Annotated in this window: 48 protein-coding genes (2 of these 48 only partly in view); 23 read left to right on the forward strand and 25 right to left on the reverse strand. The window is 65.6% G+C overall.

The window, feature by feature from the left end; translation table 11 throughout:
* Positions 1-355, forward strand: partial view of a GFA family protein gene (locus KCG34_RS06255; RefSeq protein ID WP_211939532.1) — the 3' portion only. Its footprint begins 50 nt before the window's first position; the window shows 355 of its 405 coding nt (coding positions 51-405); its start codon lies off the left edge, out of view; its stop codon occupies positions 353-355.
* 133 nt (positions 356-488) lie between these two features.
* Positions 489-1,205, forward strand: coding sequence for a hypothetical protein (locus KCG34_RS06260; protein ID WP_211939533.1), 717 nt, complete (start codon positions 489-491; stop codon positions 1,203-1,205).
* Positions 1,206-1,989: 784 nt separating this feature from the next.
* Here the strand turns inward: KCG34_RS06260 and KCG34_RS06265 are convergent.
* Complete coding sequence (locus KCG34_RS06265; RefSeq protein ID WP_211939534.1) at positions 1,990-2,922, reverse strand: NAD(P)H-dependent flavin oxidoreductase; 933 nt, start codon at positions 2,920-2,922, stop codon at positions 1,990-1,992.
* Positions 2,919-4,541 carry an acyl-CoA synthetase gene (locus KCG34_RS06270; RefSeq protein ID WP_211939535.1) on the reverse strand — a complete coding sequence of 541 codons (1,623 nt, stop codon included), beginning with the start codon at positions 4,539-4,541 and terminating at the stop codon, positions 2,919-2,921. Before KCG34_RS06270 ends, KCG34_RS06265 begins: the two co-directional genes overlap by 4 nt.
* Before the next feature lie 219 nt (positions 4,542-4,760).
* Here KCG34_RS06270 and KCG34_RS06275 point away from each other — a divergent pair, with 219 nt between their 5' ends.
* From KCG34_RS06275 to KCG34_RS06285, 3 genes are all read left to right on the forward strand, one after another.
* Positions 4,761-5,966 carry an acetyl-CoA C-acyltransferase gene (locus KCG34_RS06275; RefSeq protein ID WP_211939536.1) on the forward strand — a complete coding sequence of 402 codons (1,206 nt, stop codon included), beginning with the start codon at positions 4,761-4,763 and terminating at the stop codon, positions 5,964-5,966.
* Positions 5,967-6,096: 130 nt separating this feature from the next.
* Positions 6,097-6,957: an SDR family NAD(P)-dependent oxidoreductase gene (locus KCG34_RS06280; protein WP_211939537.1), complete on the forward strand. Its 861-nt coding sequence runs from the start codon at positions 6,097-6,099 to the stop codon at positions 6,955-6,957.
* A gap of 58 nt (positions 6,958-7,015) precedes the next feature.
* The gene (locus KCG34_RS06285; RefSeq protein ID WP_211939538.1) at positions 7,016-8,497 is read left to right on the forward strand and encodes a carotenoid oxygenase family protein; all 1,482 of its coding nucleotides are present in this window, start codon (positions 7,016-7,018) and stop codon (positions 8,495-8,497) included.
* An 88-nt stretch (positions 8,498-8,585) separates the two neighbouring features.
* Here the strand turns inward: KCG34_RS06285 and KCG34_RS06290 are convergent, their stop codons facing one another.
* The 6 genes from KCG34_RS06290 to KCG34_RS06315 form a co-directional block, all read right to left on the reverse strand.
* Positions 8,586-10,340, reverse strand: coding sequence for a class I adenylate-forming enzyme family protein (locus KCG34_RS06290; protein ID WP_211939539.1), 1,755 nt, complete (start codon positions 10,338-10,340; stop codon positions 8,586-8,588).
* Between the two features lie 6 nt (positions 10,341-10,346).
* Positions 10,347-11,174 (reverse strand): DUF1295 domain-containing protein, encoded by an 828-nt coding sequence (locus KCG34_RS06295; RefSeq protein ID WP_211939540.1) that lies wholly within the window; start codon positions 11,172-11,174, stop codon positions 10,347-10,349.
* 40 nt (positions 11,175-11,214) lie between these two features.
* The gene (locus KCG34_RS06300; RefSeq protein WP_211939541.1) at positions 11,215-11,973 is read right to left on the reverse strand and encodes an SDR family oxidoreductase; all 759 of its coding nucleotides are present in this window, start codon (positions 11,971-11,973) and stop codon (positions 11,215-11,217) included.
* Positions 11,974-11,997: 24 nt separating this feature from the next.
* Positions 11,998-12,429 carry a nuclear transport factor 2 family protein gene (locus tag KCG34_RS06305; protein ID WP_211939542.1) on the reverse strand — a complete coding sequence of 144 codons (432 nt, stop codon included), beginning with the start codon at positions 12,427-12,429 and terminating at the stop codon, positions 11,998-12,000.
* Between the two features lie 85 nt (positions 12,430-12,514).
* Complete coding sequence (locus KCG34_RS06310; RefSeq protein ID WP_211939543.1) at positions 12,515-13,735, reverse strand: acetyl-CoA acetyltransferase; 1,221 nt, start codon at positions 13,733-13,735, stop codon at positions 12,515-12,517.
* A gap of 78 nt (positions 13,736-13,813) precedes the next feature.
* Entirely contained in the window at positions 13,814-14,671 is an 858-nt protein-coding gene (locus tag KCG34_RS06315; protein WP_249138240.1) for an SDR family NAD(P)-dependent oxidoreductase, read from the reverse strand.
* A 235-nt stretch (positions 14,672-14,906) separates the two neighbouring features.
* On the opposite strand from KCG34_RS06315, the gene KCG34_RS06320 reads away from it, so the two are divergent.
* The 3 genes from KCG34_RS06320 (at position 14,907) to KCG34_RS06330 (ending at position 19,816) form a co-directional block, all read left to right on the forward strand.
* Entirely contained in the window at positions 14,907-15,872 is a 966-nt protein-coding gene (locus tag KCG34_RS06320; protein WP_211939544.1) for a winged helix-turn-helix transcriptional regulator, read from the forward strand.
* A gap of 404 nt (positions 15,873-16,276) precedes the next feature.
* Positions 16,277-18,709: a TonB-dependent receptor gene (locus tag KCG34_RS06325; RefSeq protein ID WP_211939545.1), complete on the forward strand. Its 2,433-nt coding sequence runs from the start codon at positions 16,277-16,279 to the stop codon at positions 18,707-18,709.
* Between the two features lie 21 nt (positions 18,710-18,730).
* Entirely contained in the window at positions 18,731-19,816 is a 1,086-nt protein-coding gene (locus KCG34_RS06330; RefSeq protein WP_211939546.1) for an NAD(P)H-dependent amine dehydrogenase family protein, read from the forward strand.
* An 18-nt stretch (positions 19,817-19,834) separates the two neighbouring features.
* Here the strand turns inward: KCG34_RS06330 and KCG34_RS06335 are convergent, their stop codons facing one another.
* From KCG34_RS06335 to KCG34_RS06350, 4 genes are read right to left on the reverse strand one after another with little or no spacing between them, the layout of a single operon-like run.
* Positions 19,835-20,665: a DUF1295 domain-containing protein gene (locus KCG34_RS06335; RefSeq protein WP_211939547.1), complete on the reverse strand. Its 831-nt coding sequence runs from the start codon at positions 20,663-20,665 to the stop codon at positions 19,835-19,837.
* Positions 20,666-20,678: 13 nt separating this feature from the next.
* Entirely contained in the window at positions 20,679-22,307 is a 1,629-nt protein-coding gene (locus KCG34_RS06340) for an AMP-binding protein (RefSeq protein ID WP_211939548.1), read from the reverse strand.
* Positions 22,308-22,361: 54 nt separating this feature from the next.
* The gene (locus tag KCG34_RS06345; RefSeq protein WP_211939549.1) at positions 22,362-22,748 is read right to left on the reverse strand and encodes a nuclear transport factor 2 family protein; all 387 of its coding nucleotides are present in this window, start codon (positions 22,746-22,748) and stop codon (positions 22,362-22,364) included.
* A gap of 31 nt (positions 22,749-22,779) precedes the next feature.
* Positions 22,780-23,550, reverse strand: coding sequence for an SDR family oxidoreductase (locus KCG34_RS06350; RefSeq protein ID WP_211939550.1), 771 nt, complete (start codon positions 23,548-23,550; stop codon positions 22,780-22,782).
* A 636-nt stretch (positions 23,551-24,186) separates the two neighbouring features.
* On the opposite strand from KCG34_RS06350, the gene KCG34_RS06355 reads away from it, so the two are divergent.
* On the forward strand, positions 24,187-27,420 hold the full coding sequence (locus tag KCG34_RS06355) for a WD40/YVTN/BNR-like repeat-containing protein (RefSeq protein ID WP_211939551.1): 3,234 nt from the start codon (positions 24,187-24,189) through the stop codon (positions 27,418-27,420).
* A gap of 149 nt (positions 27,421-27,569) precedes the next feature.
* Here the strand turns inward: KCG34_RS06355 and KCG34_RS06360 are convergent, their stop codons facing one another.
* Entirely contained in the window at positions 27,570-28,529 is a 960-nt protein-coding gene (locus KCG34_RS06360; RefSeq protein WP_211939552.1) for a c-type cytochrome, read from the reverse strand.
* 161 nt (positions 28,530-28,690) lie between these two features.
* On the opposite strand from KCG34_RS06360, the gene KCG34_RS06365 reads away from it, so the two are divergent.
* Positions 28,691-28,927 (forward strand): hypothetical protein, encoded by a 237-nt coding sequence (locus KCG34_RS06365; RefSeq protein ID WP_211939553.1) that lies wholly within the window; start codon positions 28,691-28,693, stop codon positions 28,925-28,927.
* Here KCG34_RS06365 and KCG34_RS06370 read toward each other — a convergent pair.
* Positions 28,911-31,361 carry a TonB-dependent receptor gene (locus tag KCG34_RS06370; protein WP_211939554.1) on the reverse strand — a complete coding sequence of 817 codons (2,451 nt, stop codon included), beginning with the start codon at positions 31,359-31,361 and terminating at the stop codon, positions 28,911-28,913. The two genes, KCG34_RS06365 and KCG34_RS06370, sit on opposite strands and share 17 nt — an antisense overlap.
* Before the next feature lie 263 nt (positions 31,362-31,624).
* On the opposite strand from KCG34_RS06370, the gene KCG34_RS06375 reads away from it, so the two are divergent.
* Positions 31,625-33,700 carry a CocE/NonD family hydrolase gene (locus KCG34_RS06375; protein ID WP_211939555.1) on the forward strand — a complete coding sequence of 692 codons (2,076 nt, stop codon included), beginning with the start codon at positions 31,625-31,627 and terminating at the stop codon, positions 33,698-33,700.
* A 147-nt stretch (positions 33,701-33,847) separates the two neighbouring features.
* Here KCG34_RS06375 and KCG34_RS06380 read toward each other — a convergent pair whose 3' ends face one another.
* Positions 33,848-35,233: an FAD-dependent oxidoreductase gene (locus KCG34_RS06380; RefSeq protein ID WP_211939556.1), complete on the reverse strand. Its 1,386-nt coding sequence runs from the start codon at positions 35,231-35,233 to the stop codon at positions 33,848-33,850.
* Between the two features lie 616 nt (positions 35,234-35,849).
* Here KCG34_RS06380 and KCG34_RS06385 point away from each other — a divergent pair.
* A complete protein-coding gene (locus KCG34_RS06385) occupies positions 35,850-36,083 on the forward strand; it encodes a hypothetical protein (protein WP_211939557.1) in 234 nt (77 codons plus the stop codon).
* Positions 36,084-36,499: 416 nt separating this feature from the next.
* Here KCG34_RS06385 and KCG34_RS06390 read toward each other — a convergent pair whose 3' ends face one another.
* From KCG34_RS06390 to KCG34_RS06400, 3 genes are all read right to left on the reverse strand, one after another.
* Entirely contained in the window at positions 36,500-36,739 is a 240-nt protein-coding gene (locus KCG34_RS06390) for a hypothetical protein (RefSeq protein WP_211939558.1), read from the reverse strand.
* Between the two features lie 86 nt (positions 36,740-36,825).
* Entirely contained in the window at positions 36,826-38,100 is a 1,275-nt protein-coding gene (locus tag KCG34_RS06395) for a cation:proton antiporter (protein WP_211939559.1), read from the reverse strand.
* Positions 38,097-39,674 carry a DUF389 domain-containing protein gene (locus KCG34_RS06400; protein WP_211939560.1) on the reverse strand — a complete coding sequence of 526 codons (1,578 nt, stop codon included), beginning with the start codon at positions 39,672-39,674 and terminating at the stop codon, positions 38,097-38,099. The genes KCG34_RS06395 and KCG34_RS06400 overlap by 4 nt, the downstream gene beginning before the upstream one ends.
* A gap of 289 nt (positions 39,675-39,963) precedes the next feature.
* On the opposite strand from KCG34_RS06400, the gene KCG34_RS06405 reads away from it, so the two are divergent.
* From KCG34_RS06405 to KCG34_RS06415, 3 genes are all read left to right on the forward strand, one after another.
* Complete coding sequence (locus KCG34_RS06405; RefSeq protein ID WP_211939561.1) at positions 39,964-40,314, forward strand: hypothetical protein; 351 nt, start codon at positions 39,964-39,966, stop codon at positions 40,312-40,314.
* 27 nt (positions 40,315-40,341) lie between these two features.
* Positions 40,342-40,731, forward strand: a complete 390-nt coding sequence (locus tag KCG34_RS06410) for a hypothetical protein (protein ID WP_211939562.1) — start codon at positions 40,342-40,344, stop codon at positions 40,729-40,731.
* 112 nt (positions 40,732-40,843) lie between these two features.
* On the forward strand, positions 40,844-42,529 hold the full coding sequence (locus tag KCG34_RS06415) for a L,D-transpeptidase family protein (protein WP_211939563.1): 1,686 nt from the start codon (positions 40,844-40,846) through the stop codon (positions 42,527-42,529).
* Positions 42,530-43,076: 547 nt separating this feature from the next.
* Here KCG34_RS06415 and KCG34_RS06420 read toward each other — a convergent pair.
* Positions 43,077-43,568 carry a YybH family protein gene (locus KCG34_RS06420; protein ID WP_211939564.1) on the reverse strand — a complete coding sequence of 164 codons (492 nt, stop codon included), beginning with the start codon at positions 43,566-43,568 and terminating at the stop codon, positions 43,077-43,079.
* Positions 43,569-43,930: 362 nt separating this feature from the next.
* Positions 43,931-45,208: a cation:proton antiporter gene (locus KCG34_RS06425; protein ID WP_211939565.1), complete on the reverse strand. Its 1,278-nt coding sequence runs from the start codon at positions 45,206-45,208 to the stop codon at positions 43,931-43,933.
* Between the two features lie 243 nt (positions 45,209-45,451).
* Here KCG34_RS06425 and KCG34_RS06430 point away from each other — a divergent pair, with 243 nt between their 5' ends.
* The 4 genes from KCG34_RS06430 (at position 45,452) to KCG34_RS25800 (ending at position 47,573) form a co-directional block, all read left to right on the forward strand.
* On the forward strand, positions 45,452-45,649 hold the full coding sequence (locus tag KCG34_RS06430; protein ID WP_211939566.1) for a hypothetical protein: 198 nt from the start codon (positions 45,452-45,454) through the stop codon (positions 45,647-45,649).
* Between the two features lie 177 nt (positions 45,650-45,826).
* A complete protein-coding gene (locus KCG34_RS06435) occupies positions 45,827-46,177 on the forward strand; it encodes a hypothetical protein (protein WP_211939567.1) in 351 nt (116 codons plus the stop codon).
* Positions 46,178-46,204: 27 nt separating this feature from the next.
* A complete protein-coding gene (locus KCG34_RS06440; RefSeq protein ID WP_211939568.1) occupies positions 46,205-46,594 on the forward strand; it encodes a hypothetical protein in 390 nt (129 codons plus the stop codon).
* A 724-nt stretch (positions 46,595-47,318) separates the two neighbouring features.
* Complete coding sequence (locus KCG34_RS25800; RefSeq protein WP_249138393.1) at positions 47,319-47,573, forward strand: PDZ domain-containing protein; 255 nt, start codon at positions 47,319-47,321, stop codon at positions 47,571-47,573.
* Between the two features lie 99 nt (positions 47,574-47,672).
* Here the strand turns inward: KCG34_RS25800 and KCG34_RS06450 are convergent, their stop codons facing one another.
* From KCG34_RS06450 to KCG34_RS06460, 3 genes are all read right to left on the reverse strand, one after another.
* The gene (locus tag KCG34_RS06450) at positions 47,673-48,854 is read right to left on the reverse strand and encodes an FAD-binding domain (RefSeq protein WP_211939570.1); all 1,182 of its coding nucleotides are present in this window, start codon (positions 48,852-48,854) and stop codon (positions 47,673-47,675) included.
* A complete protein-coding gene (locus KCG34_RS06455; protein WP_211939571.1) occupies positions 48,851-50,272 on the reverse strand; it encodes an SAM-dependent methyltransferase in 1,422 nt (473 codons plus the stop codon). The genes KCG34_RS06450 and KCG34_RS06455 overlap by 4 nt, the downstream gene beginning before the upstream one ends.
* 788 nt (positions 50,273-51,060) lie before the next feature.
* Positions 51,061-51,681 (reverse strand): hypothetical protein, encoded by a 621-nt coding sequence (locus tag KCG34_RS06460; protein ID WP_211939572.1) that lies wholly within the window; start codon positions 51,679-51,681, stop codon positions 51,061-51,063.
* Between the two features lie 375 nt (positions 51,682-52,056).
* On the opposite strand from KCG34_RS06460, the gene KCG34_RS06465 reads away from it, so the two are divergent.
* Positions 52,057-53,085, forward strand: coding sequence for a sensor histidine kinase (locus tag KCG34_RS06465; RefSeq protein WP_211939573.1), 1,029 nt, complete (start codon positions 52,057-52,059; stop codon positions 53,083-53,085).
* 151 nt (positions 53,086-53,236) lie between these two features.
* On the opposite strand, the gene KCG34_RS26090 is transcribed toward KCG34_RS06465, so the two are convergent.
* Both KCG34_RS26090 and KCG34_RS25995 read right to left on the reverse strand, forming a co-directional pair.
* A complete protein-coding gene (locus tag KCG34_RS26090) occupies positions 53,237-53,521 on the reverse strand; it encodes a helix-turn-helix transcriptional regulator (protein ID WP_211940732.1) in 285 nt (94 codons plus the stop codon).
* Positions 53,522-53,566: 45 nt separating this feature from the next.
* On the reverse strand, positions 53,567-53,692 hold the full coding sequence (locus KCG34_RS25995) for a hypothetical protein (RefSeq protein WP_256440752.1): 126 nt from the start codon (positions 53,690-53,692) through the stop codon (positions 53,567-53,569).
* On the opposite strand from KCG34_RS25995, the gene KCG34_RS06475 reads away from it, so the two are divergent.
* The 3 genes from KCG34_RS06475 to KCG34_RS06485 form a co-directional block, all read left to right on the forward strand.
* A complete protein-coding gene (locus KCG34_RS06475; protein WP_211939574.1) occupies positions 53,687-54,415 on the forward strand; it encodes a DUF4336 domain-containing protein in 729 nt (242 codons plus the stop codon). The genes KCG34_RS25995 and KCG34_RS06475 overlap by 6 nt on opposite strands.
* A 197-nt stretch (positions 54,416-54,612) precedes the next feature.
* Positions 54,613-55,851 carry a chloride channel protein gene (locus tag KCG34_RS06480; RefSeq protein WP_211939575.1) on the forward strand — a complete coding sequence of 413 codons (1,239 nt, stop codon included), beginning with the start codon at positions 54,613-54,615 and terminating at the stop codon, positions 55,849-55,851.
* Between the two features lie 238 nt (positions 55,852-56,089).
* Positions 56,090-57,362, forward strand: the 5' portion of a protein-coding gene (locus KCG34_RS06485) for a Do family serine endopeptidase (protein ID WP_211939576.1). Its footprint extends 242 nt past the window's final position; only the first 1,273 of its 1,515 coding nucleotides appear in the window; the start codon lies at positions 56,090-56,092; its stop codon lies beyond the right edge, outside the window.

The following is a 57,362-nucleotide window of genomic DNA, read 5'->3' on the forward strand; positions in this document are numbered from 1 at the left end:
CGCCGCGATCCCAGGCATTGCGCACTGCCATTGCCGGACCTGCCGCAAGACGCACGCCGCGGCCTTCGCCAGCCTCGCCTCCGTGCCGCGGGATCGGTTCCGCTGGACCCAGGGCGAGGAGCTACTGAACACCTACGAGTCCTCGCCAGGAAAGCTCAGGCGCTTCTGCCCGGTCTGCGGCTCCCACCTTGTCGCCGAACGGGTCGGCCAGCCCAATGTCATGCTTCGGCTCGGATGCCTCGACACGCCAGTTACGGTCGATCGGCAGTGGCACATTTGGCGGTCCGACGGGGCCAGCTGGTACGATCCCGGCGAGGCGTATCCGGAACTGCCCGAGGGCTTTCCGAAGCGGTGATGTCCTGGTCCTGGCGGTCGACTGGTGCGTCCAGCCGAGCGGCGGGAGCTTGGTTCAGTCGGCGCGACCGCGGTCGCCGGACTGGCGCCCCCCAGCAGCGCGCGGTGGAGCTGCGCACGGGCGAGGCTCAGCCATGCCATCCCCGAACCCCGTGCTGGCGGATTGGCAAGACAGCTTTGTCGTGGAACACTCCCATCGCCCGCTGAGGCTCGCCGCCATGCCTACACCCGCGTTCCTGTTTTTCATCGGCCTAGCGGTTCTGTGCGCGACGCCCGCGGCCGTGTTCGCGAAGACGCAACCCCTGGACGTTCAAACGATCGCCGGCAGTTACCTGGACGGGGCCAACGGCAGGCAAGCAAAGCCGCAGAATACCCTCGATATCGTTCCGACCTCGCCAAGCGCCGCCTATTTTCGAACCCATCTGGAATTTCGCAATGACCACGAGTGCAACCTGTGGGGCATCGCGCACGTGGACGGCGGGAAACTGATCTACCGTAAACCGCTAGGCGGCACGCCGAGGCGACCACGAACGTGCGTCCTGCAAATCTCGCGGCGTGGTCAACTGATCGCTCTGAACGACGGCGAAAATACATGCAGTGACTTTTGCGGTGAGTTCGCGTCCTTCAAGGGCGCCGCCTTTCCTCTCGCGAGCCGCCAGCCGATCCGCGACCTGCACGGTGTAAAGGCTTCGCAAGAATACCGAGACGCCGTGGCGGAGAACGATCAGTCGAAGCCGAGCAAGAGCGATCAGCCCGCAGCCTCAACCATTGGCGCTCGGTCGCATCACGCTCACGCGCGCAAACAGGGCCAACACCTGCGGGATAAGTGGAGTTGGAGTTTGACAAAGTAAGCCGATCGGATCGCGCACCCAGCAAGGGTTCCGGCCCGTCGGCTGCGCTTCGCACAGGTTCGCCAGATTGGTGGTGCGATCTCCTGAACGGCGCACTAACCCGTGCGGGCCAAAGCTGGTCGCGGGTCAATCAACGCGTCGCGATTTGTCCCGAGCAACCGGGGCCGAGCCGCGAGAGGTCATTCGCCTGCAGTGACGGCCAGATAGAATTTCCGGTGGTAGCCAACAAGCAAAAAGCCCTTTGGGCGGAGTCCAAAGGGCTGTGTGGCATTGCAAACGGTAGTGGGCGCGGGGACCCGCACTGGTCACGGCTTGCGACCGGCTCTCCAAGCCCAGCCGCACCCTATCACGAGGATCGCCGGTAGCTCGCCATTTGCTGCACGGGCCCAAATGGGCTCAGCGCCCGCTTCCCGTAACGCAGGGAATGCGCCACAAACTACCGAATGGCGCGAGGATAGCAGAGTTTCGAGGTTCGCCACGAGCGGGCTCGGTCGGGGCTAGCGCTTGGGTTGGGAGTGCAATAATCCGGCACGACAGCAATTGGCGAGGCGACGCCAAAGTGTAGGACTGGAGAGAGGCATCGAACCAAGATGTCTCCTATGGCCAGCCCCATTGACATCGCCGTTCGTCGCCGCCCTTGGAACGAGCATCGTCCAACCGGATAGGAGGGCCAACTCAAGCTCGAGATCTGATTGATCTCCGAGGGGCAGCAGATCCGGGGCCGCGTCTGCGATCCAGCATGTTCAGCCCTGCACTCGATAGCAATCCTTAGGTTCCACAGCACCTAGCGAGCGATGGTCAGCGCGAGACGCGCCGCCGCTGCGCCATACTCGGTCGCCAAGGTCTCAACGATGGTCGCGACGGGTTCCACGGCGCGGATGGCGCCGACGCCCTGGCCGGCAGCCCAGATATCGCGCCAGCGCTTCGCCGCCTCCGCCGGATCGCCATAGTTGCGCGCCGGCGGCGCGCCGGCGCTCGCGAGGTCGTAGCCGGCTGCGGCCAGGGAAGGCTTCAGCCACGAAGCGGGCGTGCCGGTCACCGCGGCGCTTACGATCAGATCGTCCAGGCTGGCCCCGATCAGCATCGCCTTGTAGGCGTCCGCCGCCGCGCTTTCCTCAGCGGCGATGAAGCGGGTGCCGACATACGCGAGGTCCGCGCCGGCGGCGACCGCACCAGCTACGCCGTAGCCGTCGGCTATGCCGCCGCCGATGATCACCAAGCCGTCGAAGCGCTCGCGCACCGCCGAGACGAAGGCGAACGGCGACAAAAAGCCGGTATGGCCTCCTGCGCCGGCGGAAACGCAAGCCAACCCATCCACGCCCGCCGCGATGGCCTTGCGGGCGAGGCCAAGGTCGATGACGTCGGCGATCACCAACCCTCCATAGCCATGCACGACCTCGATCGCAGCCCGCGGACCGCCGAGGGCCGTGATGACGATCGGCGGACGATGGCGGGCGACGATCTCCAGTTCCGCCTTCAGCCGGTCGTTGCTGGCATGGGTGATCAGGTTGACCGCCCATGGCGCATCGCAGACCTCGGCCGAGATGCGCGCTATCCAGGCCTCGAAGTCGTCTAACGTCCGGCTGTTGGGCGCCGGGAAGGCGGCCATGACCCCGGCTTTGCAGGCGCCGACGACCAGTTCGGGTCCCGATACCAGAAACATCGGCGCGGCGCAGATCGGCGCGCGCAGGCGGGTGAGGAAGGCGCGATCGATCATCGAGCCGCCTCCTCGACCAGGCCCTTGGCCCAGCGATAGTCGGGCTTGCCGCTCGGTCCGCGCTGGATGCGATCGGCCACCACCATCTGTCTGGGCAGCTTGTACCCTGCCAGACGCTCGCGGGCGAAGGCGACCAGTTCCGCCTCATCGACCGTGCGCCCCGCGGCAGCCGTGACCACCGCGGTGACCCGCTCGCCCAGCCGCTCGTCCTTGGCGCCCACGACCAGGCAGTCGTCGACGCTGGGATGGGCCTTGAGCGCCTCTTCCACCTCCTCCGGAAACACCTTTTCGCCTCCGGTATTGATGCAGGACGAACCGCGGCCGAGCAGGATGATCGAACCGTCGGCGGCGACCTGGGCATAGTCGCCTGGAAAGCTGTAGCGATGGCCATCGATCACCCTGAACGTGGCCGCGCTCTTGGCCGGGTCCTTGTAGTAGCCGATCGGCGCGACGCCGCCATTGGCGACCATGCCGATCTCGCCCGAGCCGGGCTTCACCTCCTGGCCGTCGTCGCGGAATACCTTGGTGGTGGCGTTCATCTTGAACACCGCCGTCTCGCCGGGCGGGTTGGTCCGATTGACGATGGAGGAGCCCATGCCGCCCTCGGTCGCGCCCATGGAGTCGATCAGCGTCACGTCGGCGAACTCGAGAAGGCCGCGCTTGGCCTCACTCGAAAACATCACCCCGGACGAGAAGATGGTGCGAAGGCTCGAGAGGTCGAAGGGCCGGCCCGCCGCCTGGGCTTCGCGCAGCGCCGAAACCATCGGTCGGGCGAAGACATCGCCGACGATGGCCATGTCGGTGACGCGGTGCTGCTCGACCGCCCGCCAGAGTTCGGTGGCGTCGAAATGCAGGCTACGGATGGTGACGGCCGCGCCGCCCAGGTTCAGCATGGCGAAGGCGCCGGCCCACAGCCCCGTGCCGTGCATCAGGGGGCTGGCCGCGAGGCCGGCCGAATGGGTTCCCGCGCGGATGCGGCGCTGCACCGACAGGATCAATTCGTGCTCGGTGGCCGGCCGCGGCTCACCCATGAAATCGTAGCCGAGCATCATCGCCTGGGCGAGGTCGCGATGGGCGTACATCACGCCCTTGGGCATCCCGGTCGTGCCGCCGGTGTAGAGCATGTAGACGTCATCTTCATGGTAACGGATGGGCGCCAGCGGCCGATTGGCCCGGATCAGAGCTTCGTAGGCGACAGCGCCGGGAAGGTTCCGGCCGGTCCCATCGTCGATTTCGACCAACAGGCGCAACCTGGGCAGGCGCGAGCGGATGGCTGCGACCTTATCGCCATACCGAGCGTCGAAGATGAGCGCCTCGGCGTCGGCGTTGTCCAGGAGGTAGGTCAGCTCGCTCTCGCCGTAGCGGTAGTTGACGTTCACCGGCATGGCGCGCGCCTTGAAGGCGGCGAAGTGGGCTTCGAGGTACTCGTTCGAATTCAGCCCATAGACGGCGACCTTGGCGTCCGGCCCAAGGCCGGCCGCGAGCAGGCCGGACGCCAGCGAGGCGGCGCGCGTTTCGAACTGGCGCCAGGACCGGCGCGCCTCACCGTTGATCAGCGCGACCTCGTCCGGAATCGCGCCGGCGATGAGTTCCCACAGCGCCGCCAGGTGCCAGATCATCGATGTCTCCTACGCCTCGCTGGCGCCCTTGAATTCATTTATGCAAGTCAAACTAGTTGCTTGCGCCATCCGGTCCCGCGCTCGCCGGTTGGGTCACGCCTTCCCCGTTAGGCGGCGTTCATATCGCACCTCACGCTGGGCTGGGCGGCTAATGCTATTTACTTGCGTTATGAGACCTACTCGTTGAAAGTTTCGGACGCAAGGTCAAGAGGGCTCGGCATGGATGTGTTCCTGTTCGACGCGGTTCGCACGCCCCGCGGCAAGGGGAGGCCCGGCGGTTCGCTGGCGGCCATTCCGCCGGTGGAACTGGTCGTCCAGTTGGTCGCGGCTCTGGAGGCGCGGCTCGGCGCCGAAGCGGTCCGGGCGTGCGGGCACTTCGCCCTGGGCTGTGTCACCGAGGTCGGCGTCCAGGGCGGCCATATCGCCCTGACCTCGCGGATCCGGGCCGGCCTGCCGGAGACCCTGCCTTGCCAGACCCTCAATAATTTCTGTGTCTCGGGGCTCAGCGCGATCGCCCAGTCGGCCCGACGGATCGCGCTCGGCGAGGTCGGTCTGGCCATGGCCGGCGGGGTCGAGTCGATGTCGCAGGTCGAGTTCCTGGCCGACGGGGCGGACTACTATTCGGACATGCGCCTCGCACGGTCTTTGGGCTGGGCCCCCGTGGGCCTCGCCGCCGACCTGATGGCAGCCCGCGAAGGCATAGAACGGGCGGCGCTGGACGCGGTCACCCTGCGTTCCCACCACCGCGCCCGGGCCGCCTGGGCGGCAGGGCGGTTTGAGGCCAGCGTCATTCCTGTCCACAGCCTGGACGGAACCGTCGCGCTCGGCGCCGACGAAAACGTGCGGGACCTGGGCGATGGGTCGGGACTGGCGACCATGCGACTGGCGTTCGATGGGGTCGGCGCTGCGGGTTTTGACGAAATCATCCTCGAACAACGACCGGAGTTGGGGGGCCTGCCGCACGTGCACACCCTTGCTCACTGCCCGCCGATCGCCGACGGCGCCGGCCTCGTCCTCTTGGGATCGGCTGAAGCAGGACAGGCAGCAGGCCTGAGGCCGGTCGCCAGGATCCTGGCGATGGCCGAAACCGCTGACGACCATGTGCTGCAGCTGACAGCTGGATTTTCCGCCCTGGAGCAGGCGCTGAGCCGCGCCAAGCTGAGCCTTTCGGACATGGGCGCGATCGAGTTCATGGAGGCCTTCGCGGCGACGATCGCGAAGTTCGATCGCGACTACGGGGCCGATCCGGACCGGGTGAACGTCAACGGCGGCCACCTCGCCATGGGCCATCCCATGGGCGCCAGCGGCGCGATCCTGGCTGGAACCCTGCTCGACGCCATGCGCAGACTGGACGCGGAGTTGGGCGTGGTGGCGGCGACCGGCGGCGTGGGCGTCGGCGCAGCCATGGTGCTGGAACGGGTCTAGAGCGGGATGCGAAAAAGTGGATACCGGCTTTTCGCGTCAATCCCGCTCTAAGCTTTTAGAATCGATCACGTTTTATGAATTTGGATCGATTCGATCCAAATTCATCGTGATCTAGGCGGGAGAAATTCTGGTGGTCGATCAAGGCGGACGCACGGCGCTGGTCACGGGGGCAGCAGGCGACATCGGCGCGGCGACCGCGGCTGTCTTCATTCGTGAGGGCGCGCGGGTGGTGATCACCGATCGCCGCCGCGAGCCACTGGAGCAGGTGGCGGCGGCCCTGCGCGAGGCGGGCGGCGAGGTCCTGGCCATCGCCTGCGACCAGACCGACCCCACGGGGGTCGCCAGCCTGTTCGAGCAGATTGGCGCGCAATTCGGACGACTGGACGCGACCTTCGTCAATGCCGGCTACGGCCGCTACGGCGCGCTCATCGACATGCCGTTCGATCAATGGCGCAAGCACGTCGACGTCAACCTCAACGGCGGCTTCCTGATGGCCCAGGGCGCGGCGCGATTGATGGCCGAGGGCAAGCGCGGCGGGTCGATCGTCATCAACGCCTCGACCGCTGCGGCGCACGTCTGCGACCTCTTGGGCGCCTACGCCGCCTCGAAGTCGGGCCTGAGGATGCTGGCGCGCACCCTGGCGTCGGAACTCGGCATCCATCGGATCCGGGTCAATCTGGTCATGCCCGGGGTGATCGAGACGGCGATGACCCAGTCCCTGATCGACGATCCAGCGACCCGCTTAGACGTGCTGAAGGAAACTCCGGTCGGTCGGCTCGGCGCGCCGGAGGATGTCGCGCGACTGGTGAGCTTTCTGTGCAGCGACGCCGCCGGCTATGTCACCGGCGCCGAGGTGTTGGTGGATGGCGGTCAGACCATCCATGCCTATCCGCGCTGGTTCAGCACCGACTATACGGACGCCGATAGCGGGTGGGTCGGACACGCGGCGCGGCTCGCTTCCGCGCAGGCCGGCCGCACGTCGATTGCATAACAAGAGTCGATAATCTAGCATCGACGACGAGCCGACGTCCTTCGCGAGGAGCGCAAAAATGAAGATCGAACGCCTGCCGCCCGTGAAATTCTCGCTCCAGCCGAACAACCATCCGTATCTCAACGGCGCCTGGACGCCCCTGCGCGAGGAAGTCACCGTCGATGAGCTGGACGTGATCGACGGCGCGATCCCGGCCGACCTGGACGGGGTCTATCTGCGCAACACCGAAAACCAGGTGCATCAGCCGCTAGGCCGCTATCATCCATTCGACGGCGACGGGATGATCCACCTGATCGACTTCAAGGGCGGCAAGGCCAGCTATCGCAATCGCTTCGTCCGCACCCGCGGTTTCGAGGCCGAGCAGGAGGCTGACGGCGCTCTGTGGGGCGGGCTGGCCGATCCGGCCGGCCTCGCCAAGCGGCCTGGCTATTGCGCCCACGGATCTTTGAAGGACTCCTCCAGCACCGACATCGTCGTCCACGCCGGGCGGGCGCTCTCGACCTTCTATCAGTGCGGCGAGGGCTATCGGCTGAACGCCGAGACGCTGGAGCAGGAGGGGATCGAGGGCTGGACCCCGATCGACGGGATTTCGGCCCATCCGAAGGTGGACGAGGCGACCGGGGAGCTGATGTTCTTCAACTACTCCAAGTTCGCCCCCTACCTGCACTATGGAGTGGTCGACCGGCACAACAAGCTGGTCACCTATATCCCGATCCCGACGCCTGGACCGCGGTTGCCCCACGACATGGCCTTCACCGAGCACTATTCGATCCTCAACGACCTGCCGGTGTTCTGGGACGAGGGACTGCTCAAACGGAACATCCACGCGGTCAGGATGCACGACGGGACACCGTCGCGATTCGCCATCGTCCCGCGCCATGGCCGAACCGAGGACGTCCGCTGGTTCGAGGCGGCGCCGACCTACGTGCTGCACTGGCTGAACGCCTATGAGGAGGGCGACGAGATAATTCTGGACGGCTATTTCCAGGAGAACCCTACCCCGGAACCCAAGCGCGACGCCCCGCCCGGCTTCGAGCACATGATGGCCTATCTGGACCAGCAGGCCTTCCGGCCCAAGCTGCACCGCTGGCGCTTCAACCTGAAGGACGGGACCACCCGCGAGGCGCACCTGGACGACCGGATCATGGAATTCGGCATGTTCAATCAGCGCTATGCCGGCCGGAAATACCGTTACGTCTATTCGACGGTGACCGAGCCGGGCTGGTTCCTGTTCACCGGCTTCGTCAAGACCGACCTGGAGACCGGCGAGAGCACCGAATTCCACCTACCCCGCGGCCAGTACGCCAGCGAGACTCCGTTCGCGCCCAAGCCGGACGCGACCAGCGAGGACGACGGCTATCTGATCAGCTTCATCATCGACGAGGCGGGCGGCGGCTCGTATTGCGCCATCCTGGACGCCAAGCGCATCGAGGACGGCCCGATCTGCAGAATCGCCCTGCCGCATAAGCTGTGCAGCGGCACCCACGCCTGCTGGGCCGACCGGAAGTTCATTCGTGAGGGCGCCCTGGGCGCTCTTTAGGCAGCAGCGCCGACGAGGTCAGGCGGCCTCCAGAGCGGGATGCGAAAAGGTGGGCGCCGGCTTTTCGCGTCAATCCCGCTCTAAGCTTTTAGAATCGATCACGTTTTATGAATTTGGATCGGTTCGATCCAAATTCATCGTGATCTAGCGCCGCCAGTACCTGCGCGCGCAGATCGTTGCGCAGCACCTTGTTCATGGCGCTGCGAGGAAGCGCGTCCACCACCACCATCCGCTCCGGTAGCTTGAAGGTGGCCAAGCCCTTGGCCCGAAGCCAGTTGCAGACGGCGGGAAGGTCCACGTCACGGCCCTCGATCGGGCAAGCCGCGAGGCACACGCGCTCGCCCAGGGCCTCGTCCGGCACGCCGACCACGGCGGATTCGCGCAAATCGGGGTGGGCCGCCAGCAGGTCGTCGATTTCGGCAGGCGAGATGTTCATCCCGCCGCGGATGATGATCTCCTTGCAACGGCCGACAAAGCGATAATAGCGCGACAGCGGCCCCTCGCCCGCGATCTCGAACAGGTCGCCGGTGCGGAAATAGCCGCGCTCGTCGAAGGCGGCCGCATTCAGCGCCGGCGAGCGGAAATAGCCGCTGAACACCATGGCTCCGTCGATGCGCAGTTCGCCTGCCTTGCCCGGCTCGGTAATGTCGCTGTCGCCGGCGAGATCGACCAAGCGCGTCCGGATCATCTGCGCCGCCGGGCTGTCCCAATCGATCCCGTCCGCGCCGAACCGGGGAAAGAAATGAGCGCGGCTGTCGGGATCGGAGGTCTCGGCCGGGCTGGAATAGAGGGACGCGCCCTCGTTGGAGCCGAAGTAGTTGCAGATCTGGATGCCGTACTCCGTCAGGAAGCCCTCGATCATCCAAGGTGAGAGCGGGGCCGAACCAGAGCCGATCGCCCGCACCGAACTAAGGTCCGCCGCGGCCTTCAGCGCCGGGGTCTTGAGGATGGCGGTCAGGATCGCCGGCGGGGCGATGGTGTAGTTGACCCGTTCGGCCGCGATCTGTCCCAGGAAGACGCCGAGATCGAAGGGATGGTGCAGCACCAGGGTCCCGCGTCGCCACAGCCAAGGCATGACCAGACCGCCGATCGAGCCGATGTTCACCAACGGGAACGGGTTGAGCAAGGTCTCGCCGTCCAGCAGGCCCGAGGCCGCGACGATCACCTGGGCGTTGACGATCCAGTGGTTGTGGTCACGCGGCACGCCCTTGGGCCGCGCCTCCGTTCCGGATGTCCAGCAGATGGTGGCCACCTCTCCCGCCTGCGGTGGGTCGGCGACGTGGGCGGCCGCGGCGACGGCTGGGTCGGCGGCGGCACGAGCAGCGTCGAGATCGACGGCGCCCTCTGGAACATCGCCGCCCAGGACCAGCACCTTTGTCGGCGAGCCGGCGGTCAGGGCCAGCATCATCCTGCCGTGGTCGAAGTTCGAGAAGCGAGCCGGCGTCACCACCGCGGCCGGCTTCACCAGGTCCAGGATGTAGCCCAACTCGTGCGCCCGGTACTGCATCACCACCGGGCAACAGATCAGTCCGATGCGGGCGCAGGCCAGAAACGTCAGGACGGCGTCGACGGTGTTCGGCGACTGGATGCAGACGATGTCGTCTTTGGCGAGGCCAAGGCCCAGGAAGGCCGAGGCCAACCGGTCGACCGCCTCGCCTGCCTCGTCCCAGGTCAGCCGGCGCGGCGCGCAGCCGTCGAGCAGCACGCGGTTCGGCGGATCGGCCAGGGCCAGGCGCCCCGGAACCTCGCGCCGGTTGCGCTGGGTCAGGTCGTCGATGGTCAGATCGCCCCAGACGCCCTGTTCGCGATAGGTGGCGATGCGCGCGGCGGGGGTCAGGAACATGCCGGACTACTCCGCCATCGCCTCGGCGTCTGGCCGCGCCGGCCGGGGCGGCCAGGGCACGAATCCCGACGTGGTCTCGACATAGCGCGCATAGCCGGGGCGGCTTTTGCGCAGGCGGCCCTCAACGGTCGGCACGCCGCTCCATTTCATCAGGGTCCAGGTCAGAAGGATGGGCGCCGGCAGGGCCAGCAGCCCGACCCGGGTCTCCGCCGCGATCAGGTAGAGTCCCCACCAGGCGCAGGCGTCGCCGAAGTAGTTGGGGTGGCGGGTATAGCGCCAGAGACCGGTGTCGAGCACCTTGCCGCGGCTGGCGGGATCTGCGCGGAACCGGGTCAGTTGCAAGTCCCCCAGGCTTTCGAAAACGATGCCGAACAAGCAGATCCCGGCGCCGGCCCAGGCGAGCGGGCCAAGCTGGGCGGGCGCGGCTTCGAGTTGACCGAGCTGGACCGGGAGGCAGACCGCGAACAGCATCGGCGCCTGTGTGGCGAAGACCAGGAGCAGCGAGGCCTTGGCGAAGCTCCAGCCCTTGTAGGTTTCGGCCTTGCCCAGCAAAGTCTGGTATCGCCGGTCCGGCCCGTGGCTGCGCCAACGCCAGAGCAGATAGCCCCCGAGCCTCAGGCCCCAGAGCAGGCACATTCCCAGCAACAGCATGCGCCGCGGCGTCGGCTGGCCGACCTGCAGGAAGGTCGTGGCGGCCATCACCACCATGCCCAGGGCCCACACGGCGTCGATGAAGGAGACATCCTTGATGGCTATCGCGACCCGCCAGAGCACGAGGAACAGGGCGACGAGCACCAGGGCGTTGATGACCAGGATCTGCAGATCGGCAAGCACGTAAAGGCGCTCCAGTGGTTTCTGACGTTCGGTTTTGGACTCACCGGCCGGTGGAGATGACCTGCGCGGTAAGCATCCGGGCCATGCCGCGTTCGAGCGCCTTGGGATCGCGCTGCAGGTTGGCGCGGACCTCCGTGGCCATGATGTCGGTATCGAGTTCGTCGATCCCCCGCCGGATGGCGCCAAGGCCAGCCTTGGCGATGTCGATCGGGCGTTCCTTGCGGCCGGCGACGTGGGCGGCCATCCGGGTGTCAACCGAGCCCACGATCAGGGCGACGACCTGTGTATTCTGGGCGGCCAGTTCGGCGCGGATGCAGGTGGTGGCGGCGCGCGCAGCGAATTTCGACGGGCTGTAGCCACCCATCGCCGGCGATGCGGCGATGCCGCCGGCGGAGAGGACGTTGGCGATCGCCCCGCCGCCGTTGCGGGCCAGGATCGGGGCGAAGGCCCGGCACATGGCCAGCGTGCCGAAATAGTTGACCTCCATCTCCTCGCGCGCGGCGGATATGTCCTCCGCGGCAATCAGGCGGCGATTGAGGAAGGCGCCGGCGTTGTTGATCAGGATCGAGACATCGCCACAGGCGGCTGTGGCCTCGGCCACCTGGTCCGGCTTGGTGATGTCGAGCCTGATGGGCGCTACACGAGAACCGAACTGCTCCACCAACGGCTTGGCGTTGGCGGGATCGCGGGCGGCGGCATAGACGCGGCGCGCACCGGCCTCGATCAGCGCCTGTACGAACCCCTCGCCGATGCCGCGATTGGCGCCCGTGACCAGGGCGGTCGATCCTTCGATTTCCATGGCGTTGCTCGCTGTCGTGGAGGGTCAGTTGACGGCCGGACGGGCGATCAGTTCCTCGACGTGCGCAGGGGCTGCGCCGCCGGCCTGCATGTTCGAGGAGACCCCGGAGTCGACATAGTCGCGCCAGCCGCAGATCTTGTCGCCGCGGAACTCGAGCACGCCGGCATAGGGCGCTGCAACGCGCGTCCCGCCCTTGGTGATGTACTCGTCCACGCCTTCCACGAACAGGCGATCTCCGGCTTCGGCATAGCAGAACACCCGCCAGCGCACCTCGTCGATCTTGGCGCCGAAGGTCTCCATGAACTTGCGCGCTCCGGCATGACCGTGCGCCGGCGGCGAGATTGCGGCGGCGTAGTGCCAGACGATGTCGTCCGTCATGTGGGACAACACGCCCTCGATGTCCTTGTTTTTCCAGGCCTGGATGATGGCCTGGTAGGTGTCGAAGCGGCTGGGCATGGTTGTCTCCTGGGCAGGTTGGTCGGCGCGCGGGTCATGGCGCGGGAAATAGGTGGAAACGGGGCGCCGGGCGGCGACCGTGGGATCAGATCCCCACGACCAGGCTGACCGTTGTGGTGGTGGAGCCGCCGATATTGAGGGTCTGGCAGGTCTTGGCGCCTTCGACCTGATAGTCGCCGGCCCGGCCGGTGACCTGCTTGAAGGCGTCCAAGGCCATGCGCACCCCGGTCGCGCCCACCGGATGTCCTAGGCCGATCAGGCCGCCGGATGGGTTGATCGGCAGCCGACCGCCGATCTCGATCGAACCGTCTTCGATCGCCTGCCAAGATTGGCCCGGCGCGGTCAGTCCCAGGTGGTCGATGGCCATGTACTCGGTGGCTGTGAAGCAGTCATGGGTCTCGACCAGATGGATCTCGGACAGGTCGCGGATGCCGGCGCGGCCTCTGGCCTCCTCGATCGCCCGTCGCACCTGCGGGAAGACGTAGGGCCCGTCTGCGCTGGCGCGAACCTTGGCGGCGTACGAGATGGGGGCCGAGCGGTGGCCCCAACCCTTGATCGTCGGCAGGCTCTCCAGCGGCACGCCACGCTTGGCCGCGTACTCCGCGGCGCGGCGGGGCGAGGCGAGGAACAGGACGGCGATACCGTCGGTGACCTGGCCGCAGTCGAGCTTTCGAGTGCGCCCCTCCACCACCGGATTGGCCACGTCATCGGTGGTGAAGCTGTTCGCGGTGAAGGACCACTGCCGGGTCTGGGCGTTCGGATTGCGCTTGGCGTTGGAGAAGTTGATCTCGGCGATCCGCAAGAGGTGCTCGGTCTTCAGGCCGAAGCGGTTGTCGTACTCGTCCGCCAGATCGGAAAAGACGCGCGGCCAGAGGAAGGCGGCGTCCTGGTATTCATGACCGACCCAGGCCGCGGCCGCCAGGTTCTCCGCCGCCTTCTGGCCGGGGACGTTGCGCATCTGCTCGAGGCCGACGACGCAGGCGAGGTCGTAGCGGCCGGCCTCGATCTCGGCGGCGGCGGCCAGGATGGCGACGCTGCCGGAGGCGCAGGCGGCTTCGTGCCGGGCGGTCGGCAGCCCGTCGAAATCGGGATGAACCAGGCCGAAGAAGCCGCCGAGCAGGCCTTGGCCGGCGAAAAGATCGCCGACGAAATTGCCGACATGGCCGCAGTCGATATCACGCGGCTCGAGGCCGACGCTGGCCAGGCCGTGCTCCACGGCATCGGCGAAGGCATCGGCGATCTCCTTCCCCTCGCGCGCCCAGTTCGTAGAAAAATCGCTCTGCCAGCCGCCCAGGATGTAGACCATGACTTCCTCCAACGGCCCCAGTCCGCCTGAGCGGCGCCGGGCCTTTCCACAAGTGTTATGACGACCGGTCCAACACGGTTACTCCTGCGCGGCCATGAAGGCCTTGAAGGCGACCCCGGAGTCGTCGAAGGCGCGCCAGGGCCGGGCCTGGATCGCCTTGCGAGCCGCCGCTCCGGCGTCGTCGCCCAGATCGAAGCGAGGCCCCTCGACGGCGAAGGCCGCCGCTACTGCGCCATCGCCGGCGACAAAGGTCTGGCCGGTGACGTCGCACTCTGGGCCGGCGAGCCACTCGACCAGCGGAGCGACCCTCTCGGGTGACATCCGCTCGCCCAGGCCGGGGTCGAAGAAGCGTTCGGTCATGGCGGTCAAGGCATAGGGCGCGATGGCGTTGACCATGACGCCGGATAGGCGGCCCTCGACTGCAAGCGCGCGCATGAGCCCGATCAGGGCCGCTTTGGACGCGGCGTAGGCGTTCATCCCATCACCGCCATAGAGGCCGGCAGTCGAGGTGCTGAGCACCACCCGCCCGGCTCTCTGATCCGTCAGGACCGACCAGGCGGCGCGGACAAGATTCAAGGTTCCAAAGAAATTGACGTCGAAGATCCGGTCGAACTCTGCCGGCGCCTGACGCCGCATCCGCTGGAACTGGGGGACGCCGGCATTGGCCACCACCGCATCGAGCCTGCCGAATTCGCTCAAGGCCAACGCGACCAGGGCCTCGCCGCTCTCGGGGGCTTCCGCGGAGCCGATGTCGGCCACGGCCGCCCCGCCCGCCGCGCGGATCTCGGCGGCGACCGCCTCGGCGCTGGAGGGTTGGCTGCGATCACTCCAACGGTTATTGACCACCACGGCCGCCCCCGAGGCGGCCAGGTGAAGCGCATAGGCGCGCCCAAGACCCTTCCCCGCTCCCGTGACGATGACCGTGCGGCGTGACACCTCAGGCTTACCCCATTTCCGATGCGGGCTGACCCCGCTTCGCGTCCAGAGCAGCACACTCACTATCGTTATGCAACTGATATGCACTCAAACGCCCACTGCAATCGTATCGCCGAACGCATTGACCTGGCGCATACGGTAGCAGGCGTCGCGACCGATATGCGGCTTGCATAGGCGCACGAGATTCACGACTTTAGCGGATCGCGCGGATGCGCCGGCGCGAGCCGAGGACTCTATGAGCGAACAGAAATTCATCCGGACCTGCTCTATCTGGCGCGCGCTTGAGGTGGTCGGCGACACCTCAATCCTGTTGATTCTCGAAGCGAGCTGGATCGGGGCGCGGCGCTTCGACGATTTCCGCCTGCGCAGCGACCTTTTGCCCACGCTGCTCAGCAACCGGCTGAAGCGCCTGGTCGAGACCGGCATCCTGGAGAAGCGCCTCTACAGCGACAAACCCCCGCGGCACGAATATCACCTGACCGACAAGGGCCGCGACCTCTACTGGACCGCCCTGATGATGCTGCGCTGGGAGCGCCGCTGGGCGCCGCGCGAGGGCAAGCTGGACATCCGCCTGCGCCACAAAACCTGCGGTCAGGTGTTCGACCCGACGCCGAGTTGCCTGCACTGCAAGGCGGAAATCACCGCCAGCCAGGTCCGCTGGGCGGAGGGCCCGGGGGTCGGCTGGATGGCGGTCCGCTACAGCCGTCGCCGCCAGCATCGCAGCGCCGCGGCCGAGCGCTCAGCCAACACCGCCCTGATGGACGAGGTCGCACAGATCACCGGCGACCGCTGGGCCGGTCTGGTGCTGCGGTCGATCTTCACCGGCCTGCGCAAGTTCGACGAGATCTGTCGCGACACGGCGATGGCAACCAATATCCTGTCGGAGCGTCTCTCGTGGCTGGTCGACAAGGGCGTCATCGCGCTTCACGAGTACAGCAGCGTGCCACGGCGGTTCGAGTACCGACTGACCGAGAAGGGTATCGACTACTATCCGGTCCTGCTCATGCTACTGCTATGGGGCGACAAGTACTATCTTTCGCCCGAAGGTCCGCCGCTCCTGCTACGCCACAAGCCTGACGGCCACGAACTGGAGCCGGCGGTGACCTGTTCCTGCTGCGGCGAGCCCGTGCGGATTCGCGACGTCGACTACGAGGTGGTCGAACCGCTCCGCGCCCCCGATGCCCTGGCTACGGCCGGCTGACGCTGCTCCTCTAGCCGCACCGAAATCAGGGTTTTCACCCGAGCCCGAATCCAGGGCCTTGCAAGGCGATGGTGCGCCTGCTCGCGGCTCAATTCCTCCATACGGATCGGATTGTGCAAGCGTTTTTATCAAGGACGCGCAGCGGTTGGCGCGACCGGATGCGAGCCGGTCTTTGCGGAAGAAAAGCCCGCGATAAGGCTACAAATATCTGATAAGACGATAAAAACTGCACACCGACGCCATTCCAGGCGCGGCTCATCGCCCTGCGGATACCTGCAAACAACAGTGTGCAAGTAACTTGCATTGACGTAGTCACATATCCCAACTAGCCTCGGCCAAAATGAAAGGGGTGGAACGAGGCCGACGACCGTCGCGACCCGTCGCCCCGACGAGGGGAGGCATCCATGAATCTGTTCCGAACGGTGTCGGCATTCGCTCTGGGCGTTGCAGCGCTCGGCGCAGGAAGCTCCGCCTTCGCGCAGCAGGCCTCAGCCAATCCGGCCGCATCCAGCACGGCCTCGGATCGTAGTCCTCAGCTTGGCGAGGTCATCGTCACCGCCCAAAAGCGCTCGACTAACCTGCAGACCACGCCGATGGCGATCACCGCCGTCGGAGGCCAGGACATCAAGAAGGATGCGATCGTCACCTTCGCCGATCTGGCGCACAGCGTCCCGGCGCTGTCCTATTCGCAGAACAACGCCCTGCGGCAGGAGTACAACATCCGGGGCGCCGTCAATACGCGCCTGGGCTCGCCCACCGCCGACCAGTCGGTGGGTCTTTTTTCCGATGGTGTCTATGTATCCCGCGCCGGGGTGCTCAACCCGACCTTCTTCGATATCGGCCAGGTCGAGATCATTCGCGGGCCACAGGGCGTGCTGTTGGGACGTAACGTCGCCGGCGGCGCGATCAGCGTCACCTCGGCGCCGCCCATGGCCACAGCGAGCGGCGCGGTTACAGTCGGCTATGGCGACTACGGCGCCGTCCACTCCGACGGCTATTTCACCGGGCCGATCGCCCAGGACCTGACCGGTCGCTTCTCCTTCCAGACCGACAACCACGATGGCTATTCGCACGACCTGTTCCACCACGTCGACCTGGACAACCTCAACCAGTACGCCTTCCGCGGTCAGCTCCTGTTCCGTCCGGCGGGTACGGGGTTCAGCGCCCACCTGACCCTCGAATACACCCACGAAGACAATAACGGCATGTGCCCGATCGCCGAGCCCGATACAGCCAAGGGCGATCCCAACTCCGCCCCTGGCCTGGAGTTGCACCCCTGGAGCAGCCTGCGCGCCCAGACCGGCCTGGTCCTTGGTTCGCAGCTGACCAATCGCCAGTGCCTGCCCACCTGGCCGACCTTCGCCGGCGACGCCTCGCCGACGCCGCAGGGCGAACACCACTATAACTGGTCGGCGATCCTGAACATGGAGAAGAGCCTGCCCGGTCAGATGAAGCTGACCAGCATCACCGGCTATCGCGCGGCCCGCTCACACTTCCTGTACGACCAGTCGGGCATCGGGCCCGAGAACCCTTACGGCCTGGGCCTCGCCTCGGCGCCGCAGGATGCCTTTGCCTTCGCATTTCCGGTTCAGTTCAACGAGCGGACCGAGCAGGTGTCGCAAGAGCTGCGGTTGAGCTCTGACTATGCCGTCGACAACCCGCTCGACTGGATCGCCGGCCTCTACTACGAGCACGACCACACCCAGGAAATAAACACCTTCTGGGCCGAGAACATAGTCGGCGGCCCGTTGGCCAGCATCGAAGGCCAGGACCTCTGGAACGACGCCGGCGGCACCGAAACCTACGCCTTCTTCGTCCAGGCCGGGTACAGGATCCTGGACGATCTGAAGCTGACAGCCGGGGTGCGATACACACACGATGAAAAATCGGGCTTCGTCACCGCCCTGGTCCAACAATATGGCGACCGGTACAACGGCTATGTGAATACCACGCCGCTGACCACGCTGGTCGGCTGCGGCGGTTCAGGCTCCACGCCGACTTGCGCCGTCGGCTCTGCGGGCTATCCCAACTATGCGACCCCCTACGGCCATTCGTGGGACGCGGTGACCCCACAGGCGATCTTGCGCTACACCCCGACCAAGGACCTGATGGCCTATTTCACCGTGGGCCGCGGGTTCAAGGGCGGCGGCTTCGAGAACGACACCAACAACGCCGCGCCCGCCTTCGCGGCTCAGACCCCCTATGCGCCAGAAACGGACTGGAACTACGAACTCGGGCTGAAGAGCAGGTTCTGGGATCAACGGCTGCAGCTCAATCTCGCCGCCTACTACACTCAGTACGACAACCTGCAGGTGGAGCAGACCATCGACTCCTGCCTGTGCAACATCATCAACAACGCCGGCAACGCAGAGTTCAAAGGCATCGAAGCCGAGTTCGAGGCCCGCCCCAACCGCCGCACCCACTTCTGGCTGTCGGGCAGCCTCGAGAACGCCAAATACCTCAAGTTCATCGACGCGGCAGGCAACAACGATTCAGGGAAAACCGCCCAGCGGACGCCGAACTACCAGTTCGTGATCGGCGGCGAGTTCACCGCCGACCTGCCGTCGATGCCCGACGCGCTGCTGTTCCATCTGACCTACAAGCAGCAGGGCAGGATGTATTGGGACCCGGCCAACCTGACCCATGAGAACGCCTATGGACTGCTCGACGGGCGGCTGACCTTCACCCTCCCCAACGGCGCCTGGAGCGTGTCTCTGTGGGGAAAGAACCTGACCGATACCCAATTCCGGACCAACATCATTTCGTTCTTTGGTGACGAGGTCGGCACCTACGGGCCGCCGCGCACCTTTGGCGCCGAGTTCTCGGCCAAGTTCTAGAGTAGACTCGACAGGTTCCGCATGTCCGAGCCACCGACCAGGCGCTATCGCGTCGTCCAGTGGGCGACGGGCGCGATGGGCAAGACCTGCCTTCGCGCCCTGATCGACCATCCGGCCGTCGAGCTGGTCGGGGTCTTTGTCTATAGCCGGGGCAAGGCGGGCCTGGACGCCGGAGAGATCGCCCGCCGACCCGCGACCGGCGTGATCGCCACCAACAGCGTCGAGGAGATCCTGGCGCTGGACGCCGATGTCGTGATCCACTGCGCGCGGATCTCTCCGCCCTACGGGTCGGATCACGACGAGATCGAGCAACTTCTCGCCGCCGGCAAGAACGTCATCAGCATCAACGGCCACAGCCATCCGCACTATTGGGGGCCGCAATACTGCGGCAGGCTGGAAGCGGCCTGCGCCAAGGGCGGCGTCACGTTGATGAACGCCGGTCTTAATCCTGGCTTTGCAGGCGAACAGCTGGCGGTGGTCGCGTCCGGCCTCTGCTCGAAGATCGATCACCTCGAAATCGTCGAGAGCGCCGACGGCCGTTCGATGCGCGATCCGAACTACGTGTTCGGCGTGCTCGGTTTCGGGGCCAAGCCTGGCAGCTTCGATCCCAACGCCGGCGATTGGGCGCCAGCCTCAGCGGTAGGTGGCATGTACGCGGAAATGCTGGCTCTGGTCGCAGAGCGGCTGGGCATAGCGCTCGAGGCTGTCGTTCCCGATCATCAGGTTTTCGCCGCCACCGAAGACCTGCACGTCGCAGCGGGCGTTATCCGCCAAGGAACGGTCAGCCACCTTAACCTGCGCTGGCGTGGAATCGTCGGCGGGCGCGCAAGACTGCTCGTCTCGATCCACTGGCACATGGAAGCAGCCCATCTGGACGAGCCGAAGCCGCCGCTCTGGAAGATCAGGATCGAAGGCGAGCCCTGCGTGGACATCGCGGTGGACCTCGCCAAGCGCGCCGGCGACGCCACCCGCACCGAACCCGAGCAGATCGCGCTCGCCGGCGCGGTCATAAACGCCATCTCCGTCGTCTGCGCGGCAGCCCCGGGGCTGCTCAGCCGGCCCATGGCGACGCCATTCAGCGCGCGGCTGGCGGACAAGGGACTGTAGGCCGCCCCCGCCGTGCGCTCAAACCGCCTTGCGCTTTGGCGGCCAGGGCACGAACGCACTGGTCCTGCGAATATAGTCCTCGTAGCCGGCGCTCTTCTTGCCGAGGCGCCGCTCGAGGAGATTGGCGCCCATGGGCCCCATGATCAGGTAGCTCAGCGCCGCCGGTCCGACGGCGGTCATGAGGCCGAGGGGCCCGGCGGCGTCCACTGCCATCAGGAAGAAGCCCCACTGGGTCAGCATCTCGGCGAAATAGTTAGGATGACGCGAATACCGCCACAGGCCCCGGTCCATCACCTCGCCCTTGACGGTGCGGGTGGCGCGGAATTGGGCCATCTGCCAGTCGGCCAGCGTCTCCATCACCACCCCAACGGCCATCATGGCGATGCTGACAAAGCCCAACGGGCCGATGGGACCGCGTCCGGGCGTGACGATCGCGACCAGCAGCGGGAGGGTGCAGACCACCATGGCCCCGCCCTGGAAAGCGAAGATAGCCTTCAGGCTATGCCACAGGAAGCTCTTGCCCTGTTCGGTGATATGGCGTCGCAGACGGGCGTATCGGGCGTCCTCCGCGCCCCAGTTCCGCATTCCGATATAGGCGCCTAAGCGCACGCCCCAGGCCGTGGCGAAGGCCAGGGTGATCATCGCCCGAGGCTCGCCGCCCGCCCGGGTCAGGAAAAAGATCCAGGCCATGGCCGCGCAGCCAAAGCCCCAGAAGACATCAATGATGCTGGTGTCTTTCAGCGCGATGCTGGCCAGCCAAAGGGTCAGGATGAAGAAGCCGCCCACGAAGATCAGCCCGTGGGTGAAGGCAAGCCCGTAGACACCCCAGATTCCAGCCAACCCCGCCATTTTCCCCCTCCTGTCAGCGGCTCGACAGCCGCTCTTTCTTCAGCACCATTCCCGCCGCCTCGCGGTCCCACGCCCCGGCCAGGACCTCCGGCGCGCGCAGTTCGGCTTTGCGCACCTTGTTGGTGGGGGTCATGGGCAGGGTGTCCAGGATCCGCACGTAGCGCGGGGTCATGAAATGAGCCATGCGCGGGGCGAGGTAGGCGATCAGTTCGGCCGGCTCGAGGCTCGCGCCGGGCATCAGCGTCACGCAGGCCAGGATCTCCTCCTCGCCGTGATCGCTAGGCGCGGCCACGGCTGCGGCCGCGAGCACCGCCGGATGGCTAGCGATCTCGGCCTCCACCTCGAACGAGGAGATATTTTCGCCGCGCCGGCGGATGGTGTCCTTCATCCGGTCGACGAAATAAAACTCGCCGTCGGCATCGCGACGGAAGGCGTCGCCGGTATGGAACCAGCCGTTGCGCCAGGCTCGGGCCGTGGCCTCGGGCATGTTCAGATAGCCCGGCGTCATGGTCCAAGGCAGGTCCGAGCGGATGATCAGCTCGCCCACCTGACCAACGGGAACCTCGATGTCATGCTCGTCGACGACCCGCACCTCGACGCCGGCGCGCGGGCGTCCGCAGCTGTTCTCCCGCTCCGAGCGCGGCTGGGTCACCAGGGGCGCCGACACCTCGGACATGTTGAACCCAGAATGCCAGCCGAAGTCGAAGCGCTTGGCGAGAGCCACCGTTCCGGGGCTAATCGGGGTCATGCAAACCCAACGCAGCGGATTGTCGGCGTCGTCTGGGCGGGGGTCGGCCTTGGCCAGGGAATCGGCCATGGCGCCGATCAACCCAGCGGTCGTCGTGGACCCTGTTTCCCGCAATTCCTCCCAGAACCGCTGGGTGCGGAACCCTTCCTTCAGCGCCATGCTCGCGCCCGTCGTCAGCACCGCATAGAGCGAGCCCGTGCCGGAAACGTGGAACATCGGCAGGTTGATCAGCATCCGATCGTCCGGCGTCATGTAGCCGTAGGTGCAGCGGCCGGTTGTCCAAATCTGGAGGTAGGTCTGCATCACGCCCTTCGACGGACCGGTGGTGCCTGATGTGTAGATGACACCCCAGATATCCCAGGGCTCGATCGGCGCATCCTCGGCCAGCCGGGAGCCGTCTCCGTCAAGCGCAGTCAAGGGCAGCGCCACAACGCCGTCGAGCGCCGTCCCGCCGTCGCCGACGACGATAATCTGTTCGATCCGCGCCAGATCGAGCTGCGCCAGCCTCTCGGTCAGGCCGGCATGCGCGATGAGCAGCCTGGCGCCGGTATTGGCAAGCACGTGCTCGAGCAGGCGACCGCGGTAGGCGGTGTTGATCGGCGCGAACACGGCGCCGAGGTAGTTCAGGCCGAACCATACCCTTACCGCCTCGGGCCCATTCGGCAGCCAGACCGACACCATGTCGCCGCGCCTGACGCCCAGACGAGAAAGGGCTTCGGCGGTGTCCCTCGCGATGGCCCGGGCCTGAGCGTAGGTCCACGTAAGCCCACCCTCGAACAGGGCGAATATCTGATCGGGATGCCGTGTGGCGGCCGCGTCGAGTGCGTGACGCAAGACGCACTGGTCGCGGCTGGGCATGGCCGGATCGAACCAGGGAGGATCGAAAGCGGTCATGACCGGCTCCGGGCGAATTCCGCTTGCATAATGATACTATCGACTAGCCTGGTCTTAGCGCCCGAACGCCCTCAGGGCCTTTCCCTGGGCGGAGTCCAAATACTCGTCCAGGCGGGTGATCAGGCCGTTCTCCATCTTCACCACAACGCAGGCGAACATCCGCCACTTGGTCCCATCCGGCAGGGTGGCTTCCAGGATGTGCTGCTGCAGAAAGCCGTCCTTCAGCGCTTCGCGACGCAGCACGCGGTAATTGCGGTCCGGCAGGGTGGCGATGAACCAGTTGAGCACGCTGACGTTCTGATCGACCGTCTGTTCGACATCGTCGGTGTTGTGCCAGATTTTGGCCCCGGGCGCGTAGCAGGCCCTCACCGCCGGGACATCGCCGACCTGGATGGCGTGGACGAAACGTTCTGCGAAGGCGAGGATCTCGGCCTCGGTCATGTTGGTCTCCCCTTGTGTGTCTTGTGTCCGGTCAGGCGCTGGCGCCGCGGTCGGTGGTCACGCGTTCACCGCTCAGCGATTTGCGCATCTGCAGTTCCTGGCCCTTCGGATCGAGGGCCAGGTTGGCGCGCACCTCGACGGCCATAGCGTCGGTGTCAACCTCGTCGATCCGCCGCTCGATGGCGCGCAGGCCTGCAGCGGCGACGACGGACGGCGGTTCCTTGTAACCCTTGACGTGGCCAGCCATGCGCGTGTCGATCGAGCCGACGATCAGGGCGGCGACATGGGTCTTCTGGGGCGCCAGTTCGGCGCGGATGCAGGTCGACATCGCCCGCCCGGCGAACTTCGAGGGGCTGTAGCCGCCCATGCCCGGCACTGCGACGATCGCCGCCGCGGACAGCACGTTAATGATGGCGCTCTCAGGGCTTCGCGCCAGCACCGGCGCGAAGGCGCGACACATCATCAGCGGCCCGAAATAGTTGGCCTCCATCTCGGATCGGGCGCCGCTCATGTCGGGCGCATCGATCAGGCGGCGCATGGCGAATTGGCCGGCGTTGTTAACCAGGATGGAGACGTCGCCGCAGCCGCGCGCCGCCCCAGCGATCTGCTCGGGGTCGGTGACATCCAGCCGCACGATCACTGCGCGGCCGGGAAACTCATCGGAGAGATGCTGAGCATCGCCAGGGCTCCGCGCGCCGACATAGACCTTGCAGGCCCCCGCTTCGACCAGCGCCCGAACAAAAGCCTCGCCAATCCCCCGGTTGCCACCGGTGACGAGCGCGACGCTGTCCTTGATAATCATTCGCATTTCTTTCCGGGAGTTGGCCTCTGCGGCCTTGATTTACTCAAGCTCGGCGGAGAGTAAGTCTCTTTATGAAAGTTTGCAATCGCCCTCGGGCGCCGGGATCTCCTGGGGACTGCAAGGGAACTGACACGTTGAGTCGGCTTGGCTGAAAGCACCCCCGCCCTATCGCCAGGCGGCTCGGGTCGCTGCCGTCCGCTCTCAGTGAGCCCGTTGCTCGTGGGTCCGAAGTCCAGGCTGGGAGATCAGATGTGGTTGGGTCGGAAGAGTGGTGAGTAGCGGCGCGAGCCAGGCGGCAGCGGAGCCTATGGAAGTCAACATCCGCGGGACTGCAGGTATCATCACGGCTTTTTCGCCGCCGCTTCGCTGGTGGCCCAGACGCCACGGCGGTCGATGCGCATCGATGGCGAGGCTTGCGGGGGCCGGACGAAGCCGACCGCCCGTTCCTCTCGACCATGCCTGGCCTATCCCGGCGCCGCCTAGCGATCACGAACATCCGGATGGCGGCTTTGAGGGAAATCCCGCCAAATTAGCTTGGCCGGTCGGAACGGCCGCAATTGTTGAGGGCGTCGGACGTTGCGCTCGCCGCCGTCAGCCTGCACCAATCGTTCAATTGCTTCGCTGTCAGGACGACAAATGACCTTCAAACTGGACGACATCCGCCCACCCCAGGCCGGAGGCGTTTCGACGATCCGTGGGATCGCCGTCGCGACGCTGGCGCTCGCTATCGGCGCGCCAGCTCTCGCTGCAGCCGTTCCGACGACGACCGCCGTGATTCCGAACCTGTCCTGGCGCCTGCTGGGTCCGTTCCGCGGCGGCTGGAGCGAAACAGTGGAGGGCGTGCCGAGCCGGCCCGACACCTTCTTTATGGGCGCGGCGGGTGGTGGGGTCTGGCGCACGGACAATGCGGGGCGCACCTGGACCCCGCTGTTCGACAAGGCCCCGGCGGCGCCGATCGGAGCCATCGCCGTGGCCCCCTCCGCGCCCAACACCGTCTATGTGGGCACAGGCCAGCCGACGCCGCGCTATGACGTGGCCGGCGGCGCAGGGATGTTCAAGAGCACCGACGGCGGCCAGACCTGGCAGGCGCTGGGCCTGGAGGACACGCGCGCCATCGGCCGCATCTGGGTCGATCCGACCGACGCCGATACGGTGTTGGTCGCCGCCGTGGGGCACTTCTTCGGACCCAACGCCGAGCGCGGGGTGTTCCGCTCGCAGGACGGCGGCAAGACATGGGCCCAGACCCTGAAGATCGACGCCGACACCGGGGTGGTCGACCTGGCCGCGGACCCGGCCGACCACAAGGTCCTGTTCGCCGCGGCCTGGCAGGCGCGCCAATATCCCTGGCAGAGCTATTTCACCCCGGTCGCCGGCGCCGGCAGCGGGATATACAGGTCGCTGGACGGCGGGGTGAGTTGGACGCGGCTCGGCGGCCTGGGCTGGCCTCCGGGCGCGCTGGGGCGGATCAGCCTGGCCACTGCGCGGACAGCTAGGGGCCTTCGGGTCTATGCGGTGATCTCGGCCGGCAAGGCCGGCGGACTCTATCGCTCGGATGACGGCGGCGCGTCCTGGGCGCGGGTCAATGACGGGCAGGCCTTCACCAGCGACTACGCCAGCCATGTGACGGTCGCGCCGGACGACCCCGACGTGGTCTATCTGGTCGGCCAATCGGTCCGCCGGTGCGCTGAGGGCGGCAAGACCTGCGAGATCGTGCGGGGCGCGCCTGGCGGAGACGACTATCACCAGGTCTGGATCAACCCGGCCCACCCCGACCATATGGCCACGGCCAGCGACCAGGGAACGGCGATCTCGGTCGACGCCGGGAAGACCTGGTCCAGCTGGTACAATCAGCCGACCGGCCAGTTCTATCACCTGGGCGCGGACAATGGTTTTCCCTGGCGCGTCTATGCCGGCCAGCAGGATTCGGGGACGGTGGGCATCGCCACCCGCGGCGATTATGGCGCGATCGACCAGCGCGACTGGCGCCCCGTAGGCGGCGACGAGCGCGACTACGAGCTGCCCGATCCCAATGATCCGAACACGGTCTATGGCACCGGCCTCGGCGGACGGGTGACGCGCTGGGACGCCCGCACCGCCACCGTGGCCAATATCGCCCCCGACCTCTCGCCGAACTATGGCCGCCGCCAGACCACAACAGCGCACCACTATGTCTGGGTGACGCCGATGGCGGTGTCGCGTACGGGCCCCACCGTGCTCTATCTGGGCGCCGAAGTGGTGTTCGCATCCAAGGACCAGGGCCACAGCTGGTCGGTGATCAGCCCCGACCTGACCGGCAAGGCGGCCGGCGCCAAGGGCTGCGAGGCGACCCAGGTCGCCGTGGCCGACGCCAAGGCCTGCGGCTATGGCGCGATCTGGAGCATGGCGACCTCGGCCCGCCACGAAGGCGAGCTTTGGGTCGGGACCGACGATGGTCTGATCCAATTTACGCGGGACGGCGGCGCCCACTGGACCGACGCCACTCCCAAGGGCCTGCCGGCCTGGTCGAAAGTAGCCTCGATCGACGTCTCGGACCTGGCCGACGGGACCGCCTATGTGGCCATCGACAGCCAGCGGCTGGACGACGTGCAGCCCCATGCGCTGAAGACTCACGACTGGGGCGCGACCTGGCAGGACGCGACCGGCGATCTGCCCAAGGGCCATTTCGCCAGCGTGCTACGCGCCGACCCCAAGCGGGCCGGCCTGCTCTATGCCGGGACCGAGCAAAGCGTGTTCGTTTCGCTGGACGACGGCGGCCACTGGCGGCCGCTGCGAGAGGGCCTGCCCACCGCCTGGGTGCGCGACCTCTTGGTGCATGGCGATGACCTGGTGGCGGCGACCCAGGGGCGCGGCCTGTGGGTGCAGGATGACATCGCGCCGCTGCGCGAAGCCGGCTCGATCAATGGCGAGCCCGTGCGCCTGTTCACCCCGGCGCCGGCTATTCGCGTGCGGGCCAATGTCGATCGCGGCGACACGCCGGTTCCGCAGGAGGAGCCGTTTGGCGCCAATCCGCCGGCTGGGGCCATCCTCGACTACTGGCTGGCAACGCCGGCAAAGACGCCGGTCGAGATCGAGATTCGCGACGCCGCGGGCGATCTCGTCCAGCGCCTGACCAGCCAGCCGCAGCCGGAGCCCACGGCAGAACGCTATTTCGCCAAAAGCTGGCTGCATCCTGAGCAGCCCCTGCCCGCGACAGCCGGCGCGCACCGGGTGGTGTGGAACCTGTGCTACGCCCGGCCGCAGTCGCTGAAGTACGATTATTCCATCGCCGCCAATCCTGGGATGGCGGGCCCGGTCACGCCTGAGGGCGCGCTGGTGGCCCCGGGCGACTATCAGGTGCTGCTGAAGGCCGACGGACGCACCGAGCATCAGGTGGTGCGGGTGCTGGCCGATCCGCGCAGCGCGGCCACGCCCGGCGAACTGGCTCAGGCGCTGGCGCTGTCCCGGCGGATCTCGACCAGCCTGGCGCTGGCGCGGCGGGGCTATCTGGAACGCGCCCTGGCCCACGACCAGCTGAAGGCTGCGGCCGACAAGGCAGGCCCTGGGGCGTTGAAGGACCGAGCCGAGGCGATGGCGGCGCGCACGGCCGAGCGGGACGACGACCCGCTGCAGGCGGCGAGCGCGAGTCTGGCCGGGATCGAGACCGACCTGGAATCGGCCGATCGAGCGCCGACCCAGGCGCAGGCCGAGGCCGCCGCGGCTCAGGCCGCCAGGGTCGAGACCGAATCCGCCGCCTGGGCCTCGCTGCGCGACCAGGACCTGGCGCGGCTCAGCCTCGACCTGGAGGCGGCGCGGTTGCCGTCGGTGAAGCTGCCGCCTGCCGAAGATCTCGTCGACGCCCCGGCCGACGACGGCGGAGAGGATCTGCCTTAGCGAACGACGCAGCGCCTCTCACGTCCCTGCCGATCGGCACGGCCGCTTTGTGGAAGGTGGCGCTGCCCTAGACCGCCGACCCTGGACGACTGCAGTTGGCGGAAAAGTGTTGAGCGCCAATGTGGGAGCAGCCTCCAGGGGCGCGACGCTCATGGCGGCAGGGAAGCCAGATATGCAACGATATCCGTTATCTGTGCTTCGCTCAGCGGATGGGCGGGGGCCTGCATCTGGGCGGCGGTCGGGCCGCCCCGAGCGCCCGTCTTGAAGTCCCAAAGCATGCGGGCAAGGTAGGCTGCGCTACGGCCAGCCAGCGGCGGGGCTGCTTCGCCGCCCTTCAGGCCCGTTCCATGACAGATTTCGCATGGCTGCCGACCTGGGCCACCCGTTTCCACCAAGGCAGCCCCCCGGCCCACCGCACCAGGGGGCACATAGTCGACCAGCCCGTTGTGGGGGTCGCCCAGAAACATTCGGGCCGGATCCTCTGGAAGTTCAATGATCCGTCCAGCGATGGGCTCTTTGCCGTATGTTGGCTCAAGGTCGAGCCAACCGAAAAAGCTGGGCCTGGTGACTGGCACACTATCGGTCTCGACCACCCTGACAAACCGACGTCGGGGCAAGGCGGCGAACCAAGCGGCGGCGCGCGCCAAGTCTGGGTCAGAGACCTGCCGCGCCTCTTTGATCATCTCGGTCGTGTCGAACCGATCCGGCTTTTGCGATGAGGTGCGTTCGCCACTCCGAAAGGATTTGACCTGCTCCACGATATATTCAGCGCGAAGGCCCGCGATATCGGCCGAGCCAGCAAATCCATGCCCGTCATACAGATGGCATTCGGCGCAGGGCGTCGGACCACCTTTCGTCGTGAGAGCGACAACGTCGGGCGCAGGCGGATGCTCTTGCGGAAACCAGTCGATCGGCCCCGCCGCCTCGTCGGCCTCGCCAGGCCGGACCTTACTGCCTGGAGCCACCACGCCCTTGGGCGCCGCGGGCAATGGCGTCTCGGGACCCACGGGATACGCCCAGGCAAGCCCCCGTGTGGTGTCCGGCGGATCCGGCGACGCGGCCGCAAGAAGGATGATCGCTACGGAGGCGATCCAGACTCGGTGTTCCACGGCGGCCTCCAATCCATGAAAGCTGAGCAAATAGGGAGAGCTGGGTCCACGGATGGTCAAAAATGTGCGGGCAGGACCGGATGACCGCACCGATCAGTCCGTTTGCTTAGGCGTCCGGCCTGCGGGACGAAATTGCAGGCCGGCCGATGGGGGTTCCTGGGATGCGAAGCAAAGCCGCCGTGGCTATGGCCGCCATAATCGTCGGTCTCGGATTCGAAGCTCGCGCGCAATCGTTGCCCCTCGTGAACCAGGGCAACGCCACCGTCAGCGTGGTGGACCCGAAGACGCTCACCGTGACGGCGCAGATCGAGGAGAGGCTGGCCGGCAAAATCCACGCGCACGAAGCAGCCGTCTCACCTGACGGCAAGACGGAGCGGTGGCCTAAAAGCTCGCCTTGATCCTGACGCCGAACGAGCGCGGTCGAGCCGCCGTCTCCAGGTTTCCGGCTTGGTAGGGTGCGTAGTAGGTCGCACGCACGATGTCGGTGATCTTCACCCCGTCCGTCAGGTTCGTGCCGTACACGCCGAACTCGTAGCGGCCAAAGTCGTAGGCGATCGACGCCCCAACGTTGTTCTGAGCCGGGATGACGGCATAGGAGGCGCTGGGGCCGGTCCTGGTCAGTACGCCGTTCACCAGGGCGGTGCTGTAGTCGTTGAACGTGGTGTGTTCTTCGCCACGGTATTGATAGCTGATCTGGGCGTGCAGTTTGCCGTCTCCGAGCGGGCGGTCGTAGAATAGGAATACCGACCCGATCCACTTCGGGAAATAGGGCGTCTGGTCGCCGTTAAAGGCGCCGGTGAACACCAGGTCACCATTGGCCGTAGCGTCAGTATAGGACAGGTTGGAGCTAAGCGTCAGTTCGGGCGTCAGGCGGATGGTGGCCTCAGCCTCGAAGCCCTTGCTGGTGATGGCGCCTTTGTTGTCAGTGAAGAAATAGGAGCAGTTGAGGCCCAGCCGGGTCTGCACGTCCTTCCAGTCGATGTAGAAGGCGTCAGCGTTGAGGGTCATGCGCCCGTCGAACAGCCGCGCCTTTTCGCCGATCGAATAGTTCCAAAGGTGGTCGGGACCGAAGGTCAACGGCGCCGAAGAATAGCCATAGGCGGCCAGCTCCTGAGCGCACTGACCGGCGATTCCGCTGCTGCCGATGGGGACCGGCTGGTTGGCGCCGCCATAGCGGAAGCCCTTGGCCGCCTCGGCATAGATCATCAGATCCGGATTGACGTGATAGGCGGCGTTGAAGCGGGGATTGAATCCGTCCGCCTTCTGCACCGCGTTCAATGTCAGGGGAACGTGGTTGACCACGCCGTAGACGCCCCCCTCGAACAGGTAATAGTTCTCGCGGAAGCTGAAATAGCGGACGCCGGCGGTGAGGTCGAGCTTGGGTGTGACGTGCCAAGTATCGTCCGTGTAGATGGCGATCTGCCGCTCCTCGAGGTTCTGCAGGCCCGAGAAAATGTCGTTAGGGTTGAAGGCGTGGTCGACGGTCTGCGAGTTGTAGAGGCCGTTGGGGGTGTTGAAGGGACCGTAGAAGGTGTTCTGGTAGGACAGGGTGTCGAAGCCTGGGACCGGGATGTCCTGGTATAGATTGCGCTGCTGATGTTCGAAGAAGAGCCCGACCGTCCATTTGACCGGGCCGTCGTCCTTGGACACCAGACGCACCTCCTGCATCACGTCCTGGATCTTGTTGTCGATCTTGAAGTGTTCGGCGGGAATAGAATCGGCGACCTCCTGACTATAGGCGGACGGCTCCTCGAACAGGGGATAGGCCCCCGGCCCTACGGGCAGGCCCGTGCCATAGTCCTGGAAGAAGTAGCCGATCGTGGACTCGATGCTGGCGTCGTAACCGAGCCGCCGCCAAGTATAGGATGTCGTCGAGATCAGGTCCGCGCGGCCCAGGTCGTAGTCCAGATTCAGCGAAAACAGCTGGAGGTCGTCGCTTGTGCCTTCCGAGGAGTTGGTTGAGGTCGTGTAGGCCGGCAAGCCGCTGAGGACGCTGTTGAGGCCATACGCGCGGCTTTCCTCGACCGTCGCGCTGAGGTCGGCGGTGAAGCGGTCGTTAGGCCGCCAGCGCAGAGCCAGGCGCCCCTGTGTCGACCGGTTGCGGTTGGCGTCCTTTTTGTCCCGAAGGCCGATGTTGTCGATGTAACCGCCGTCCTCCCCCGTGTAGATGGTCCCCCGCAGCGCGAGCTGGTCGTTGGCCAGGGGCGTGTTGAACATACCGCGCAGGCTGTAGCTACCCTGGCCGTGCTCGGTGGCGCCGCCGGTGACTTCGAGGCTGCCGAAGGTCTTGGTCAGGCTCGGCTTGGCGGTGACGAAGCGGATCGTGCCGGCCATCGAGCTGGCGCCATACAACGTACCCTGGGGTCCCCGCAGGATTTCGACGCGCTCCAGATCGTACACGCGAAGGTCGGGCGTCTGCCCTTGGACCGAGATCGGCGTGTCGTCGAGATAGACGGCGACCAGGGACCGGTCCGAAGTGTCCGACCCTGCATAGGGTCCGGTCGTCAGCCCGCGCATGTCGAACTTGTTATAGCCGGGCGCGCCTTGAGTGATGGACAGTGAAGGCGTGAACTTGGCCAGGTCAACGAGATTGCCGGCGCCGGACTGATCCACCTGCTGGATGTTGACGGCCGAGATGGCGGCGGCGACCTTCTGCAGGGACTCCGCGCCGGAGCGGTTGGCCGTTACCACGATCTCCTCGACCTTGCTGTTCTGGGCGGGCTGGGCGGCGTTCGCCGTCATGGCCAAGGCGAAGGCGCTGGTCGATGTCGCCAGAAATGTGGCCCACCGCGAGCGCTGGCAATGAGCCGATCTGGTTTCTAGAATCGCCACGGCTTGTTCCCCCCAATGACGGCCCTGCCCTTCTCGCTATCCGTGCGGCGACTTTCCCGATCCCGGCAAAGGATGGCGGTTCGTGGCGCGCCTTCGTGCGGACAGCGATGATCTTGCGGATGGAGCGCCCTTGGGAGTTCCGCTGGAAAGCGCAATAACTCGATGCGCCCATCGCAAAATGTCATTGGATCAGGGACGGCGCAGCCCGTGAAGCTCTCATCGAAAGTCTGGCCGGAGCGTGGCCCGCGCTGCAAGGAGACGCCATGCCGACCCGCCGCCGCAGTGTCCTGGCTGGCCTGGCCGCACAGCCGCTGCTCGCCGGATGGAGCGCCGCTAGGAGCGAGCCGGGCCGTAGGCCCGAGGCTGGCCCCCATGGCGTCAAGGCGCTGGAGCCGGTCTGGATCCCGCTGAAGTCCGGCCTGAGGCTGTCGGCGCGGCTTTGGCTGCCGCGGGGCGGGCCGGACGAGCGTTTCCCCGTCGTGCTCGAATACATCCCCTATCGCACCCGAGACAGCTATCGGCTGATCGACGACCACTGGGGGCCGCAGCTGGCGGCGGGTGGCGTCGGCTTCGCAAGGGTCGATATCCGGGGATCGGGCGATTCCGACGGCCTTCTGCACGACGAATACCTGGCCTCGGAGCAGCAGGACGGGGTCGAGATCATCGCCTGGCTGGCCGCGCAGCCCTGGTGCAACGGCAATGTCGGCATGCGGGGCCTGTCGTGGGGCGGGTTTTCGACTCTGCAGGTCGCCGCCCTAGCCCCGCCGGCGCTGAAAGCCATCATGCCGATGTGCGCAACCGACATGCGATTCTGGAACGACGCCCATTATGTCGGCGGGGCGCCCGGACTGACCAACCTAAAGTGGGCGGCGGGCTTCGAGATGGTGATGTCGGGCCCGCCGGACCCTGCCGTCGTGGGCGATCGCTGGGAGTCCATGTGGCGGAGCCGGCTTGAGGCGACGCCGTCGATCGCCGCGCGCTGGCTCTCGCACCAGAGCAACGACGCCTATTGGCGGCACGGCTCAGTGGGCCTCGATCCCGGGGCCATCCGGTGCCCGGTCTATCTGGTCGACGGCTGGGCCGATTCCTATGCGGAATCGGCGGAGCGGCTGCTGCGCGCCATCTCGACGCCCAAGAAGGCGCTGTTCGGGCCCTGGGGGCACATCTACCCTGATTTGGCCCGGCCCGGGCCCGGGCTGGACTGGGCGTACGAGGAGCTGCGTTGGTGGCGGCGCTGGCTGGCCGACGAGGAAAATGGCGTCATGGACGGGCCGGTCTTCCGCTTCTTCATGCCCTACGCCACGCCGGCCGAAACCGGGATGAAGGACCTTCCCGGCCGCTGGGCCTCGGAAAGCAGCTGGCCTTCCCCGAATATCGCGCCACGGACATTTTATCTCGCGCCCGGACGTCTGCAGTCGTCGCCGCCGCCCGCGTCCCGGCTGCAGTACGTGGCCGACAAGGTGGTCGGTCTGACCAAGCCGGAATGGATCCCCTATGCCCAGGCCGAACTTCCCAGGGACCAGCGTCCCGACGACGCGCGCTCGCTGGTGTTCGATTCCGAGCCCCTCGGCGAGGCGCTGGAAATCGTCGGCGTCCCCAGCCTGCGCCTGACCGTGGCGAGCGACCGGCCCGTCGCCAAGATCGCGGCCCGGCTCTGCGAGGTGGCGCCCGATGGGGCCTCATGGTTGGTCACGACGGGCCTACTGGACCTGACCTTTCGCGGCGGCGTGGCCAGCGAGGCCCAACCGCTGGTTCCCGGCGAGGCCTGCGAGGTCGAGATTCCGCTCACCGTCATCGCTCACCGGTTCAAGCCCGGTTCGGTGATCCGTCTGTCGCTTTCCGAGGGGCTCTGGCCGCTGGTCTGGCCATCGCCCGAGACGGTGACCCTGGACGTCCGGCTCAGCGCCGCCGCGCTCACCCTGCCCGTCCGTCCGATCCCCGCCGCAGAGGCGCCGTTCCCGATACCCGTCACCCATGACGGCTTTTCACGCGGCGAGCCGGCGCTGGATATCACCCAGGAAGCCGATGGATGGGTGCGGATGCGAGGCGCCTGGCCGAACCATCCGTTCGTTGTCCCCGGCATCGGCACGCAGCTCTCCGGCTCCGGCCCGGACATGCAGCTGGAGATACGGGCCGGCGAGCCCAACAGCTCAAAATGGACCATCACTCAGTCCAGCCGCTTCCGGCGGGGCGACTGGGACTGTGAAATGCGTTGCGCCATCGAAATGCGCAGCAGCGCCACGCACTACGTCATCCAGGAGAGACTGTCGGCCGAGAAGAACGGTCAGCCGTTTTTCTCGCGTGAGCGCACCGACCGCATCGAACGCAAAGGCGCCTGACGACTTTGTCAGATTAGCTTCAGCGGCGGCGATGTCCGCTTCGGAGCAAGGACCTCTGCGTTATGGCGAGGCTTGCTTGGTCGGCTTTTGGCGAGCCCCGCGCGTCGATATGGCGGCGCTGTCCGCCGCGGTGCGCCTCGCCCATCGCTATTCCAGCATGCGCTCGAACTCGGTTCGCCCTGGCCCTGAGGTGAGCGGCCGAAGGGGGACGCCGCGTTCCAAGACGCTTTGCGCGGCCTTTCGGACGCGCAGGTCGGCCGCGACCTCGGCTGGCGTCGCGAGCAAATGAAACAGCTCGAGGGCCCGTTCCGCCACATAGGGATCCTCGGCGGCGGCGATCGCCATGGCGGCCGCGAAGCGCGCCTGCTCGCCCACCGGCTCCTGCGTTTCACCGCCCGTGGCGGTGTGTCGCATCTCCTCCGATCTGCGAGCATTCGCCGCCGCCTGGCTCAGATACCACACGCTCAACTCATCCGAGCGCCAGGTTTCGAACTCGGCCACAAGGTCGGGGGAGCCGGCGTCATGGCGCTCGAGCAGGTCCGCCAGCTGCCTCGCCTGAAGCAGCGCGAGAGCGACGCCCCGCCCGAGCGTCGGGTTGGTGTGCATGGCGGAATCGCCAAGGAGAACGAAACCGCTCACGGCCGGACGCTTCTCATCCAGCGTCGATCGCCAACAGTTCTCGATACGGGCCGTGACTTCAAGTTCTGAAATCGGTTCGGAACCTTCCAGCCATCGCTGAAATCCCGGGATGGCGCCGAAGACGCGCTCGAACACCGCCGATTTGCGACACTTCGCCTTCAGCGGATCGTGCATGGACAGCACCATGGTGGCCGCGAACACCGCGCCATCGGCGGGGAAGCATCTGAAGCTGGCGAAAGCAGACTCCGCCCGTCCCGGCACGCCTCCCCATGAGAAGTCGGCGTTGGTTCGCCGCCGCCATTGGGTCAGATAGAAGAAATCGCAGTCCTGCCGCCGCTCCGGATCCAGCCGAACGCCTTCCGCCATCAGCCAATCGCGCGACCGCGACCAACGGCCGGCGCAATCGACGACAAGCTCGGCACGGATTTCGGTGTGGTCACGCAAAAGAACCCCGCGAACCCGTCCGTTCAGCAAGACAAGACCGGACGCCTCCTCGCCCGTTCGCAGCTCAACCTGGGGCTCCGCTAACACCGCACGCCGAAGCACGGCTTCGAGCGGCAGCCGTCGACTGCAGGTGAAGAACAGCCGGTCTCGCTCGTCTGGCGCTACCCGTTCGCCGCCGGCTGTCAGCAAGTTGGCCCCTGCGTCGGCGAAGGCGGCCAACACCGCCGGCGTTTCGTCCTGCAGCACACGCGCCGCTCGGTTCAGCAAGATGTGTGGCTGGCGGGCCTGCGCTACGCCTCTGCGCACCCAATCGGTGAAGCAGGCCTCTCCATCTGCCGGCGGCGCTTCAGGGTCTTTCTCGAGCACAGTCACCGCGTGCCCACGGCGCGCGAGCATCAGCGCCGAATAGAGCCCCGCAAAACCCGCGCCGATCACTAGGACGTCGCTCATGGCCAGGGCCCTCTTGGTGCATTGCGGAGACGTGCGCTCGCCTGTCGACTTGGAGTAGCCCGATAAGGCGACAATCGTCGAGCCGCATGGCGTCAAACAAGCCTCAGGAAGGCCGGGCTGGGATGTCGGCTATGCGGAAACTCGCTACCTTGGGCGATCTGCCGGCATGGCCGCCATTGGCGAGCCGTCGCCTTGAAAGGCGCCTTCATTCGGGCCGAGGCGATAACCCACGCGGGCCACGGTATGCACGTGGAAGCCACCATGGGTCTCGGCAACCTGCCACAACCGGCAGAACATGCGCCCCGACGACTTGGAGCGCGCGTGCTCGATGCCCTGCGCCACCACCTGATGGAGCCGGCCTTGTTCGCCGTCTTCTGCGAGGAGCTCACCCGTGAGGCCAACCGCCTGCGCATAGAGGCCCGAGCCGACATCGACGCTGGCGAGGCCGAGATCAAGCGCATCGACCGCGAACTCGACACCCTTCTCGAGCTGATCCTCAAGGGCGGCGCGGCCGACAGGCTGAACGCCAAGATGGTCGCGCTCGAAGCTCGCCAGAAGGAATTACGCGCCTTCCTCACCGAAGCCGATGAACCCGCGCCCTTCCTGCCATCCAGAGGTGGCCATCGCCTTCCGCGCCGAGGTGGAGAAGCTCCACGAGGCTCTGGCCACAGGCGACGATCCCGAACAGCGCCAGTTCGAGGGGCCGATCCGGTTTCTGATCGACGCGATGGTCGCGACGCCGGGTTACGGCCAACTGGTGCTGGACGTGCGAGGCGACCTGGCCGGAATCCTCAGCATCGCCGACAAGCAAAAACCCTTCGGACGGGATCCGAAGGGCTTGGTTGTTTAGCCTCTGGGAGACTTGCAAGTATGGTGGGTGCGGGGACCCGCACTGATCACAAATTGCGTGGGCCGTTGAATGCCGTGCAAACCCACCTCGCCGCAGCCGCCACGACACCGGTTGGGCTATTTCGCGCGACCAGTTAGCGGCCCAAATCTGAGCTGATCTGTCCACCCTGACGTCCGCCAATCAAATTTTCCGCAATCTCAAATCGACCCGGGCGATCGGGACCAGCCAAGCCAATTCCGCCTCGCCGTCGCCATGACATCGACCGCGCCTATGAACACGAGTTTCATGCATACTACGATCAGATCCCGGCGACTGAAGCCAATTAGGCTGGACGCAGCTAGGTGTGCATTTGGCCGCCGAAAGCTACGACCATCCGTGGCAGGTCTGGTTCGCGTCGGCGATTTCGACCACCAGGATCACGACCGCAGCACCTTCAGAGTCGCCACAACAAAGGACGCCGGCGCGCTCGCGGCCACGCTCACGCGCACACCGCCCGACAACTCCACCGGGATCGCTGGGAACTGTGCCCGGCCAGACGATAGATCAGGCGCATCAAGCAGCACCACCAGGGTGAACGAAGGTTGTGCCGTCGGCGTCAGGCACGCCTTGCGCCACTTATAGATCACGCTTGTGGAGATATCGAACTGCCGGGCCACGTCCGCCACCTCCGCGCCCGGCGCAAACGACGCCGCCAAGGGGATTGCAATCGCCCGAATGCTCTCGCCCTTGGCTGCGATCGACGTTATTTCGACGGTTCAGCTCTAGGTGTCAGTCGCTCCAGTAGCGGTTTCAGGCTCGCCCCCTGCACGATCACAGAAAAGATCACGACCATGTAGGTCGCCGTAAGGACAGCCGAGCGCGACGTAACATTGGATAGGCCCAAGGCCAGGGCGATCGAGATGCCGCCGCGCAGTCCGCCCCAGATCAGGGTTGCGGAGCCGGCGACGCCTAGCGGAGCGACCTGCCGCATCGCGGCCATGGGCAGCAACACGGATATCGTCCGCGCCGCCAAGGCGAGGGGTATCGACGCAGCGCCAGCCAGCAATAGGCCGGGACTGGCTGGAATGGTCACGACCACCAGGCCGATCAAAAGGAACAGGACCGCATTCAGGATCTCGTCGATCAGAGTCCAGAACTTGAGCAGGTAATCGCGGGTTGTCTGGCTCATCGCACTGGTGACGCCATGATTGCCGATCAGCAGACCCGCGACCGCCATGGCGACCGGACCACTGACATGCAGCCAATGAGAGAGCGCGTAGCCGCCCATGACGACGGCCAGGCTCAGCATCACCTCGATGCTGTAATCGTCTATCGAGCGCATCGCCTGGAAGGCCAGCCACCCGACCGCCAGCCCGAGCAAGGCCCCGCCCCCGGCCTCGAGCATGAAGAGCTTTACGGCGTGAATGGCCGAAAATGGCCCTGAGCCCAGGGCCATCGTCAGCACGATCGAGAACAGGACCACCCCGACCCCGTCGTTGAACAGGCTTTCGCCGGCGACGGCGGCTTTCAGGGCCGGCGAGACATCAGCCTCCTTTAGGACGCCCATGACGGCCACCGGGTCGGTGGGACTGATCAGCGCGCCAAAGACGACACACCAGACGAAAGGCGCCGCAAGGCCGAACAGCATCAGGACCAGATAAAACCCGGCGCCGACTATCAGAGCCGAAAGCAGGACTCCAAATGTGCTGAGCGTGAGGATCGCCCACCGGCCGCGCCGCATCTCGCCCCAATCGACATGGAGCGCGCCCGCGAACAGAAGGAACGACAGCATGCCGTCCATGAGCGTGGTGTGAAAATCGATGCCGCCTACGAATTGGACAATGATCTGTCCGAGATGGCTTTGAGGTAACAGGCGGTCGATACCGACGACCGCCATCGAGGCGACCGCGCCAATGGCGGTCAGTCCGGCCGCCTGCGGCAGGCCCAGATAGCGGTGGTTCAGATAGGCCAGAGTCGCCGCGAGCACGACCAGGATCGCAGCGGCGTCAAGCGGCGAGATGTCGAAGGCCCCGGTCACCGAGCGGGCCGCGGCGTGCTAGTGGAAAGCCTGAACGTGCGGCCCGATGGGCGCTCACCCGTCGCCTGGATCGCCTGGGCCTTCAAGATCGCCGCGATGGCGAGGGCTCGTCGCTCGGCAAGCTTTGGACGTTCCGACGCATGGCCGGTTTGCGGCAAGCCCGGCACGCCGAGCTCGGGGATGTTCCAACGATTGGCCGCCCAGGCCGATGTGAGAACCGCCTCCTGACCATTGTCGTCAAGAGTGTCGGAGCCGTTTGCGAACCGGATCAAAGGCAGCGGTCCGAACGGTGGGGCGATGGCGATCGTCCAGCCCGGCGCTGACGCCGCGATACGCTGCTCCAGTTTTCGGTAGGTTTCCAGGTCCGCGCCAGGCAGCGCCTTGGCCTTCGCCGTCACCTGCCGATCATCCCGATCCAGGACGACCTCGCCCTGTCCCACACCGGCCGCCACTGCGACAAGCTTGGCTACGCGATCTGAGCTTTGCCGGCGCTCGCCCGCCTCGGCCTCGGCCTGCTGCAATTCATTGAGCTGAGCCTGTACGCCCCGGCTGTTCTGGTCGATGAGCAGCTGATCGGCTTGCAGATTTATCGGCCGACCCAATGCTTTCTCGAGGTCGGCCTGTAGCACAGCGTTGCTCCGGGACTTCACTCGGGGTGCGATCACCACGGCGCGGACCGCGACCGGCCTGGCGTCGAAATCCACCGTCAGCTGGGTCACACGCGAAGTTGGGCCAAACTGGCGGGTGAGCACAGACCGGATCTGCGCATTGGCTTCAACCTCGTCTGCGATCTGCTTGAGCGAGAGCCCGAGCGGGATCGCGAGCGCGACGAAGACCAGCGCCAGCACTGCTGTCTGCAGGCGTGTCTGATGGCGCGACAGCGCGTGGCCAAAGCCGTAGAACCGTGCGGTCACGGTGGCCGAAAAGGCGATGGTCACGAAGTTGGTGACGAACAGGGCCAGGGCGCCGAACAGGATGGGCGGATTCCAGGTCGCCAGCCCGTAGCCCACGACGGCGAGAGGCGGCATCAGCGCCGTGGCGATAGCGACGCCGACGATGGTGGCGCCCTGGCCCTTGATGACGGCGAAGGCGCCGGCCAGCGCCGCGAACAGGGCGATCATGAGATCGAACAGGTTCGGCCGCGTCCTTGCGAGGATCTCGCTGGTGACCTCCTTGAGGGGTGAAGCGAGCACAATCAGGCCGGTGAATGCGACCGCCGCCAATGAACCCATGGCCAGCGCGGTCAACGAGCGTCGCGCTTCGCCGAAATCGAACACGGCGAGAGAAAAGCCCAAACCCAGGATCGGGTTCATCAGCGGCGAGATCAGCATGGCGCCGATCACAACGGCGGGAGACGACACCAATAGGCCCAGGACCGCGATGCCGGCCGACATCAGGATCATGAACAGGTAACGCGGGGACCAGCCGCTTTCCGCGTTAACCTGCGCGAGCGTCTTTTGATGGTCGACCGCCGCGACGACCGAGTCCCGCCAATACCGGATCAGGTCCAGACGCCGCCAGACGCCGTCCGCGCCATGGCTGTCAAGGATTGGCTCCGGCGTTTCGATCGGCATTGTCGCGTCCCCTCCCCGCCTAAGGCGCCGGCAAGGATAGGCAATGTATCTGGCCGGGCCTAGCTTTTGAGCCCGCGGCGCTGGCGATCAGCCAGGGCCAAAGGCGCCCAGCATGGCTTGTGCTAACGCACTCGATCGCGCCCCTTGTTCCACCGAAAGTCGACACGGCTGGCCCCGGGGAGGTCCACAATCGGCCCGATCACGGAACTGTCAGGCTGAAGCGCTAGCGAAATCATATCCTAATATGATATATATTGCACCAGCAAAGACATGAACGAAGGAACCGGCGATGCCTGGAAATTTCACTGAAACCGTGCTGCTGGTCTGCAGCGACGAGGTACGCGCCAGCGACATCCTTTCGAAGCTCTTCGACAAGGGAATAGACGCGATTGGCCCCGTGAAGGACTCGGCGACGGCCATGGCGCTCGCCGGCCAGAAGGCGCCGACGCTCGCGATCATCGCCCGCCCGCCAGCGGGGCGGCGGAACGCATGGCAACTTGCGCGGGCTTTGATGGACAACTGGGGAATCGCCTCGCTGCTGCTGGATACGGCGCGCCAGGATGGATGTGATGGCGCCGATCCATCCTGGTGGAGACCGGGTTCCGGCCAACTGGCCCGCTTGAAGTCGGCACTGGGGTGACGCGGCGCCTTGGGCGCGAGCTGTGAGATGAGAAATCGCCTGCTATTCGCCGCGATCGGCGGCTTGGTGTTTCTGGCTGGGGCATTCAGTAGCGCAGCTAGCAATGTCTCTCCCTCTGCCGCGGGTCCTCTGCATAAGAGCCTGTCCTTAGCCGCTGCACCGCCGACTTCGCCGCGCGTCAGGCTTTCTGGCCTCCAAATCGGTACGGTGGTGGTGGACAGCAGTGGGCGGATGATTGGCGTTATCCGCAAGTTGGGCCTCTCACGGGACGGCCACCCGGCCGTGCTGCTATTGCACAATGGCTCGAAACTTGATGTCCCCGCCTCACAGTTCGCGCTCCAAAGCGATCGTGACGAAGCTTTGCTTTTGATGGACCGATCGAGGCTGCGCACCATGGCGATCCTGAACAGCGGATGATCGGGCGTACGCGGCTTCCCAGTGATTCCCGGCGCCCCCGGATCACCGCCGGCAGAAGCCGGCGAGGATCGCCGAGGTGCTCAGGCCTAGCGACCATCCGCCGGAAAAGCCTGTGTTCGGTTCGGTCATGACCACGCTGACGACTGGTTGCGCCGATTGCGTCCCTGACCGCGGCAAAGCCTGTACTGTCCGGTCATCGGGAGAGTCGGAATGCAAGCCGCAGCGGCTCATTCCTTGTCTTGCGCCGCCCACCTTCCGGATCGCTGTCGCCCTCCTGCCTTTCGGGTTGACCTTAACCGGGTCTGCGCGGGCGTCGGCGGCCGTTGCTGACCGGCCCAGCCTGACCGAGGTCGCCGGCGAGCCAAGCCCGGCGTTCCTGCAAGGCCTCGCGCCGGCGGTACGCGAGGCTTATGCAAATGATCAGGACAGGCCCATTTGGTCGGAAGCCGCGGCCGCAGAGCTGGTGGCGTCGCTGAAGACGGCCGGGCGAAACGGCATCGACCCGCGGCCATTTCTCGCCCTCATCGCCCGCCCCACTGGACCCGGCCCGCGAGACAGGGCGCTCACGCTCGCGGCGCTTGCCTATGCCAAGGCCCTGTCGTCGGGGCTGGCCGACCCGCGCCGGCTGTTTCCGATCTTTACGCTTCGGCTCAATAAGACCGATCTGGTCGCTGGGCTACACGCCGCACTGCAGAACAGCAGGATCGGTCCCTGGCTCGAAGGGCTTGCACCACAGGATGCGGACTATCAGACGCTCTCGGCGGCCTATCTCGACGCGCTCCAGCATGTGTCCGACCCGATCTCAGGCCGCATCCCACCGGGACCGCTGATCCGGATTGGCGACAGCGACCCGCGCGTGAGCGCGATCACCACGCGGCTCATGCACGAGGGCTATCCCACTTCGGATGAATCGTCGGCGCAGCCGCTCGGCGCCATCCCCCCGCCCTCAGTTTGGACATCGGGCTTGTCGACGGCCCTCACGCGCTACCAGGTGGACCACGGTCTCGCCGCCGACGGGGTCATCGGCCCCAAAACGCTGAAGTTGTTAAATGAAACGCCGTCGGACCGGGCGCAGCGGCTCGCGGTCAATCTGGAGCGTAGGCGTTGGCTCGATCGAGCGGCGCCCGACACACGCATCGACGTCAACACCGCCTCCGCCGGGCTGACCTTCTTTCGAAGCCGCCGCCTCGTCTTGACCACCCGGGTGATCGCGGGACGTCCGCGGTCGCCAACGCCCATGCTCGAGGCGACCTTCGACCGGGTGATCGTCAATCCGCCCTGGGTGGTTCCGGCCTCCATCGCCCGCCGCGAGATCGAACCGAAGGGGGCAGCCTATCTGCGACGACACCACATGCGTTGGCGCGACGGACACATCGTGCAGTCGGCCGGGCCATGGGCGGCCCTGGGCCAGGTGAAATTCGACGTGCGCGATCCCTATGCCATCTACCTTCACGACACGCCGCAGAAGGCGTTGTTCGAACGAAGCCAACGCCATCTGAGCCATGCCTGCGTGCGCGTGGACCGCGCCGTCGACTTTGCCCGCAGCTTGGCCGAAGCGTCAGGCGAGGGCGCGGATTTCAACGCAGACCTAGTCAGCGGGAAGACCCGCGTCGTTCCGCTCGCGCAAAGCCTTACTGTCCGCCTTCTCTATCATACCGTATTCGTGGATCCCGCAGGTAAGGTAAAGTTCCGTCCCGACGTCTACGGCTGGGACGCCGAGGTTGCGTCAGCGCTCGGAATGGAGCCCACCCCGGATGAAAACGTCGAGCCGGCCGGACCGACGTCACTCGGCCCCTGAAGCGTGTCGCTTGGCAGATTTGGGTCCGTCGGCGCAGGGATTCGCGCCAAGCGACAGGCCACTCCGGTAAAGCAAAAGATGATCAAGAAAACCAACCTCAGCCAACTTGCTCCAGCTCTTCAGAAAAGCGCGCATCGGGCCTGACTAGGCTTGAGCGCGCCGATGCATTGAAGACGCCCGAGGGCGTGCCGACCTCGCCCAACATGTCGCGAGGTGCCGCGATTGCGCCGGCAAGCCCACACAACGCTCATCGCTCCTATGGCGGTCTTGGCGGAGAACTCCCCATGCTCCGCTCGCTTCCTTCTATGCACGCTCGCGCAGACGCGGCTGGGCTTCAGGAGCTGGCGGACGGATAGATGGCCAGCGCCAGTCCCGTCCTTTTGTGTCCGGATCGCCGGAGTCTCAGGACAATGTCCCCCGCCCTGCTCTTCTCGGCCGCCGCCCCGTGCCACGGCGGACAGGCTTTAGGCGCCATACGTGCCTGGGAGCTGCCGCTCGGGAGGGGCGGGTTTGGGTCAGCGGACGTTATCCGAGCTAGCGAAATGAGCTATTTCTTGTGCGAGCGCGACTGCGGACTCACTACGGCCCAGTGGACCCTCCAGACACCGTCCGGATCGAGCTTGAACCCAGCGATATAGTTCACGCGATGAGTCATCGGTACGCCGCCGTCGACGCTGTCCTCGTCGTAGGTCGACCTGTAGACAGCCATGTCGCCAGCACCGCCGACATCCACCGTCTCGTCAAGCTTGGTTACGTGCCACGACGGGCTGCGCTTAAATGTTTCGACAAAGCCCTCGCGATCAGCGGTTGGGCCAAGGATCGGCGGACTGCCGCTCTCCATGAACATCAGATCGGGGGCATCGTACTTCGTCGCTAGCTCGGCGTTCTTACCGTTTATGCCAGCAATCATTTCGGCGACTTGCGCCTCGATCTTCTCCGCGATTTGAGATTTGCTTTGATCGGCGGCGCATGCTGCGGTCGGTACGATCGTCGAGGAAGATAAGAGTGCGGCTATCGCCAATACGAGCCGAGTGTTCATCTCGTGCTCCGTTCATGATTTGCTCGCGATAGATTATAGTATTCGCCTTTCCCTGTCAGCCTGAATATTTTGTATGGACGTTGGCGCGGACAGCGTCGGCCCAAAGCTGATCACGGTTGTCATGCCGGCCAGCTAGTCCCGGGAGCCTGCCGACTGGAACGCCCTGATGGACAGCGTTCAAATCCTGCAAAGCTTGCGAAATGCAGAACCTGCTATTTGGGCCGAAATCCCGCTGGACGCGCCTAACCGCAATACCACGGCTGCGACACGACACAATCGACGGGCCGTCAGGGTATAGACATGGGATCTGCAGCCTGGTCGCTCGGCTCAACTGAGCGCGCGGCGGGTCGCGGCGCCCAAGGCTACGTGTCGCCAACCGCTTCGAGCGCCCTCCCATAGCCCATTCGGACGATCACCCGCTCCAGGGTCAGGCTCTGGACAATGATAGAGAACACCACCACGACATAAGTCGCCGCCAGAATGATTGACCGTTCGCGCGATGGCGCCAGGGAGAGGGCCATCGCCACCGAGAGGCCCCCACGTACCCCCGCCCAAGTGAGCACCGCCACGAGTCCTGGCCTCACGCCGCCATCGAGGGCGGCGAGCAAGGCCGACGGCCCTGCTAAGGACGCCCATCTGCCAATGAAGATCAGCGGGATCGCGGCGGTGGCTAAGAGGTCTACCAGGGGGTCGAAATGAAGGCTGAACACCTCCAGTCCCACGAGCAGAAAAAGGACCCCATTGAGATTTTCATCGACAATGGTCCAAAATGCACGGGTGTAATGACGCGTCTGGTCGCTCATCGCCTGACGGGCGCTGTGTCGGCCGAGCATGAGCCCCGCAACGACCACGGCGATCGGCCCGGAGAGATCCAGCGCCTGCGCTATTGCGTAAACACCCGTCGCCAGGGCCAGGGTGATGCCGACCTCTACGACGTAGTCGTCGATCGAGCGCATCGCGTGAATCGATATCAAGCCAGCGATCAGCCCCAACGCGCCGCCTCCGCCCGCTGTAAGCATGATCCGGCCCGCCAAGGGCAGTGGCATTGCGGCCCCGCCGCCCAAGGCCAGGGTCACTGTCGCGCCGAACAGCACGACGCCGACCCCGTCATTGAAAAGCGCCTCGCCTTCGATCAACGCGCGGATGTCGGCCACTAGGCTGGTCCGCTTTAACGCCGCTAGAACGCCGACCGGATCGGTTGGGCTGATTAGCACACCGAACACAAGCGCCCAGGCGAATGACAATGCGACGCCGACTTGGCGCGCAACCAGCCAAAAGCCGCCGCCGATCACGAAGGCCGAAATGACCACGCCGAAGGTCGCCAATGTCGCGGCGGTCCAACCGCGCCGGCGAAGAGCCTCGAAATCTACGTGCATGGCCCCGGCAAACAGCAGATAGGCCAGCATGAAGCGGAGCACGGCGGTCGAGAAATCAACTTGCGCCACGATCTGGCCGACTGCGCGGCGGACGCCCAGGCCTGGCAAGAGCCTATCGATCCCGATCAAGGCGAGAGTTGAGGCAAGGCCGACCAGGAGCATCGCCACGCCCGTCGGCAAGCGCAACACCTTCAGGTTCAGCCAGCCAATCATGGCGCTGAGGGTCAGGAACAGCGCAACAAGATCGAACAGCGATAGGGCCATGGATCCTTGCTGGCGCGTCGAACGGCTCAGAGCAATGGGAAACCGCGCCCTTTATGAACCGTTTATCGCCTCGCCGGCCATTAGGCGTCGAACCTTGATGGCCAGTTGCGGTATGCTGTTGTGGTTAGAGTTTGAAGTCGATCTTGCGGCGCCGACTTTTCCCGCCGTCCGCGCAGCGGCGGATGCGCTCTCGGCATTGATCCTCCCCATGAGTGGCGGCGGACGATTGAGCACTAGGCGGGGATGGAGTTGGCAAAGGAGTCGATCGCGACCTTGGCCCATTTCCCTTTCGGACTGCTCCTCATTCTCGGGCTGCCGTGCCTGGCGGTTGCGATACTCCTTGCTATCGAATTTGCAGATGTGCGGGCGCCATCCCACGAGGCTGAACCGGGCGACGCGACCGGGCTGAAGGGCGAAGGCAGCGACGGCTCCGGTCAATGAAATCCATGCGCCCCGGCATTGTCTGCATGTGAGCGCCTTTCTACGCGGCCGGGTATGCCGCCGGCCCGAGCTTTCATAGCTTGCGTAGTCACGGAACTGTCAGGCGAACGCGCTAGGGATTTAACATCCCGCTGGGATATAATGTCATGGCGGAGGGCATGGCGGCAGGAGATGGCGATGCCCGAAAATTTCACTGAAACCGTTTTGCTGGTCTGTAGCGACGAGGTGCGCGCCAGCGACATCCTTGCCAAGCTCTTCGACAAGGGAATAGACGCGATTGGGCCAGTGAAGGACTCTGCAACCGCCATCGCCCTTGCCGGCCAGAAGGCGCCGACACTCGCGATCATCGCCCGACCGCCAGCCGGGCGGCGGAACGCCTGGCAATTGGCGCGAGCCCTGGTGAGCAACTGGGGGATCGCCCCGCTGCTTCTGGATACGGCGCGCAAGGACGGATGGGACGGGACGGATCCATCTTGGTGGCGTCCGGGTTCTGGGCAGCTGGCCCGATTGAAGGCCGCGCTCGGGTGATGTGGCGTCTCGGATATGGAAATTGAGATGAGAAACCGCCTGCTATTCGCCGCAATCGGGGGCCTTGTGTTCCTGGCCGGGGCATTCAGCAGCGCCGCCAGCACAGTCTCAGGTCGTGCCAGCGGCCCTCTACGTGAGGATCTGTCCGTGACCGCGGCTCCGCTTGCTTCAGCGGATTTCAAATTCTCCGGCCTCCAGGTCGGAACGGTCGTGGTGGACGGCCGCGGCCGAACGATCGGCGTCATCCGAAAGCTGGATCTCTTGCTGGACGGTCACCCAGCCGTGCTGCTGTTGCACAATGGCTCGAAGCTTGACGTTCCAAGATCGCAATTGGCGCTCAGAAACGATCGTGATGACGCTTTGCTTTTGATGGACCGCTCGAAGCTGCGCACCATGGCGATCCTGAACAGCGGATGATCGGGCGTACCCAGCTCTCTGTGGTTCCGGACGACCTCGGATCACCACGGGCAGGAGCTGGCTTGGGTCGCCGAGGCGCTCACGACCGGCAACCAATTTCAGCCAACTCGCTCCAGCTCTTCAGAACAGCGCGCGCACAGGTGGGCGTAAAGAAACGACACCGCGCCTCAAACCGCTGCGACCATGCAGGGCAGCCCCGCGAGGGTGAAATCCAGCAGCCTCGGCAGGTTCCCGGGGTAACAGGAAACGGGGGCGGGGGCGAAGTCGGGATCGCATGCAGCACCAAAGTGTGAAACCTGCCAGGTGGCCGCTGATCGCGCCGAATTTCAGCGCGCCATTCGACGCCGGTAGGGGGTTGGTGGCGGAGTCGTCCCTTCCCAACGGCCCCCTTGAGCCCCGACCCACCTCCACGGGCCCCCTGCCCCGCTCGCTTTCACCAACCCGCGGCTTTTCGCCCATTGTTTAGGAAGATTCTCGCCGGTGGCGTCCCAGGCAACCGCCAATTAATCACAATATGATACAGAAGCCTCGGGATTTTCGACTTGGATCGGTGATGAGATTCCTTTGGGCTTTGCCTGTCGCGGCCGCGATACTTGTGGCAGGGGCGCCGGCGCTGTGTCAGCCAAGTGCACGGTCGCCAATTGCGATTTCGGATCAAACTGCGGTTCCGTTCGTGGCGGAGCCAACGAAAGCCCCCGACGAGATGCCGGCCCAAATCCTTGGGATGCGGCTCCAGTCGAACGCACACGGTGGTGTAACAATAGACTTCGTCCATGACGGTTCAGACGCCAGCAAAAAGGGCCTGCGCGCTGGTGACGTCATTGTCGCCGTAGCCGGCCGCCAGACACCGACACCCGAGGACGTGTCGGCGGTGATCACGCAGGCTGGGCGCACACACCGCAAAGCCGTCTTGCTGCTCGTCACACACGCCGGTGACTGGTCTCTTGTCTCGCTCAGTCTAGCAAACGCAAAGGGCTGAGCCGTTCCCTGGGGTTGGGCCCGGGCCGGCCTTTCAGGGCGTTCGCGCGCAAGGACTTAAGATATATCGTAGAGAGGTCTAGCTACGCTCCGCCGGAGATCAAAGCCCGTAGTCGGGCAGGGCGAAAGCGTCACGCATCTGGGCGCCAACAAACAGGTCGGGCAGGCCCGGGACCGCCATCAACTTGACGGCCTGGTTTCGCAGCCAGACGCCCATCGCCGTTCGCGGCGTAAAGGATCTGGCGAAGTTGCGCGCGGACGCCTGCTTTCCGGCAATGAAGGGGCGCAGGCGGCTTTCATAGCGTTCCAGGGCTCTGGAATAGTCTGCATCCGCCGCCAGCTCGCCGGCCAGTACATAGGCTTCGGTCATGGCGAGCCCTGTCCCCTCCCCAGCCAACAGAGAAACGCAGGCCGCGGCGTCGCCCAGAAGGGTGACGCGCCCCTTGGACCAGGACTTCAAACTGATCTGGCTCACACGATCGAAATAGATGTCATTGGCATTGGCCAAAGCTTGCGCGATCCTGGGCCACTCCCATTCCATCGACGCGAAGGTATGCTGCAGCGTCTGTCGTCGCTCCTCGAGGCCCTTGGGCTCGGCTCCGCCCAGCTGATCCGCCGCAAACACGAAGAGGAACATGGTCCGGTTTTCCCGCATGGCGAAGCGGGAGATCTGGCGGCCTGGATCGCCGTAACTGACATAGGTGAGCTCATCGCGCGGGGCGTAGCCCTCAGCCTCGAAGGCGGCGACATAATAGCCGAGCGGTCGCTCGAATTCGGCCTCGGGCCCGAAGGCCAGCGCGCGGACATTCGAATGCAGTCCGTCTGCACCGACGACCAGGTCGTACTCCCGCGCCAACTTGCCATTCAGCACGATCCAGACACCTCCCGGGTGCTCGTCAATGGAGGTTATCGAGGTCCCGAAAATGGTCTCTACCCGGCCCTCGATCGTCCGATAAATGGTTTCGGCCAGGTCGCCGCGTGGCAGGCTCGTAAAGCGTTCGCCCAGCTCCCTGCGAATAGTGGCCGCAGAGATCCCGCCCGCATTGCGGCCGTGGGCGTCGACATATCGGACCTCTTCGAGATCGTAGCCGGCGGCGCATACCTGGGGCATGATTCCCATGCGCTCGGCGACCGTGTAGCCGACGCCCCAGAAGTCGATCATGTAGCCGCCGGTTCGCAGTCGTGACGACGCCTCGATCAGCGTTGGGGTGTGGCCGGCCTGAAGTAGCCAATAGGCCAGGGTGGGACCCGCCACGCCCGCGCCGCTGATCGCGATTTTCATCCTGCGCCTTTGTGTTTTCCGGCCTGGCGGCTCGGCGGTATAATCGTTCGGGTATCGCTGATGGGAGCCGAAGACATGATTTCGTTCGGGCTGCTGCTGGCGTCAGGGGCGGTCGCGTTCGCGCTGGCGTTCGGCGTCGCTCGCTCGCGCGGGTTGCGCAAAGGCGGCGAAGGCTGTGGGCGGCGACCGTCCTGGCGATGAGCGGCCGGTTCGATCCAGGCCGGCGCGCGCTCCTCCTCGAACATGTAGTCGCGAACGATCGGCAGGGCGTCCATTCGCCGGGTCAGCTGTAGCTGGAACACCATCGTCGTTCCGGTTCGGAAGCTCAGTTCGCCGACGGCCAGATAAAATTCGAACATCCGGCAGAAGCGTTCATCGTAGAGGGCGGCGATCGCGGCCCGGTCGGCCTGGAACCGCGCGCGCCAGCACCGAAGCGTTTCGGCGTAGTGCAGCCGCAGGATCTCGATATCGGTGATCCACAGTCCGGCCTTCTCGACGGCGGCGGTGACCTGCGACAGCGAGGGAATGTAGCCGCCCGGGAAGATGTATTTGCGGATGAACGGATCCGTGGTTCCCGGCGGCTCCATGCGGCCGATCGCATGGACGACGGCCACCCCGTCATCGGTCAGCAGTCGTTCGATCTGCTGGAAAAAGCCGACATAATTCGGTGAACCCACATGCTCGAACATGCCGACCGAGATGATGCGGTCGAAAGCCCCTCGGACATCCCGGTAATCGCTCAGCGCAAAGCGAGCGCGATCCGACAGATCTTCCGCCGCCGCGCGCCGATTGGCCAGCGCCAGTTGCTCCTCGGAGAGGGTGATGCCAGTGACCTTTGCGCCGTAGTCCCGGGCCAGGCTGAGCCCCAAGCCGCCCCAGCCGCTGCCGATGTCCAGGACGCGATGGCCTGGCCGCAGACGGAGCTTGGCCGCCAGATGGGCCTTCTTGGCGGCCTGGGCCTCTTCCAGGCTCATGCCGGGCTTCGCAAAATAGGCGCAGGAGTACTGCATGTCCGCGTCGAGGAAGCGCCGATAGAGGTCGGCGGCGAGGTCGTAGTGGTGCGCGACGTTCCGCCGAGCTGCGCGGCGATCGTTGACTTGACGAAGCCGACGCACGAGGGCGTTTTTCACCCCGGCCAGAAACGGATGGCGAATCCTCGGTCGCTCCGGAAGATTGCGGCCGACCAAGGATAACAGGTCCCAAAGGTCGCCCTTCTCGAAGACGAGATCGCCCTCCATATAGGCCTCGCCAAGCCCGAGGCTGGGCTCCAATGCGATGCGCAGCGCCGCCTTGCGGCTCAGCCGCACGACGACGGGTGCGCCCGACCCATCGCCATAGGTTTCGGTCAGGCCGTCGTCATAGACGACGGACAAGCGGCCGGACCTGAGCGTCTTTGCAAATAGGACATGCAAGATCATCCAGATTCTCTCAATTGTCCGCCCGCCCGCCCGCCCGTCTCGTCGAAACGATGTTTCACACTTCGCTGTTCCGCGTATCTAAACATCATAGAGTGATATAAGAAAGCTTGGGATTTGGCTGCTGTCGATGCGAGACAGGCCCGACATCAAGCGGCGACTGGCTGCCCCCGTCGCGAGATGCTGGTCACCGTGAAGCGTAGGTCGCCCGGGGCAGGCGGCGAACATCAAAGCCGAGACGCTCCGCCGTGCTCGTCAGGCCGCTCTGGCATTGCTGGGTCAAGCTTTCGACATGGTCACGGTCGGCGTTGGCCTCGAGCTGGGATCTGGCCGAGCCGGATCCGTGTAAGAGGTCGGCCGCCAGTTTCAGGTGTCGCGCCTTAGCGTCATATGCCGCCCAGCAAGGACCGACCGCGCCGTCCAGCGATGGCAGGAACCTTTTTCCAATCGCCTCGTCAAAGCGAAAGACGCCCAGCGCATGCGCGCTTGTTTGGCAGACGCTCCGAGCAGATGTGAGGGCGTCCAGGTGAGACGGCCTCGGCTCCTGGCCTATGCTGTCGGCTCCCCGCGCAGCGGCGTCACACTGGGCCATCGCCACAAACGCGGCGCGCACCTGTTGGGCGAACGCCGCCGATTGCTGGGGCGTGGGCGGCGGCGCCTTGGGCGAGCATCCCGCGCAGAATGCGATCCACCCAAGGGTCAGGGCGGCCCGCGCTACGGCGACCAAGGTCAGGGCGCCCAGGACCCGGGTCGAGGTTCGCCACCACCCCGGCCGGGTGCGAGCCCTTCGGTCAGGCGCCCGCAAGGCTCACTTCCAGGAGGTTCGGCACGGATGATGGATCGGTGACCTCTACAGTCCCCTTCCTCAATCGCCATAGAACCCGAACCCTCGGAAGCGCCAAGCCGTCGCCTGCCCGCACGTCGTCCCGCGAAGTGCGGCTCGCCGCGCCGTACTGCTTTTGAAATTGAGCGACCACGTCGTCGAAAGCATCGACCGAGGTGCGAAATTCAATCTTCACCAGCCGGTTTTGCGAGAAGAAATAGTGCGGCGCGCGCGCCAGGAAGCGCTTCGTCAGCGGAAAGGATTGGACCAGGGTTTCGGGCCCATAGCGAGTTGCATAGGAACATTCGACTTGCCGGCTTGGTCCCGCGGCGGCGGCGCGGCTGGAGGCGAGGTCGGGCGTACAGACCCGAAGCAGGTTTGCCGGCGCCACACCTGGAAACGGCAGCGCCTTCCATTGGTCAAGCGTCATGCCCAGCCTCGCGCCGTCGAACTGAAGCATTGGCGCCGGCGGCGATGGCGACGCGGCCAGAGCGTTCGCTTCGAAAAGCGCCGCGACGCCAGCCAAGCCAATCCTCATTGACAGCCCGAGCACACCATCCAATCTCACTTCACCCTCCAGTCGCAGCATTACCGTCGCTCAACCCCAAATGGGATCGGAGCCGCGACGCACATAACATCCTATTGTGATATTATTTGGGCGACAGCGCCGGCGCGAAGGGCCGCGAAAAGAGGGGGAACGCCCCGCTTCGCGGGGGTGATGCGAATTCAGGGGGCGTTCCCGCTCCAGGTCAGTCTGCACATCTTCTAACCGCGAGCACATTATCACGCCCAGATATAACTGGCAAGCGACTAGCCTTGCCGCCGAGTTCGAGAGCTCGCTCCGAATTGGGTGATCTGTAGGGACAACCCAGCCCACCAGACTAACCAATGGTATCCCATTATGATATAGACTGCGGCCAGCGGCTTTGCCGTTGGCTGAAAGCGTGATCTTTCGGAGCTTGGTGTGCCTGACGACCGCGCAAAGCCAATGGTCGAGCCCATCGCGGGTATCTTGAACCGGGTCGCACGCACCGCGCCGCTCCCCCTCTGGCGCGGACAGGTCGTCGCGCTCGCGTCCGTGGCCGCAGCAACTGGGTTGCGCTGGGCGCTCGAGCCGGTGATTGGCGCCGACGTCTCTTTCGCGACGCTATTTCCGGCGGTGCTGGTCGCGACTCTATCGGCTGGCGTTCCCTCGGCTCTGACGACCATCGTCGCCGGCGCCGCCGCTACGCTTTGGTTTTCTATGGCTCAGTCGCACCAGCACCCGGCGGATGCGATCCCGAGACTGATCGTTTGGGTGATCACCGGATCCATGATGGCGGTCATCTCGTTCGCCTTGAGGCGGACCCTGGTCGACCTGAAGGACCGCACGATGCAATTGAGGATCGCGCAGGACGAGCTTCGGGTGCTGGTCCGGGAATTGGAGCATCGGGGCAAGAACACGCTCGCCGTAATCCAGGCGATCTCCAACGCCACGGCGCGGGCATCCAGCAGCGTGAATGAGTATCGGTCCGCCCTGTCAGGCAAACTGCAGGCCCTCGGAAGAGCCTACTCCCTGCTGACGCGCGATCGATCCACGCCGGCCCCGCTTGCTGGGCTTATTCAGCAGATCCTGGCGCCTTTCGGCGACCAGGTCGTCGTCCAGACCGGACCGCCCTTGCTCGTCGATCCGCAAGTCAGCGTCGCCTTCGCCCTCGCCCTGCACGAACTCGCCACCAACGCCGCCAAGTACGGCGCCTTGTCGGGTCCTCAGGGACGGGTCGAATTGAGTTGGCGATCACACCAGGATCGGTATGTCCTGACTTGGCAGGAATGCGGCGGCCCTCGCCCCCCGGCCCAGACCACTGAAGGGTTCGGCTCGAAACTCATCCGCCAAGCCTTCGCGCGTGTTCCCGGTGCGGAACTCTCTATCGAAGCGGCGCCGGCCGGCCTGAGCTGTACGGTCAAACTATCTCCGCGCCAGGGCGGCCTGTGGTCGCCCCCGGAGGATTGATCGCTGCAGCGCGAACTGAACGGGATCATTTGAAGCTTGTCGTTTTCGGTCTTAGGCGTCTGCACGGCCCAGACCAAAGGAACGCCCGCCAACCGCCTAGGTCCGCAGCGATCAGCAGGCGCTCTGCGAGCGGCCATGACAGCGCCCGCAGTCAAATTGTATCATTCCATGATGATTGTGGCCAGCCCTGCCCTGGGCGATCCGCAACCTGCGGCTCCCCTGGGGCCTCGTAGGAAAGCTTGAACGCAAGGCCGCATTCGCGAAAGGCGCGCACCAACGCGATCGAGGTATGGTGTCGCGGCCGATGGCGACCTGTCTCGAAATTGATGATGGTACGCCACGAAATGCCAGACCTGTGAGCGAGATCCTGCTGCGACCATCCCAGACGTCGCCGAGCCTCGATGCAGCCTTGGGGAGTCAGCGCGGTTTGTGCCAGCGGTGTCGCGCTCCAGCTCGCATTTACGTCCTATGATGATATACACTAGATCGGGATGGCGAGGCCAGCCGCCATCAGGGCCCACGCCCGCACCACTGTCTGGCCCGATTTGGAGGCGTCGAAATGCTTGGCGATTGCGAAGTTGTGCGCCTGGAGGATCGACGCATGCACTCGCCGGCGGTCGCCTGCGAGCAGGTTCATGACTCGCTCTGGATCGCCGAGGGCGAGATCGTCGATTTCTATGGATTTGCATACCCGACCCGTTCGGTCGTCGTTCGACTGGACAATGGCGATCTGTGGGTCTGGTCGCCCGTTCGGCTGACTGAGGCCATCATTCGCGACCTGCAGGTCCTGGGCCCGGTCCGCCATTTGGTGAGCCCCAACAAGCTGCACCACCTCTACCTTCAGGATTGGAAGCAGGCTTTTCCGGAAGCCCAGCTGTGGGGACCTGCCTCGACCATCAAAAAGCGCCGCGATCTCAAATTCCACGCGGCGCTGCGAGGCCTCTCGCCTGCCGAATGGCAGGGGGAGATCGATCAGGCCTGGTTCACCGGGTCCTTGATCATGGACGAGGTTGTGTTCTTTCACCGCCCGTCCCGGACCGTCATTGTCGCCGACCTGATCGAGGCTCTTACCGAAGAGTTTCTTCGGGAGCATTGGCCCTGGTGGATGCGCTTGCTCGCCCGGGTCGACGGAATCGCCGCGCAGAACCCCGGCGCCCCACGAGAGTGGCGCGTGACGTTCCTCGACCGGCTCCCGGCGCGGGCGGCAAGGCAGAAGGTGCTCGGTTGGTCCGCCGATCGCGTGGTCATGGCGCACGGAGACTGGGTGCGAAAGGACGGCCATGCCTATCTCGAGCGCAGTCTGGCCTGGCTCGGTCCGCCCTTGCGCTGAAGCCTTGAGCCGCTTTGCTCGCCTGAGTTCACTGTTATCTTCGCCATCACTTCACTCCCGCTCTCGGCTTGTGGCCAGCGGGGGCATTTTCGGGATTTTGCGCTATCAAGCCTCTCGCCAACGCGACTCCGATCGCCAATCGAACCGCCAGGAGACAGACGCTCAAGCGCCGGCTCCATGCCCGCCGCACCTGGCGCATGGCCCGCATCATCGGGGTGGCCATTCTCGGCGGTCTCGCCGCCGCCCAATTCGCCAGGCTCTGCGACGGCGCCATGCACTGGCATTCGCGTCTCTATGCGGCGGCCCCCCTGGCGAGCCTCGTGTTGCTGCCAGTCGGGTTTCCCATCGCCGCCTGGCTGACGCGGCGGTTCGCACCCGAGGCGGCCGGCAGCGGCATCCCCCAGGTCATCGCGGCGGCGGAGGAACGCTGGCATGGCCGTTGGGGGGGCCAAAGGGTGACGTTGAAGACGGCGGTGTGGAAGGTCGCGCTCTCGGCGGCGCTTCTGGTTTGTGGCGCTTCGATCGGCCGCGAAGGCCCCACAGTGCAGGTGGTGGCAGGCGTCATGCGCACCTTGACGCGCGGCCTGAAAGGCGGGCCAGGCCGGCGCGCCATCATCATCGCCGGCGGTGCCGCAGGGGTCGCCGCCGCATTCAACACGCCGATCGCCGGCGTGGTGTTCGCGCTGGAGGAACTGGCGAAGAGCTTTGAGCGACGCACCCATACGACTGTGATCATGGTTGTCGTGATCGCCGGGCTCGCATCCTACGCGCTACAGGGGGACTACGCGTATTTTGGGGTGCTGAACGGCGCCTCAGACCTCAAGACAGCTTGGCTGGCCGCGCCGTTCATCGGCGTCGTGGGCGGCCTCGCCGGCGGCGTTTTCAGCCGCGCCCTCAGCCTGACGATCGGGCCAGACCAGAATCCGCTGACGCGTTGGCGCCGCGCCCATCCCATCATCTTTGCAACCCTTTGCGGCGGCATCGCCGCCGGCGCCGCCTTCGCCTCTGGCGGAATCACCTTCGGCGCGGGCTATGCCGAGGCGAAATCGCTGCTACAAGGCCATCCTGGCCGGGGCCTGGGTCTGGCCGGATGGAAGTTCGTGGCGACCCTGGCGGCCGCAGCGTCGGGGGCGCCCGGCGGCCTTTTCGCGCCATCACTGGCGATCGGCGCGGGACTTGGCGCAGCCTTCGCCCATACCGGCCTTGCCGCCATGGCCGGACGCGACGCGGTCGTGCTTGGCATGTGCAGCTATCTTTCCGGCGTGGTTCAAGCGCCACTGACCAGCGCCGTCATCCTGATGGAAATGACCCGCAACCCGGGCCTCGTCGGGCCATTGATGCTGGCCGCCCTCCTCGCCCGCGCGTCGTCGGCCTGGGTGATGCCCGAGCCGATTTATCACGCGCTGTCGAGAAGTTGGCGCCTTGCGCCGGGCTGAAGCCGAGCTGAACAAACCGCCACTCGGAACCTGCCGCGGCGGATTTGAGGCCGACGGGTGGAGCGACGCCGCATTTCGCCCAATAATTATCACAATGGGATACTATTGGCCTGCTTGGATGTTGCTGTTGACCGGCGTCGATAGCGCCGAAGCGCCACCGGCAAGATCAGGTCTGCCCCCGCTGCGGCCGTGCGGTCGCCGGTTGGGTGCGATTGGAAGCTAGCGAGGCTCACAGACTATGAAGAACAAGGACTACGTCGCCGGAGCGGCCGTTGGGGCCCTTTGCACCGTTCTCGCGGGCGTCGGCGGTTATTGGACCTGCGCCAACGCCCAACCTGGCGCTGTGAACCGTCCGGCGAGCGCGATCGCCGCGCCGGGAGCCCCCTCGTCCTTCGCCGACATCGTCCAGAAGGTCTCGCCGGCTGTTGTTTCCATCGATGTGGAAGGCAAGGGCGCCGCAGGCTTCACCACCTCGTCAGGCCAGATTCCGCCGGAGTTTTTCAAGCAGTTCGGCGACCCAGGCGGCGATAATCCCTTTGGCTTCGATTTCCGGCAGTTTTTCCAGCAAGGACCGAACCCCGGCCCGGCGCCGAAGATGCGTGCGACCGGATCCGGCTTCTTTATTTCGCGCGACGGCTACATTCTCACCAACAACCACGTGGTCGATGGCGCGGACAAGATCACGGTGCGCACCAAGGATGACCGTGAGCTGAAGGCGCGCCTGATCGGCCGTGACCCGGCCACGGATCTTGCGGTCATCAAGGTCGAGGGGGCCGACTTTCCTTTCGTCAGCTTCGAGGACCGGGCCAAGCCGCGGGTCGGCGACTGGGTGGTGGCGGTCGGCAATCCCTTCGGCCTCGGCGGCACCGCCACGGCCGGCATCGTCTCGGCCCTCGGCCGCAAGAACGTCAGCAATTCCAACTATGTCGATTACATGCAGATCGACGCGCCGATCAACCGCGGCAATTCCGGCGGGCCGACCTTCGATGTCTATGGCCGCGTCGTCGGGGTCAACACAGCCATCTTCTCGCCATCGGGCGGCTCGGTCGGCATCGGCTTCGACATTCCGGCCGACGTCGCCGCCTCGATCTCCCGGCAGCTAATCAGCGGCGGCAAGGTGGTGCGCGGCTATATCGGCGCCACCATCCAGGACGTAACCCCGGAGATCGCCGACAGCCTGGGCTTGCCCACCTCCAAGGGGGCGCTGGTCGCCGATATCACGCCCGATGGACCGTCCGAGCGCGCGGGACTGAAACCCGGCGATCTGGTGCAAAGGCTCGACGGCCGCGAGCTGGCGTCGGCGGACGATCTCACCCGACAGGTCGCCCTCGTGCATGGCGGTGACACCATCCGCCTCGAGATCCTGCGCGATGGCCAGCGGATGGAGATTGATGTGCGCTCCGGCGTGCGGCCGAGCGAAGCCCAGTTGGCCAGCAATGACACCCGTGGCGGCGACGACGGTTCTTCGAGCGGCTCGGACGCGCCACGCGTGCTTGGCATGCGGGTCGAAC

The sequence above is a fragment of the Phenylobacterium montanum genome (genome assembly GCF_018135625.1).
GTDB classification, from domain to species: Bacteria; Pseudomonadota; Alphaproteobacteria; order Caulobacterales; family Caulobacteraceae; genus Poindextera; species Poindextera montana.

Bases quoted from the DNA above. Each gene is read 5' to 3' on its own strand.
- KCG34_RS06260 (WP_211939533.1), top strand. From the start codon at position 489: ATGCCATCCCCGAACCCCGTGCTGGCGGATTGGCAAGACAGCTTTGTC.
- KCG34_RS06265 (WP_211939534.1), bottom strand. From the start codon at position 2,922: ATGATCGATCGCGCCTTCCTCACCCGCCTGCGCGCGCCGATCTGCGCC.
- KCG34_RS06270 (WP_211939535.1), bottom strand. From the start codon at position 4,541: ATGATCTGGCACCTGGCGGCGCTGTGGGAACTCATCGCCGGCGCGATT.
- KCG34_RS06275 (WP_211939536.1), top strand. From the start codon at position 4,761: ATGGATGTGTTCCTGTTCGACGCGGTTCGCACGCCCCGCGGCAAGGGG.
- KCG34_RS06285 (WP_211939538.1), top strand. From the start codon at position 7,016: ATGAAGATCGAACGCCTGCCGCCCGTGAAATTCTCGCTCCAGCCGAAC.
- KCG34_RS06290 (WP_211939539.1), bottom strand. From the start codon at position 10,340: ATGTTCCTGACCCCCGCCGCGCGCATCGCCACCTATCGCGAACAGGGC.
- KCG34_RS06300 (WP_211939541.1), bottom strand. From the start codon at position 11,973: ATGGAAATCGAAGGATCGACCGCCCTGGTCACGGGCGCCAATCGCGGC.
- KCG34_RS06305 (WP_211939542.1), bottom strand. From the start codon at position 12,429: ATGCCCAGCCGCTTCGACACCTACCAGGCCATCATCCAGGCCTGGAAA.
- KCG34_RS06310 (WP_211939543.1), bottom strand. From the start codon at position 13,735: ATGGTCTACATCCTGGGCGGCTGGCAGAGCGATTTTTCTACGAACTGG.
- KCG34_RS06320 (WP_211939544.1), top strand. From the start codon at position 14,907: ATGAGCGAACAGAAATTCATCCGGACCTGCTCTATCTGGCGCGCGCTT.
- KCG34_RS06325 (WP_211939545.1), top strand. From the start codon at position 16,277: ATGAATCTGTTCCGAACGGTGTCGGCATTCGCTCTGGGCGTTGCAGCG.
- KCG34_RS06330 (WP_211939546.1), top strand. From the start codon at position 18,731: ATGTCCGAGCCACCGACCAGGCGCTATCGCGTCGTCCAGTGGGCGACG.
- KCG34_RS06335 (WP_211939547.1), bottom strand. From the start codon at position 20,665: ATGGCGGGGTTGGCTGGAATCTGGGGTGTCTACGGGCTTGCCTTCACC.
- KCG34_RS06340 (WP_211939548.1), bottom strand. From the start codon at position 22,307: ATGACCGCTTTCGATCCTCCCTGGTTCGATCCGGCCATGCCCAGCCGC.
- KCG34_RS06345 (WP_211939549.1), bottom strand. From the start codon at position 22,748: ATGACCGAGGCCGAGATCCTCGCCTTCGCAGAACGTTTCGTCCACGCC.
- KCG34_RS06350 (WP_211939550.1), bottom strand. From the start codon at position 23,550: ATGATTATCAAGGACAGCGTCGCGCTCGTCACCGGTGGCAACCGGGGG.
- KCG34_RS06355 (WP_211939551.1), top strand. From the start codon at position 24,187: ATGACCTTCAAACTGGACGACATCCGCCCACCCCAGGCCGGAGGCGTT.
- KCG34_RS06365 (WP_211939553.1), top strand. From the start codon at position 28,691: ATGCGAAGCAAAGCCGCCGTGGCTATGGCCGCCATAATCGTCGGTCTC.
- KCG34_RS06375 (WP_211939555.1), top strand. From the start codon at position 31,625: ATGCCGACCCGCCGCCGCAGTGTCCTGGCTGGCCTGGCCGCACAGCCG.
- KCG34_RS06380 (WP_211939556.1), bottom strand. From the start codon at position 35,233: ATGAGCGACGTCCTAGTGATCGGCGCGGGTTTTGCGGGGCTCTATTCG.
- KCG34_RS06400 (WP_211939560.1), bottom strand. From the start codon at position 39,674: ATGCCGATCGAAACGCCGGAGCCAATCCTTGACAGCCATGGCGCGGAC.
- KCG34_RS06405 (WP_211939561.1), top strand. From the start codon at position 39,964: ATGCCTGGAAATTTCACTGAAACCGTGCTGCTGGTCTGCAGCGACGAG.
- KCG34_RS06410 (WP_211939562.1), top strand. From the start codon at position 40,342: ATGAGAAATCGCCTGCTATTCGCCGCGATCGGCGGCTTGGTGTTTCTG.
- KCG34_RS06420 (WP_211939564.1), bottom strand. From the start codon at position 43,568: ATGAACACTCGGCTCGTATTGGCGATAGCCGCACTCTTATCTTCCTCG.
- KCG34_RS06425 (WP_211939565.1), bottom strand. From the start codon at position 45,208: ATGGCCCTATCGCTGTTCGATCTTGTTGCGCTGTTCCTGACCCTCAGC.
- KCG34_RS06430 (WP_211939566.1), top strand. From the start codon at position 45,452: ATGGAGTTGGCAAAGGAGTCGATCGCGACCTTGGCCCATTTCCCTTTC.
- KCG34_RS06435 (WP_211939567.1), top strand. From the start codon at position 45,827: ATGCCCGAAAATTTCACTGAAACCGTTTTGCTGGTCTGTAGCGACGAG.
- KCG34_RS06440 (WP_211939568.1), top strand. From the start codon at position 46,205: ATGAGAAACCGCCTGCTATTCGCCGCAATCGGGGGCCTTGTGTTCCTG.
- KCG34_RS25800 (WP_249138393.1), top strand. From the start codon at position 47,319: ATGCGGCTCCAGTCGAACGCACACGGTGGTGTAACAATAGACTTCGTC.
- KCG34_RS06450 (WP_211939570.1), bottom strand. From the start codon at position 48,854: ATGAAAATCGCGATCAGCGGCGCGGGCGTGGCGGGTCCCACCCTGGCC.
- KCG34_RS06455 (WP_211939571.1), bottom strand. From the start codon at position 50,272: ATGATCTTGCATGTCCTATTTGCAAAGACGCTCAGGTCCGGCCGCTTG.
- KCG34_RS06460 (WP_211939572.1), bottom strand. From the start codon at position 51,681: ATGCTGCGACTGGAGGGTGAAGTGAGATTGGATGGTGTGCTCGGGCTG.
- KCG34_RS06475 (WP_211939574.1), top strand. From the start codon at position 53,687: ATGCACTCGCCGGCGGTCGCCTGCGAGCAGGTTCATGACTCGCTCTGG.
- KCG34_RS06480 (WP_211939575.1), top strand. From the start codon at position 54,613: ATGGCCCGCATCATCGGGGTGGCCATTCTCGGCGGTCTCGCCGCCGCC.